51 protein-coding genes and 1 riboswitch (2 of these 52 only partly in view) are annotated in these 56,742 nt (G+C 73.5%); of the genes, 27 read left to right on the top strand and 24 right to left on the bottom strand.

The features are described from left to right. The 3 genes in view from ABD126_RS09970 to ABD126_RS09960 are tightly spaced (at most 10 nt apart) and all read right to left on the bottom strand, a layout consistent with a single transcriptional unit that may run on beyond the window. Nucleotides 1-125, bottom strand: partial view of a histidine phosphatase family protein gene (locus tag ABD126_RS09970; protein ID WP_343933432.1) — the 5' portion only. The gene continues 565 nt to the left of window position 1, outside the view; 125 of the gene's 690 nt are visible here — the first part of the coding sequence; its start codon is at nt 123-125; its stop codon lies off the left edge, out of view. Nucleotides 126-135: 10 nt separating this feature from the next. Beyond that, nucleotides 136-960 carry an undecaprenyl-diphosphate phosphatase gene (locus ABD126_RS09965; RefSeq protein ID WP_343933431.1) on the bottom strand — a complete coding sequence of 275 codons (825 nt, stop codon included), beginning with the start codon at nt 958-960 and terminating at the stop codon, nt 136-138. After that, nucleotides 957-2,006, bottom strand: coding sequence for an LLM class F420-dependent oxidoreductase (locus tag ABD126_RS09960; protein WP_343933430.1), 1,050 nt, complete (start codon nt 2,004-2,006; stop codon nt 957-959). Before ABD126_RS09960 ends, ABD126_RS09965 begins: the two co-directional genes overlap by 4 nt. Before the next feature lie 119 nt (nt 2,007-2,125). On the opposite strand from ABD126_RS09960, the gene ABD126_RS09955 reads away from it, so the two are divergent. Both ABD126_RS09955 and ABD126_RS09950 read left to right on the top strand, forming a co-directional pair. After that, nucleotides 2,126-3,091, top strand: a complete 966-nt coding sequence (locus tag ABD126_RS09955) for an aldo/keto reductase (RefSeq protein WP_343933429.1) — start codon at nt 2,126-2,128, stop codon at nt 3,089-3,091. 131 nt (nt 3,092-3,222) lie between these two features. After that, on the top strand, nt 3,223-3,915 hold the full coding sequence (locus tag ABD126_RS09950) for a carbonic anhydrase (RefSeq protein WP_343933428.1): 693 nt from the start codon (nt 3,223-3,225) through the stop codon (nt 3,913-3,915). Here ABD126_RS09950 and ABD126_RS09945 read toward each other — a convergent pair. Next, complete coding sequence (locus tag ABD126_RS09945) at nt 3,912-4,979, bottom strand: M48 family metalloprotease (protein ID WP_343933427.1); 1,068 nt, start codon at nt 4,977-4,979, stop codon at nt 3,912-3,914. The genes ABD126_RS09950 and ABD126_RS09945 overlap by 4 nt on opposite strands. Before the next feature lie 173 nt (nt 4,980-5,152). On the opposite strand from ABD126_RS09945, the gene ABD126_RS09940 reads away from it, so the two are divergent. The 4 genes from ABD126_RS09940 (at nt 5,153) to ABD126_RS09925 (ending at nt 9,740) form a co-directional block, all read left to right on the top strand. Next, nucleotides 5,153-6,124 carry a YncE family protein gene (locus ABD126_RS09940; protein ID WP_343933426.1) on the top strand — a complete coding sequence of 324 codons (972 nt, stop codon included), beginning with the start codon at nt 5,153-5,155 and terminating at the stop codon, nt 6,122-6,124. Continuing rightward, nucleotides 6,121-6,333 carry a DUF5703 family protein gene (locus ABD126_RS09935; RefSeq protein WP_343933425.1) on the top strand — a complete coding sequence of 71 codons (213 nt, stop codon included), beginning with the start codon at nt 6,121-6,123 and terminating at the stop codon, nt 6,331-6,333. Before ABD126_RS09940 ends, ABD126_RS09935 begins: the two co-directional genes overlap by 4 nt. A 452-nt stretch (nt 6,334-6,785) precedes the next feature. Further along, complete coding sequence (locus tag ABD126_RS09930; protein ID WP_343933424.1) at nt 6,786-6,980, top strand: hypothetical protein; 195 nt, start codon at nt 6,786-6,788, stop codon at nt 6,978-6,980. Between the two features lie 354 nt (nt 6,981-7,334). Then, entirely contained in the window at nt 7,335-9,740 is a 2,406-nt protein-coding gene (locus tag ABD126_RS09925; RefSeq protein ID WP_343933423.1) for a CHAT domain-containing protein, read from the top strand. 134 nt (nt 9,741-9,874) lie between these two features. Here ABD126_RS09925 and ABD126_RS09920 read toward each other — a convergent pair whose 3' ends face one another. Genes ABD126_RS09920 through ABD126_RS09910 form a run of 3 tightly spaced genes read right to left on the bottom strand, consistent with a single transcriptional unit; the run spans nt 9,875 to nt 14,266 of the window. Further along, on the bottom strand, nt 9,875-10,978 hold the full coding sequence (locus tag ABD126_RS09920; protein WP_343933422.1) for an SWIM zinc finger family protein: 1,104 nt from the start codon (nt 10,976-10,978) through the stop codon (nt 9,875-9,877). Then, complete coding sequence (locus ABD126_RS09915; RefSeq protein WP_425542773.1) at nt 10,975-13,692, bottom strand: DEAD/DEAH box helicase; 2,718 nt, start codon at nt 13,690-13,692, stop codon at nt 10,975-10,977. The genes ABD126_RS09920 and ABD126_RS09915 overlap by 4 nt, the downstream gene beginning before the upstream one ends. Then, entirely contained in the window at nt 13,685-14,266 is a 582-nt protein-coding gene (locus ABD126_RS09910; RefSeq protein ID WP_343933421.1) for a PadR family transcriptional regulator, read from the bottom strand. Before ABD126_RS09910 ends, ABD126_RS09915 begins: the two co-directional genes overlap by 8 nt. Before the next feature lie 62 nt (nt 14,267-14,328). Between ABD126_RS09910 and ABD126_RS09905 the strand changes: the two genes are divergently transcribed. Together ABD126_RS09905 and ABD126_RS09900 are read left to right on the top strand one after the other, a co-directional pair. Next, nucleotides 14,329-15,483, top strand: a complete 1,155-nt coding sequence (locus ABD126_RS09905) for a winged helix DNA-binding domain-containing protein (RefSeq protein ID WP_343933420.1) — start codon at nt 14,329-14,331, stop codon at nt 15,481-15,483. After that, nucleotides 15,480-16,400, top strand: coding sequence for a GNAT family N-acetyltransferase (locus ABD126_RS09900; protein ID WP_343933419.1), 921 nt, complete (start codon nt 15,480-15,482; stop codon nt 16,398-16,400). The genes ABD126_RS09905 and ABD126_RS09900 overlap by 4 nt, the downstream gene beginning before the upstream one ends. On the opposite strand, the gene ABD126_RS09895 is transcribed toward ABD126_RS09900, so the two are convergent. Next, on the bottom strand, nt 16,375-17,172 hold the full coding sequence (locus ABD126_RS09895; protein WP_343933418.1) for a putative protein N(5)-glutamine methyltransferase: 798 nt from the start codon (nt 17,170-17,172) through the stop codon (nt 16,375-16,377). The genes ABD126_RS09900 and ABD126_RS09895 overlap by 26 nt on opposite strands. A gap of 10 nt (nt 17,173-17,182) precedes the next feature. Beyond that, the gene (locus tag ABD126_RS09890; RefSeq protein WP_343933417.1) at nt 17,183-17,968 is read right to left on the bottom strand and encodes a TetR/AcrR family transcriptional regulator; all 786 of its coding nucleotides are present in this window, start codon (nt 17,966-17,968) and stop codon (nt 17,183-17,185) included. Nucleotides 17,969-18,041: 73 nt separating this feature from the next. Between ABD126_RS09890 and ABD126_RS09885 the strand changes: the two genes are divergently transcribed. The 5 genes from ABD126_RS09885 to ABD126_RS09865 all read left to right on the top strand — a co-directional run bounded on the left by ABD126_RS09885 (nt 18,042) and on the right by ABD126_RS09865 (nt 25,441). Continuing rightward, the gene (locus ABD126_RS09885) at nt 18,042-20,333 is read left to right on the top strand and encodes an ATP-binding cassette domain-containing protein (protein ID WP_343933416.1); all 2,292 of its coding nucleotides are present in this window, start codon (nt 18,042-18,044) and stop codon (nt 20,331-20,333) included. A 44-nt stretch (nt 20,334-20,377) separates the two neighbouring features. Beyond that, nucleotides 20,378-21,190, top strand: coding sequence for a siderophore-interacting protein (locus tag ABD126_RS09880; RefSeq protein ID WP_343933415.1), 813 nt, complete (start codon nt 20,378-20,380; stop codon nt 21,188-21,190). A 318-nt stretch (nt 21,191-21,508) separates the two neighbouring features. Beyond that, nucleotides 21,509-23,431, top strand: coding sequence for a S8 family serine peptidase (locus ABD126_RS09875; protein ID WP_343933414.1), 1,923 nt, complete (start codon nt 21,509-21,511; stop codon nt 23,429-23,431). A gap of 66 nt (nt 23,432-23,497) precedes the next feature. Further along, a complete protein-coding gene (locus tag ABD126_RS09870; protein ID WP_343933413.1) occupies nt 23,498-24,238 on the top strand; it encodes an IclR family transcriptional regulator in 741 nt (246 codons plus the stop codon). Nucleotides 24,239-24,289: 51 nt separating this feature from the next. Next, entirely contained in the window at nt 24,290-25,441 is a 1,152-nt protein-coding gene (locus ABD126_RS09865; protein WP_343933412.1) for a 4-hydroxybenzoate 3-monooxygenase, read from the top strand. Between the two features lie 103 nt (nt 25,442-25,544). Here the strand turns inward: ABD126_RS09865 and ABD126_RS09860 are convergent, their stop codons facing one another. Next, nucleotides 25,545-26,687, bottom strand: a complete 1,143-nt coding sequence (locus tag ABD126_RS09860; RefSeq protein ID WP_343933411.1) for a S1 family peptidase — start codon at nt 26,685-26,687, stop codon at nt 25,545-25,547. A 467-nt stretch (nt 26,688-27,154) separates the two neighbouring features. After that, nucleotides 27,155-27,310 (bottom strand): hypothetical protein, encoded by a 156-nt coding sequence (locus ABD126_RS09855; RefSeq protein WP_343933410.1) that lies wholly within the window; start codon nt 27,308-27,310, stop codon nt 27,155-27,157. Between the two features lie 39 nt (nt 27,311-27,349). On the opposite strand from ABD126_RS09855, the gene ABD126_RS09850 reads away from it, so the two are divergent. Beyond that, nucleotides 27,350-27,472 (top strand): hypothetical protein, encoded by a 123-nt coding sequence (locus ABD126_RS09850; RefSeq protein ID WP_343933409.1) that lies wholly within the window; start codon nt 27,350-27,352, stop codon nt 27,470-27,472. A gap of 136 nt (nt 27,473-27,608) precedes the next feature. Here the strand turns inward: ABD126_RS09850 and ABD126_RS09845 are convergent, their stop codons facing one another. Further along, nucleotides 27,609-28,178 (bottom strand): hypothetical protein, encoded by a 570-nt coding sequence (locus ABD126_RS09845; protein ID WP_343933408.1) that lies wholly within the window; start codon nt 28,176-28,178, stop codon nt 27,609-27,611. Between the two features lie 281 nt (nt 28,179-28,459). Further along, nucleotides 28,460-29,962, bottom strand: coding sequence for an alpha/beta fold hydrolase (locus ABD126_RS09840; protein WP_343933407.1), 1,503 nt, complete (start codon nt 29,960-29,962; stop codon nt 28,460-28,462). A gap of 175 nt (nt 29,963-30,137) precedes the next feature. On the opposite strand from ABD126_RS09840, the gene ABD126_RS09835 reads away from it, so the two are divergent. The 6 genes from ABD126_RS09835 to ABD126_RS09810 are packed head-to-tail and all read left to right on the top strand — an operon-like array spanning nt 30,138 to nt 32,825. Beyond that, nucleotides 30,138-30,584, top strand: coding sequence for a YbaB/EbfC family nucleoid-associated protein (locus ABD126_RS09835; protein ID WP_343933406.1), 447 nt, complete (start codon nt 30,138-30,140; stop codon nt 30,582-30,584). Nucleotides 30,585-30,587: 3 nt separating this feature from the next. Beyond that, on the top strand, nt 30,588-30,911 hold the full coding sequence (locus ABD126_RS09830; RefSeq protein ID WP_343933405.1) for a type VII secretion target: 324 nt from the start codon (nt 30,588-30,590) through the stop codon (nt 30,909-30,911). After that, nucleotides 30,904-31,143: a hypothetical protein gene (locus tag ABD126_RS09825; RefSeq protein WP_343933404.1), complete on the top strand. Its 240-nt coding sequence runs from the start codon at nt 30,904-30,906 to the stop codon at nt 31,141-31,143. Before ABD126_RS09830 ends, ABD126_RS09825 begins: the two co-directional genes overlap by 8 nt. Before the next feature lie 30 nt (nt 31,144-31,173). Beyond that, nucleotides 31,174-31,602, top strand: coding sequence for a WXG100 family type VII secretion target (locus ABD126_RS09820; RefSeq protein ID WP_486374852.1), 429 nt, complete (start codon nt 31,174-31,176; stop codon nt 31,600-31,602). A 9-nt stretch (nt 31,603-31,611) separates the two neighbouring features. Further along, entirely contained in the window at nt 31,612-32,373 is a 762-nt protein-coding gene (locus ABD126_RS09815) for a nucleic acid/nucleotide deaminase domain-containing protein (RefSeq protein ID WP_343933402.1), read from the top strand. Continuing rightward, nucleotides 32,370-32,825, top strand: a complete 456-nt coding sequence (locus ABD126_RS09810; protein WP_343933401.1) for an SUKH-4 family immunity protein — start codon at nt 32,370-32,372, stop codon at nt 32,823-32,825. The genes ABD126_RS09815 and ABD126_RS09810 overlap by 4 nt, the downstream gene beginning before the upstream one ends. Here the strand turns inward: ABD126_RS09810 and ABD126_RS09805 are convergent, their stop codons facing one another. Together ABD126_RS09805 and ABD126_RS09800 are read right to left on the bottom strand one after the other, a co-directional pair. After that, the gene (locus ABD126_RS09805) at nt 32,826-33,482 is read right to left on the bottom strand and encodes a maleylpyruvate isomerase N-terminal domain-containing protein (RefSeq protein ID WP_343933400.1); all 657 of its coding nucleotides are present in this window, start codon (nt 33,480-33,482) and stop codon (nt 32,826-32,828) included. It lies immediately after the preceding gene. 20 nt (nt 33,483-33,502) lie between these two features. Next, nucleotides 33,503-33,865: a PEP-utilizing enzyme gene (locus ABD126_RS09800; protein ID WP_343933399.1), complete on the bottom strand. Its 363-nt coding sequence runs from the start codon at nt 33,863-33,865 to the stop codon at nt 33,503-33,505. Nucleotides 33,866-34,102: 237 nt separating this feature from the next. Here ABD126_RS09800 and ABD126_RS09795 point away from each other — a divergent pair, with 237 nt between their 5' ends. After that, on the top strand, nt 34,103-34,954 hold the full coding sequence (locus tag ABD126_RS09795) for a poly(ethylene terephthalate) hydrolase family protein (protein WP_343933398.1): 852 nt from the start codon (nt 34,103-34,105) through the stop codon (nt 34,952-34,954). A 20-nt stretch (nt 34,955-34,974) separates the two neighbouring features. Here ABD126_RS09795 and ABD126_RS09790 read toward each other — a convergent pair whose 3' ends face one another. From ABD126_RS09790 to ABD126_RS09775, 4 genes are read right to left on the bottom strand one after another with little or no spacing between them, the layout of a single operon-like run. Continuing rightward, nucleotides 34,975-35,538 (bottom strand): QsdR family transcriptional regulator, encoded by a 564-nt coding sequence (locus ABD126_RS09790; protein ID WP_343933397.1) that lies wholly within the window; start codon nt 35,536-35,538, stop codon nt 34,975-34,977. Continuing rightward, nucleotides 35,535-36,827 carry an MFS transporter gene (locus ABD126_RS09785; RefSeq protein ID WP_343933396.1) on the bottom strand — a complete coding sequence of 431 codons (1,293 nt, stop codon included), beginning with the start codon at nt 36,825-36,827 and terminating at the stop codon, nt 35,535-35,537. The genes ABD126_RS09790 and ABD126_RS09785 overlap by 4 nt, the downstream gene beginning before the upstream one ends. Further along, a complete protein-coding gene (locus ABD126_RS09780; protein WP_343933395.1) occupies nt 36,824-37,870 on the bottom strand; it encodes an alpha/beta hydrolase in 1,047 nt (348 codons plus the stop codon). Before ABD126_RS09780 ends, ABD126_RS09785 begins: the two co-directional genes overlap by 4 nt. A gap of 8 nt (nt 37,871-37,878) precedes the next feature. Further along, nucleotides 37,879-39,543 (bottom strand): fatty acyl-AMP ligase, encoded by a 1,665-nt coding sequence (locus ABD126_RS09775; RefSeq protein ID WP_343933394.1) that lies wholly within the window; start codon nt 39,541-39,543, stop codon nt 37,879-37,881. 296 nt (nt 39,544-39,839) lie between these two features. Between ABD126_RS09775 and ABD126_RS09770 the strand changes: the two genes are divergently transcribed. After that, nucleotides 39,840-46,235, top strand: a complete 6,396-nt coding sequence (locus ABD126_RS09770) for an SDR family NAD(P)-dependent oxidoreductase (RefSeq protein ID WP_343933393.1) — start codon at nt 39,840-39,842, stop codon at nt 46,233-46,235. 51 nt (nt 46,236-46,286) lie between these two features. Here the strand turns inward: ABD126_RS09770 and ABD126_RS09765 are convergent, their stop codons facing one another. The 3 genes from ABD126_RS09765 to ABD126_RS09755 form a co-directional block, all read right to left on the bottom strand. Next, on the bottom strand, nt 46,287-47,465 hold the full coding sequence (locus ABD126_RS09765; RefSeq protein ID WP_343933392.1) for a S8 family peptidase: 1,179 nt from the start codon (nt 47,463-47,465) through the stop codon (nt 46,287-46,289). A gap of 114 nt (nt 47,466-47,579) precedes the next feature. After that, nucleotides 47,580-48,530: a DMT family transporter gene (locus ABD126_RS09760; RefSeq protein WP_343933391.1), complete on the bottom strand. Its 951-nt coding sequence runs from the start codon at nt 48,528-48,530 to the stop codon at nt 47,580-47,582. 68 nt (nt 48,531-48,598) lie between these two features. After that, entirely contained in the window at nt 48,599-49,867 is a 1,269-nt protein-coding gene (locus ABD126_RS09755) for a cytochrome P450 (RefSeq protein ID WP_425542772.1), read from the bottom strand. Between the two features lie 71 nt (nt 49,868-49,938). Continuing rightward, a riboswitch (cobalamin riboswitch) is annotated at nt 49,939-50,080 on the top strand. Nucleotides 50,081-50,170: 90 nt separating this feature from the next. Between ABD126_RS09755 and ABD126_RS09750 the strand changes: the two genes are divergently transcribed. Genes ABD126_RS09750 through ABD126_RS09730 form a run of 5 tightly spaced genes read left to right on the top strand, consistent with a single transcriptional unit; the run spans nt 50,171 to nt 55,719 of the window. Further along, a complete protein-coding gene (locus ABD126_RS09750) occupies nt 50,171-51,493 on the top strand; it encodes a peptidase (RefSeq protein WP_343933389.1) in 1,323 nt (440 codons plus the stop codon). Then, the gene (locus ABD126_RS09745; protein ID WP_343933388.1) at nt 51,490-52,338 is read left to right on the top strand and encodes a hypothetical protein; all 849 of its coding nucleotides are present in this window, start codon (nt 51,490-51,492) and stop codon (nt 52,336-52,338) included. Before ABD126_RS09750 ends, ABD126_RS09745 begins: the two co-directional genes overlap by 4 nt. Further along, nucleotides 52,335-53,372, top strand: coding sequence for a CbiQ family ECF transporter T component (locus tag ABD126_RS09740; RefSeq protein WP_343933387.1), 1,038 nt, complete (start codon nt 52,335-52,337; stop codon nt 53,370-53,372). The genes ABD126_RS09745 and ABD126_RS09740 overlap by 4 nt, the downstream gene beginning before the upstream one ends. Continuing rightward, nucleotides 53,369-54,967 (top strand): ABC transporter ATP-binding protein, encoded by a 1,599-nt coding sequence (locus ABD126_RS09735; RefSeq protein ID WP_343933386.1) that lies wholly within the window; start codon nt 53,369-53,371, stop codon nt 54,965-54,967. Before ABD126_RS09740 ends, ABD126_RS09735 begins: the two co-directional genes overlap by 4 nt. 50 nt (nt 54,968-55,017) lie before the next feature. Further along, the gene (locus ABD126_RS09730) at nt 55,018-55,719 is read left to right on the top strand and encodes an ECF transporter S component (RefSeq protein WP_425542782.1); all 702 of its coding nucleotides are present in this window, start codon (nt 55,018-55,020) and stop codon (nt 55,717-55,719) included. A 7-nt stretch (nt 55,720-55,726) separates the two neighbouring features. On the opposite strand, the gene ABD126_RS09725 is transcribed toward ABD126_RS09730, so the two are convergent. Continuing rightward, nucleotides 55,727-56,389 (bottom strand): hypothetical protein, encoded by a 663-nt coding sequence (locus ABD126_RS09725; RefSeq protein WP_343933384.1) that lies wholly within the window; start codon nt 56,387-56,389, stop codon nt 55,727-55,729. 71 nt (nt 56,390-56,460) lie between these two features. After that, a protein-coding gene (locus ABD126_RS09720) for a hypothetical protein (RefSeq protein WP_343933383.1) crosses the window boundary here: on the bottom strand, nt 56,461-56,742 show its 3' portion. The gene runs 258 nt beyond the window's last position; only the last 282 of its 540 coding nucleotides appear in the window; its start codon lies off the right edge, out of view; it ends in the stop codon at nt 56,461-56,463.

Raw genomic sequence — 56,742 nt, 5'->3', positions numbered from 1 at the left:
TCCACGAGCTTCTCCGCCTGCGCCACGCCGCTGTCGGCCAGCCCCACGCCGGGGGCGCGGCCCGCGAGCACGCCGGAGCCGTTGGCGGTGGAACGGGCGTGTCGGAGCAGGATCACGGTAGCCACGACGACCACCCTATGTGGCGTTGATGAGACCCATCGACAGCAGGCCCATCAGCACGATGCCCAGCAGCAGCCGGTACCAGACGAACGCCGAGTAGCTGTGCTTGGACACGTACCGCAGCAGCCACGCGATGGTCGCGTAGCCGACCACGAACGACACCAGGGTCGCCACGATCATCTGCGGCACGGACGCGGCGTTGGGCTCGGACCGGTCGAGCACGTCGGGGATGCTGAACAGCCCCGCGCCGAACACCGCGGGCAGCGCCAGCAGGAACGAGTACCGCGCCGCCGCCGCCCGCTCCAGGCCCAGGAACAGGCCCGCGGTGAGCGTGCCGCCGGAGCGGGACACCCCCGGGATCAGCGCCATCGCCTGCGCCAGGCCCATGCCGACGGCGTCCTTGAGCTCCAGCCGCGTGCGGATGTGCCGGGCGAACTGGTCGGCCACGCCGAGCAGGATGCCGAACACCACCAGCACGGTCGCGGTGATCCACAGGTTGCGCAGCGAGCTGCGGATCTCGTCCTTGAAGACGTAGCCCAGCACGCTGATCGGGATGGACCCGATGATCACGTACCAGGCCATCCGGTAGTCCTCGGTCTTGCGGGCGGCCTTGCTGAACAGCCCCTTGAACCACGCGGCGATGAAGTTGCCGATGTCCTTGGCGAAGTAGATCAGCACGGCGACCTCGGTGCCCAGCTGGATCACCGCGGTGAACGACGCGCCCGCGTCGTTGCCGAAGAACAGCGTCGAGACGATCCTGACGTGCGCCGACGAGGAAATGGGCAGGAATTCCGTCAAGCCTTGGACGATTCCGAGAACCAGGGCCTGCAACCAGCTCAACTACCCACTCCTGCCAGATCCAGAGCTTCGGTCGCGGTGCGTAGCGCCGCGATCCCCTGCTCGAGATCTTGCAGCATGGGCGAAAGGGTGAGCGTGGTGACCCCCGCTTCGGCGTAGGCCTTCATCCGCTCGGCGATGCGCTCGCGGGTCCCGAGCAGCGACGTCGAGTCCAGGAACTCCACCGGCAGGGCGGCCATCGCGCCCTGGTAGTCCCGGGCGAGGTACTTCTCCTGGACCTCGGCGGCCTCGGCGGCGAAGCCCATGCGCACGGCCAGGGCGTTGTAGAAGTTCTTCTCCCGGCTGCCCATGCCGCCGACGTACAGCGCGGCGTAGGGGCGGACGGTGTCGGCGCAGGCGCGCCAGTCCTCGCCGACGACCAGCGGCACGGTCGGGACGACGTCGAAGCCCTCCATGGTCCTGCCGGCCTTGGCCCGGCCGGCGCGGAGCGCGTCCAGGGAGGCGGCGGAGTGCTCGGGCGAGAAGAACACGCCCAGCCAGCCGTCGGCGATCTCGCCGGTCAGTTCGAGGTTCTTCGGGCCGACCGAGGCCAGGTAGATCGGGATGTGCTCGCGCACCGGGTGCACGGTGAGGGTGAGCGCCTTGCCGGGGCCGTCGGGCAGGGGCAGCCGGTAGTGCTCGCCGTCGTAGCGCAGCTTCTCGCGGCGCAGGGCGGCGCGCACGATGTCGACGTACTCGCGGGTGCGGCCCAGCGGCTTGTCGAAGCGCACGCCGTGCCAGCCCTCGGAGACCTGCGGGCCGGACACGCCCAGGCCCAGCCGGAACCGGCCGCCGGACAGGGTGTCGAGGGTGGCGGCGGTCATGGCGGTCATCGCGGGGGTGCGCGCCGGGATCTGGAGGATGGCGCTGCCGACGTCGATGCGTTCGGTCTGCGCGGCCACCCACGCCAGCACGGTCGGCACGTCGGAGCCGTAGGCCTCCGCCGCCCAGACGACCGACCAGCCCAGCCGGTCGGCTTCCCTGGCCAGTTCGAGGTTGGCGGAGTCGTTGCCCGCGCCCCAGTACCCGAGGTTCAGTCCCAGTCGCACGGCACGGTACCCTACCGGCGGGTAACCGGGTGCGCCAGGGCAGGCTATCGGGTTGTTCTGGACCGGACATGCGCCGTGTGCGCCCGCCGGAATGTCGATCACCGTTTAGGCTGCGCCGCGTGGAACAGCGATACCTCGGCCGCAGCGGTCTGCGGGTCTCCCGGATGGCCCTGGGCACGATGACCTGGGGCCGGGACACCGACGCGGACGAGGCCGCCACGCAGCTCATGGCCTTCACCGAGGCGGGCGGCACGCTCGTGGACACCGCCGACGTCTACGTGGAGGGCGAGAGCGAGCGCATCCTGGGCGGCCTGATCGGGGAGGTCGTGCCGCGCGACGAGCTGGTCGTCGCGACGAAGGCGGTGGCGCGGCGCAACGACGGCCCGTTCGGCGGCGGCGCGTCGCGGGCGGCGCTGCTGTCGGCGCTGGACGGCTCGCTGCGCCGGCTCGGCGTGGAGCACATCGACCTGTGGCAGCTGCACGCGTGGGACCCGGCGGTGCCGCTGGAGGAGACGCTGTCCGCGCTGGACCACGCGGTGGCCTCGGGCAAGGTCCGGTACGCGGGCGTGTCGAACTACTCCGGCTGGCAGCTGGGCACCGCCGCCGCGCTGCCCGGCCACACGCCGATCGTGTCCACGCAGGTGGAGTACTCGCTGCTGGAGCGCGGGGTGGAGCGCGAGGTCGCGCCCGCCGCCGAGCACCACGGGATCGGGCTGCTGCCGTGGGCGCCGCTGGGTCGCGGGGTGCTGACCGGCAAGTACCGCAACGGGACGCCGTCGGACTCGCGGGGCGCGTCGGCGCACTTCGCCGGGTACGTCGAGCAGCACCGCACCGAGCGGGCGGCGCGGATCGTGCAGGCGGTGGCGACGGCGGCGGACGGGCTGGGCACCAGCCCGCTGTGCGTGGCGCTGGCGTGGGTGCGCGACCGGCCCGGCGTGGTGGCCCCGGTGGTGGGGGCGCGCGACACCGGCCAGCTGCTGGGGTCGTTGGCGGCGGAGGACATCGCGCTGCCGCCCGCGATCCGGTCGGCGCTGGACGACGTGAGCGCCATCGAGTTCGGCTATCCGGAACGCCCGATGGGGTGACGTTCGACCGAATCCTCCGCTTTGGTCACTTCGCGTCACCAAATGTGTGGGATCTGTTACCCCGACGGCGGTGGCGGTGGTGATCGGGTCTAGCGTTCGCCGCCGTGCGCGATTCAAGTGACACAGCCGCGGTGACGCGGCGTCGACTGTTCGGCCTCACCGCCGGCACGGCGGCGGCCCTGACCGTCGCGTCCCCCGCCTGGGCGCGGGAGGCGCCGGACTCGAAGAACCTCGACGCGGAGGCCTCCTGGCGCAAACTCGCCGAGGGCAACGGGCGTTTCGTCAGCGGTCACCAGACCCACCCCCACGAGTCGCTGAAGTGGCGCGAGTCCCTGGTCAAGGGTCAGCACCCGTTCGCCTGCGTGGTGGGCTGCGCCGACTCCCGCGTGCCCCCGGAGCTGGTGTTCGACGAGGGCTTCGGCGACCTGTTCACCATCCGCGCCGCGGGCGAGGTCCTGGACAACAGCGTCCTGGGCAGCGTCGAGTACGCGGTGGAGCACCTGGAAGTGCCGCTGGTCGTCGTGCTCGGGCACGCCTCCTGCGGCGCCGTGTCGGCGACCATCGACGTGGTGCGCGGGCGGGCCGAGGTGAGCGGCGAGATCTCCACGCTGGTGCGGGCGATCGAGCCCGCGGTGCTGGCGACCCCGCCGGACCGGGACGAGAAGGCGTTCCTGGCCCGGTGCGTGGACAACCAGGCCAAGCGGGTGGCGGCGCTGATGGTGGAGCGGTCGGTGACCATCAGGACCGCCGTGCGCCACCACGGGGTGAAGGTCGTGGCGGCCAGCTACCAGCTCGACACCGGCGCGGTCACCCGGCTGACCTAGATCGGCACCTCGTCCACCAGCCGGAACCACTCCCGGACCCCCGCGAGCTGGTCCTCCAGCCAGGTCGCCACGTCGGCGGCCAGGTCCAGCGCGCGGGGTGTCCGGACCCGGCCCGCCAGGTGCTCCACCAGCGCCTGGATGCGCCGCACCGGCGGCGGGTGGGTGGTGGCGAACGGGACCGGGCGGGACTGCTCGGCGGCCAGCCGGTCGGTCACCTCGTGCAGGAACAGCACCAGCAGCAGCGCGCCCACCAGGCACGGCTCGATGACCTCCACCTGGCGCGGGGCCAGGTCGTCGAGGGTGCGCAGCATGATGGTGGCGGCGACCCGGTCGGCCTCGTGCTCGCGCGGCCAGCCGACCGACCAGGCGTCCAGGGCCCCGACCGGCGTGTCGGGGTCGGTGACCCGGCGGGCGGTGACCAGGTGGCCCGCGAGGACGTGCGCGACCTCGTGCGCGATGACGAACTGGGTCGCGCGGCGCAGCATCAGGCCGACCAGCGCCAGGCGTTGCCCGGCCAGTTCGGGCAGGGGGCGGGCGGCGACGGCGCCGTTGCCGTAGAGGTAGGCGTTGACGGCCTCGGCCAGGGCGTAGCCCGCCTGGTCCGCGGTGAGCAGGGACGGCGTGCCGTAGGCGGGCAGCGCTCCGGTCATGATCTTCAGCACAGCGGCGGCGAGGTCCAGCAGGGCGGTGTTCACCAGGACCAGCACGCCCCGACCCGGCACGGGCACGCTGACGCCGTCGAGAGTGCCGGTCGGGAAGACGCCCGCCAGGACCGGGGTCCGGACGCTCCAGCCCGCCGCGTCGGCCAGGTGCAGCACCTCGGGCTGGCAGGCGTCGAGGGTGGCCTGGAGGTCGCGCAGGTGCGCCGGGCGGTAGGCGGCGGGGCGCACGCGGACGTCGGCGAGCCTGGTCAGGCGGGTGCGCAGCGGTTCGGCGGCCACCTGGGTCCAGGTGTGGTAGCGGTCCTCGGCCGGGTCCTCCCGGGCGGGTGGGCCCAGGTGGTCGGCGACCCTGCGGTCGCGCAGCAGCTCCACGTGCCTGGCCCTCAGTTCCTCCACCGTCATCCGCAGCCTCCCGTCACCTGGGATAGTCGCGGAAAGCCCCTTCGGGGTGCGGGTGCGCGGCCACTACCACTCCCCTGGACCAACGACAACACCCTCCCCCTGCGTGACGATGGTGGTTTCGTGATGGATGCTGGGAGGACGTTCTCGCGATCGGGCTAGCTGGAGGTTCGACGTTGCGCCGACTGGCCGCGGCAGTGCTCACCGGGACCGCGTTGCTGTCCGGCTGCGCGACCGAGGAGAACCCCGGCGACCCGCTACAGGTGGCCGCGACCCTGGAGCCCGCGAGGCCCGCGGTGTCCCCGCGGGTCACGGCCACGCCCGAGGGCACGGTCCTGCCGATGCGCCGCGCGAGCGCCGTCGCGGTCCTGCCCGGCCACGTCGCCGTGGCGCTGGCCGACCCGCCTTCGGTGGCGCTGCACCCGTTGGACAACCTGGCCGCCCCGCGGGTGGTGCCGCTGCCCGGCGTGGCCGAGCGGCTGGTGGTCGCGGGCGACGCGGTGGAGGTCCCGGTGCCCGGCAGCGGGGTCGTGGTGACCGTGCGCGCGGACGGCACGTCGTCGTCGCGGCCGGTCGACGGCGGGCCGGTGGACGTGGCGCGGGCGGGCGGCAAGGAGGTCGTCGCGCGCCGGGACGCGAAGTCGTTGGACGTGGCCGGTCGCGCGGTGGGCGGGGTGTCCAGCCCGGACCGGCTGGTGGCGGTCGGCGACCACGCGGTGGTGCTGGACCGGCCGCGCAGCGCGGTGTTCGACGTGGACCTCGGCGCGGAGCCGAAGCTGGGCGCGGGGTTGCGGGCGGGCGAGGGCGCGACCACGGCGGTGGCCGACCGGTTCGGCCGCGTGCTGGTCGTGGACACGCGCGGCGGTGAGCTGATGGCGTTCTCGGTGCGCCCGCTGATCATGCGGCAGCGCTTCCCGCTGCCGGGCGCGCCGTACGGGATGGCCTACGACGAGCGGCGCGACCTGCTGTGGGTCACGCTCACCGAGCGCAACGAGGTGGTGGCGCTCGACGTCGCGGGTGGCGAGCCGGTGGAGAAGCGCCGGTACGCCACGGTCCGCCAGCCGGACTCGGTGGCGGTGGACCCGGGCAGCGGGCGCGTGTTCGTCGCGTCCGGAGACGGCCAAGGGATGCAGGTGATCGGGTCATGAGCGAAGGGGTGGTCGACGGGGACTGGGAGTACCGGCCGCTGCGCCTGCCGGCCGGTGTCTCCCGTCGCACGGCGACGACGCAGTTGACGATCCACGCGGAGTTCGCGGGCTGGGAGCTGTCGCGGACGCTGCTGTTCGGGGACGGTTCCCGGAAGGTCTGGCTGCGCCGCAAGCGCACCGCCGACTCCCTGCCCGGCGTGATCACCTAGCGCACCCCTCCGGCTCGCACGCGCCCACGGGCACGCGCGCCACCCCCTGCCGCCCACAGCCGACCGGGCCACGTGGTTCGAGCGCCTCCGCCACCCGGGTGATGCCCGCGGGTCCGGCCGAGTGACCCGCGCGAGCGGTCACGGCCCCGTCGAACCGCACTTTTATTCGCGGCGCTGAGGAATTTTCGCTTTCGGGCGAACGCGCCTGCGACAGCCGGCGTGATCCACTCGCACCGCCGCGCGCCCGCTATTACCTGAATGGGTGAATACTGGGCCGTTTTCGCACGTCAGCCCGAGGTTGCTCGCCGATGTGCAAAATTTACCCATCGATCATTACTCCGTTGTGCCACCATTGGTCCGTTCGTGCGGAAGAGGGGCCGCCGAACGTGACTCGGCGCAGTCGCGCGGGTCGCTTGATGGGCTAGACAGATCATCAGGGGAGGAAGATCGCTATGTCTACGACCACCGAAACCGGTTTCCAGGGCGGCGACGTCCCGGAGGACACGGGCACCACCGACGTCCTGCCGGAGACGCCGGAACAGGACCAGGAGCAGCACGACCACGAGCACGAGCACAACCACGACGGCGGCGAACTGACGCCGATGTGCTCGGGGAACGGCTGCGTCCAGAAGACGTCGTCCAACTGATCGGCCCGAAGAACCGATCGAGCCGGGGAACCGATCGGCCCGGGGAACCGATCGACCCAGCGTGACCGCGCCCGCCGACCGACGATCCGGTCGGCGGGCGTTTCCCGTTGCGTTCTGTGATGTGATGGACATGTGCCTGTGATCGCTTCTCGCGACGTATCCGAGGTCATCCGCGAGGCCCGCGCCCTGCACCGCGACGGAGTGGACGCGTCGTGTTCCGGGCGACATCGCGAAGCGATGCGGTTGTTGCGCCGGGCCCGGGGCATGGCGGAATCGGTGAATCCGGTCGATCCGGACATCCGGCTGGAATGGCTCGTGACGCGCATCCGCCTTTCCTCGACGCTATCGGCGCTCATGGCCGACACCGCGGGCCTGACCGCCGGGCTGACCGGCCTGGACGAGGTGCGCCTGCTCATCGAGGACGTCGCCGACCCGCTGCTGCGCGCGGAGCTGTCCGGCAGCGTCGGGCACAACCGGGGCCTGCTGCTGCTCAACGCGGGACTGCTGGAAGAGGGCGTGGCCGTGCTCGACCAGGCCCTCGCGCACGAGGAGTGGCGGCTGGCGGCGGCCGACGAACCCGTCCCCGCGCTGGTCGAGCCGATCGTCAAGACGCTGCGCAGCCGCGGCACCGCGCACACCAACCTCGGCTCGATCACCCAGGCCCGCCAGGACCTGTCCCGCGCGGTGGCGCTGGCGACCGAGCACGGCCTGGTGCACCTGGCCGCCGACGCCAGCCACGCGCTGGGCCGGCTGGAGCTGCGCATCGGCGACGTGCCCGCGGCGCTGCGCCGCTACGAGAACAGCGAACGCGCCTACCGCGACCTCGGCCTGGACGTGCCGCCGCTGCTGGGCCTGCACCGCGCGCAGGCGCTGCTGGTGGCGGGCCTGGCCGACGAGGCGGGCGACCAGCTCGACCGCGTGCTGCCCGAGCTGCGCGCCGACCGGGGCGTGGCGACCGGCGAGCTGGCCGACGTCGAGCTGAGCCGGGCCGTCGCCGCCTACATGACCGGTGACCTGGACCTGGCGCGGGAGATGGCGTCGGCGGCGCGGCAGCGGATGCGGCGGTGGGGCTGTGAGACGTGCGTGGCGAACGCGACGCTGATCGGGTGGCGGGTGGACACCGAGCTGGCGCTGCGGTCGGGTCGGGTGCCGCGGTCGCTGCCGGCCAGGGTGCTGGCGTTCGCCGACTCGCTGCCGGTGCCGCGCCTGGCCGAGCAGGCGGCGCTGGCCCGGATGCTGGCGGTGCGGCTGGAGGTCCGGCGCGGCGACCTCGACGCGGCCGAACGGGTCCTGGACGGGGTGCCGCGCCCGGGCCGGCTGACCGCGATCGACCACCGGATGCTGCGCCGGCTGTGCCGGGCGGAGCTGGCCACCGCGCGCGGCGACCGCTCGGCCGCGCTGGCCGAGGCGCGGGCCGGGCTCGCCGAGCTGGACCACGTGCGCGACCGGATGGGCGGGCTGGAGCTGCTGTCGGGCACCGCCCTGCACGGCCGGGAGCTGACCGAGCTGGCCGTGCACCTGGTGCTGGAGGAGGGCGACGCGCGGCGGCTGTTCGCGTGGCTGGAGCGGACCCGCGCGCAGACCTACCGGTACGAGCCGGTGACCCGGGTGGACAACCCGCAGCTGGCGGAGCTGATCGCCGAGGTGCGCAGCCTGACCCAGTCCATCCACAAGGCCCACCACGACGGCCACCCGACCGGTTCGCTGCGCACGCGGCGGGCGGAGCGGCTGCGCAAGGCCAACCAGATCGGCTGGCACTCGGGCCGCTGGGGCAGCCCGCGCCCGATGGCCAAGCTGGGCGAGGTGGTGGCGCAGCTGGGCGCGCGGGCGTTGGTGAGCTTCGCGTCGTCGGAGGACGACCTGGTCGCGGTGGTCGTGGTCGACGGGGACGTGCGCGTGGTGCGGCTGGGTTCGGCGGGCGCGGCGGCGGAGAGCGCCCGGATGCTCAACGCCGACCTCAACGCCCTGGCCCCCGACCACCTGCCGGACGCGCTGGTGCGGGTGCTCTCGACCTCGGCGCACAAGCAGGCCGACCGGCTCGACGCCCAGCTGGTCTCGCCGCTGGTGGACCTGGTCGGGGACCGGGACCTGGTGGTCGTGCCGACCGGCGCGCTGTACGCGGTGCCGTGGGGCGTGCTGCCGACGTTGCACGCGCGGCCGATCGTGGTGGTCCCGTCGGCGACGGCGTGGCTGGCGGCCGAGCGCGGCCAGTGGCGGCGGGACGGCCGGACGGTGCTGGTGCGCGGCCCGGGGCTGCCCGCGGCGGTGGGCGAGATCGCGAAGCTGGGCGCGCACTACAGCTCGGCGGCGCTGCTGTCGGGCGAGGCGGCGACGGTGGCGGCGGTGCTGTCCACTTCGGACGACGCGGAGATCGCGCACTTCGCCGCGCACGGCGTGCACGAGCCGGAGAACGCGCTGTTTTCGAGGCTGGAACTCACCGACGGTCCGTTGTACGCGCACGAACTGGCGAACCTGCCGCACCCGCCCCGGCAGGTGGTGCTGGCGGCGTGCGAGCTGGCGTTGAACCGCATCCGGCCGGGTGACGAGCCGTTGGGGTTCGCGAGCGCGTTGCTGGCGAGCGGGTCGCAGATGGTGGTGGCCCCGGTGAGCCGGGTCGGGGACCAGGCGTCGGCGGCGACCATGGACTACTACCACCGCAGGTTGGCCGCCGGCGCGCAGCCGGCGTTGGCGCTGGCGGACGCGATCGCGGTGGACCCGCTGCGGCGGCCGTTCGTGTGCCTGGGCAGCGGCCAGAACTAGAACCACCACAGGTGTGGTACCACACCTGTGGTGGTGGGACGCGCGCCGAACATCTCGCCGGCGGTAGGACGGTCGGCGACCCGAACGGTCAGGACAGGTCGGTGAGGGCCGCCGGCGGTCGGCGACCCGAACGGTCAGGGCAGGTCGGTGAGGGCGGCTGCCGGGTCGCGGTGCGGGGTGCCGGTGGGCCACCAGCCATCGCCCTGGGCGCGGTAGGGGTACCAGCGGTGGTCGGGGCCGTAGCGGAGTTGTCCGTTGTGGACCGTCCACCGGTTGCGCCACACCTTCGCCGGTGGGAGTTCCGCGTCCCGCCAGAGCGAGCGCGCCCGGTTCAGGTCGGACTTCGGCGGGGTCCACGTGTCGTCCAGGACGGACAGTCCACTCGCGCCGCCCTGGCGCCACGCCGCCACCTCGCGCGGGTCGGCGGCCAACCGACCGGCCAGCGCGGGCTGGGTGGCGGCCAGGCGGACGGTGTCCTCGCGGTCGGTCCACGACGGCCACTCGCCGGTGCGCAGGACGGCTCGGGCCTTCGCCGCCGCGTCGGCCACCAGCAGGGACAGCACCTCGACGTCCAGGCCGTCCACCGGGTCGAACCGCGGTGGCGCGCCGAAGTCCTCGACGGGCGGGTCCTCCGGGAGCGGGACCGGGGGGACGGCGTAGGCGGCGACGGCCGCGACGCCGGTGGTCGGGCGGGCGCCGGCGACGACCTCCTCCTGGGTTCGGCCGCGCAGCAGCAGCAACAGCCACGGGTCGGTGTCGAGCAGCCACGACGCCTGGTGGCACAGGGCCGCGCCGTGCCGGCAGGGCAGTTCCCAGTCCGGGCAGGTGCACTCGAAGTCCAGGTCGCCGATGCCGGGCAGCAGCTCCACCCCGGCGTCGGCGGCGGCGTCGGCCAGTTCGCGCGGCATCTCGCGGTCGAGCAGGGCGGCCAGGTGGCCGGCCTTGGCCGCGACCGCCGCGAGGAACCGCGTCCACTCGGGCTCGGTGAACTCGGCCAGCCGCACGGTGGTGCGGTAGGTGTCGTCGGTGTCGTGGACGGGCGCGGTGATCCGGCCGGGGCTGACGGTGATGGTGCCGACCAGGCCCGCGTTGGCGTACTTGCGGCCCTGGCGCAGCGGGGTCTGGTCCAGGGAGGTGTCCTCCAGGGCCCGCAACCAGGTCCGGCCCCACCACGACCTGGCTCGCCGCACGCCCTTGCCGAACGCCGGGAACCCCTTGGCCCGTTCGGGAGAAGTCATGAGCCGCTCCTCAGTTCGACCAGGTCGGCCAGTTCGGCGTCGGACAGTTCGGTGAACGCCGCCTCGCCGTGCGCCAGCACCGACGAGGCGAGGTCGCGCTTGGCGCGCAGCATGGCCGCGATGCGGTCCTCGATGGTGCCCTCGGCGATGAGCCGGTGCACCTGCACGGGTTTGGTCTGCCCGATGCGGTAGGCGCGGTCGGTGGCCTGGTCCTCCACCGCCGGGTTCCACCACCGGTCGTAGTGCACGACGTGGTCGGCGCGGGTGAGGTTGAGCCCGGTCCCGGCGGCCTTCAACGACAGCAGGAAGACCGGCACGGACCCGTCCTGGAAGCGCGCCACCATCTCCTCGCGCGCCGGCACGGGGGTGCCGCCGTGCAGCAGCTGCGAGTCGACGCCGCGCGCGGTGAGGTGCTTGCCGATCAGCCGCGCCATGGCCACGTACTGGGTGAACACCAGCACCGCGCCGTCCTCGGCGAGGATGGTGTCCAGCAGCTCGTCGAGCAGTTCCAGCTTGCCGGAGCGGCCCTCCAGCTTGGGCGAGGTCTCCTTGAGGTACTGGGCGGGGTGGTTGCACACCTGCTTGAGGCCGGTGAGCAGCTTGACCACCCGGCCGCGCCGGGCGATGCCGTCGGCCTCGGCGATCTCGGCCATCAGCTCCCGCACGACCGCCTCGTACAGCGCGGCCTGCTCGCGGGTGAGCGCCACGGGCCGGTCGGTCTCGGTCTTGGGTGGCAGCTCGGGGGCGATGCCGGGGTCGGACTTGCGCCGGCGCAGCAGGAACGGCCTGATCAGCGCGGCGAACCGGTCGGCGGCGGCGCGGTCGCGGTCGGCCTCGATCGGCTTGGCCCACCTGGCTTTGAACGCGGGCAGCGTGCCGAGCAGGCCGGGCGTGGTCCAGTCGAGCACGGCCCACAGCTCGGTGAGGCTGTTCTCCACCGGGGTGCCGGTGAGCGCGACGCGGGCGGCGGCGGGGATGCGGCGCAACGCCTTCGCGGTGTCCGACGACGGGTTCTTCACGTGCTGGGCCTCGTCGGCGACGACCAGGCCCCACTCGACCTCGGCGAGCCGCTCGGCGTCCAGGCGCATGGTGCCGTAGGTGGTGAGCACGAACCCCTCGTGCGCCACCTCCCGGCCGCTGCCGTGGTAGCGGGTGACCGGCACGCCGGGCGCGAACCTGCCGATCTCGCGCTCCCAGTTGCCCAGCAGCGACGCCGGGCACACCACGAGCGTGGGGCCGCAGTCGCGGTGCAGGTGCAGGGCGATGAGGGTGACGGTCTTGCCCAGGCCCATGTCGTCGGCCAGGCACGCGCCCAGGCCCAGCGAGGTCATCCGGTCCAGCCAGCGCAGGCCGCGCAGCTGGTAGTCGCGCAGGGTGGCGTTGAGCGCGGCGGGCGGTTCGACGGGTTCGGTGTCGAGCAGGGCGAGCTTGGCGCGGACGTCGTCGAGCCACCCGGTGGCGGCCACCGCGACCTGTTCGCCGTCGACCTCGGTGACGCCGGTGAGGGCCGCGCCGAGGGCGTCGATCGCGGCGACGGGCTTGAGGTCGCGTTCGCGGGCCTTGCGGGCGAGGTCGGGGTCGACCAGGGTCCACCGGTCGCGCAGCCGGACCACGGGCCGGTGCGCTTCGGCGAGCCGGTCGAGTTCCTCGGGGGTGAGCGGGTCGTCGCCCAGCGCGAGCTGCCAGTTCACGGCGGTGAGCTGGTCGGGGCCGAAGAAGGTCGGCCGGTCGCCGCGGTCGTCGGAGCCCAGGACGACCCGGGCGGACAGGTCGCGCACGAGGTCCTTGGGCCAGTGCACGTCCACGCCGACGGCGGCCAGCCGCACCGCGCCGTCGCGCAGCAGCTGCTCGACGTCGGAGTCCAGCAGGGCGACCTCGTCGGGGACGGGCAGGTCGAGCAGGCGTTCCAGCGGCGGGAACGCGCGGGCGGCGCGCCGCACGACGAGCATCGCGTCGGACTGGGCGCGCCGGTCGGCCCCGGCCCACAGCTCGGCGGCGTCGACCACCAGCGACGGGTCGGCGAGGCTGTGCACCTGCACCACCGCGCGGAACCGCTCCAGCCCCTCGATCCGCAGCGACACCCGGACGCCCTGGTCGGCCCACGCCCGCAGGTGCGGCACGCGCTGCGGTTCGGGCGCGGCGAACGCGGGGGTGCCCAGTGCGCGCACGGCCGCCGCGCCGCGCGGCATGGTGTCGGCGACGGCGTCGAGGAAGGCCCGCAGCAGCGGTTCGGCCTCGGGCAGCTCCAGCGGGTGGCGGCCGGGCAGCGGGACGGCGCGGGCGGGCGCGGGCATGGCCTCGGCCAGGGCGCGGACGCGGCGCAGGTCGGCGGGGTCGAGCGGCCCCAGCCGCCAGGCGTCGAAGTCGCCGTCGGTGACCGCGGGCCGCACGCGGCCCCGGGCGACCAGTTGCAGCGCCACGACCACCGCGGCGCCCCAGAACGCGGCGGCGGGGTGCGCGTCCCCGGTGCGGCGGGCCTTGGACAGCACGGGCACGGCGTCGGCGACCGGCAGCCGCACCGCCGCGACCTCACGCTTGCTCCCGTCGGGCAGGGCGACGACCACCGTCCCCCAGCCGGGGTCGGGACCGTCGTCGTGGTCGGGCAGGTGGTCGCCGTAGAAGGCGACCGTGGACGTGCGGGGCGGGTCGGCGGCCTCGAAGACGGCCGCGCAGCGTTCCAGACCGGTGTTCAGTGCTCCCCCTTGGCTACTCAAATTTGAGTATAGGCCAGCTGCCGGGGTCGCCGGGGGAATTCCGCTCCCCCGCCATCGGGTAGGCCCCACCCTCCAGCCGCTCCAGCAGCCCGCGCGTCCACGCCACCCCGCTGTCGGCCGTGTGCTCCCACAGCCCGAACAACTCCCGCACGTGCGGCGGGTCGGCCCACTCGGCGACCTGCTCGCGCGCGGCGTCGCGCCGGCTCTCCAACGCCGCCAGCCGTTCGTGCAACAACGCCACCGCGTCCGAGCGCCGCAACGACGGCAGCAGCGCCAGCCCCGCCCCGAGCATGTCCGGCCGGGTCTCCGGGCGCCGCAGCGCGTCGCGCAGCAGCCGCTGGAACTCCCGCTCGCCCTCGGCGGTGATCCGGTAGTCGGTGCGCGCGGGCGGGACCTCCTCCGCGGCCAGCCGGCCCTCCTTGGTCAACTGCTTGAGCGCGTGGTAGATCGAGCCCCACTTGACGTTGGCCCACTCCCCCGCGCCCCACGACATCAGGTCGTTGCCGATCAGGTAGCCGTGGGCCACGCCGTACCCGCGCACCACGCCCAGCACCAGCAACCGCGTCGCCGACATCGCGCCCCTGACCAAAAGGAATCGGAGTTTCGCGGCCAGCGTAGATCGCCCAGGATGGGCCCGTGGCCCTGCCCGAGATCACCGACGACGACCGCCGCGCCCGCCTGGGCCGCCGACACCTGCTCGCCGCGAAGGCCGACACCGTGGAGGAGGTGGTGGACGCCCTGGTCGGCCTGCACGCCACCGACCCCGCGACGGTGTTCCTGTCCGCGTGCGCCCGCCTGACCAGCCCGTCCGCGGCGGCCGTCGAGGAGGCGTTCTACGAGCGGCGCAGCCTGGTGCGGCTGCTGTGCATGCGCCGGACCATGTTCGCCGTCACCGCCGACCTCGCCCCCGTGGTGGACGCCGCCGCCGCGCGCGCCATCGCCGCCAAGGAACGCGCCGGGCTGCTCAAGTACCTCGCCGAAGGCGTCGGGTGGGACGCCGAACGACTGGACGAGGTGGAGCGGGCGACCCTGGCGGCCCTGGCCGCGCGCGGCGAGGCCACCGTGGTCGAACTCGGCCGCGACGTCCCCGACCTGCTCGAACAGGTCGTGGTCGCGGAAGGCCGCAAGTACGAGACCCGGCAGAACGTGTCCAGCCGCGTCGTCCGCGTCCTGGCCGCCGACGGCCGCATGCGCCGCAGCCGCCCGCGCGGCTCCTGGCTGAGCAGCCAGTTCCGGTGGGCGCCCGCGGAGCCGTTCCCCGCGATGGACACCGCCCGCGCCCAGGCCGAACTCGTGCGCCGCTGGCTCGCCGCGTTCGGACCGGGCACCGAGGCCGACCTGAAGTGGTGGACCGGCTGGACGTTCGGCGCGGTCCGCGCCGCGCTGAAGACCGTCGGCGCGGTCGGGGTCGCGCTGTCCACCGGCCCCGGCTGGGCGCTGCCCGACGACCTGTTCACCCCCGCGACCGAGCCGTGGGTGGCGCTGCTGCCCGCCCTGGACCCGACGCCGATGGGCTGGCAGGGCCGCGACTGGTACCTCGCGCCCGACCTGCGGCCCCGCCTGTTCGACACCGCCGGCAACGTCGGCCCCACCGCGTGGTGCGACGGCCGCGTGGTCGGCGGCTGGGCGCAGCGCCCCGACGGCGAGGTCGTCTGGCGGGCCCTGACCGACGTCGGCACGCAGACCCGCGCCGCGCTCGACGCCGAAGCCGCCCGCCTGACCGCGTGGTTGGGCGGCGTCCGGGTCGTGCCCCGCTTCCGCACCCCACTGGAGAAGGAGCTGTCCCGGTGATCGACCTGCGCCCGCTCGACGACGAAGGCCTGCGCCGGCTGGCGGCGCTGGCCGTGTCCGACGCCGACCCGGCCGACGTCATGCCGCCCGACTGGACGCCGGGGGACGTGTCCGCGCTGCTGGACTTCTACCGCGGTTTCCAGGCCCACTCCTACGAGATCGTCCGGCGCGGCGACACCGTCGGGTTCATCCGCCTCACCCCGCGGGGCGAGACCGGCCTGTGGGTGGCGCGGTCCGCGCGCGGCCAGGGCGTCGGGCTCGGGGCGCTGCGCGCGGTGCTCGACCACGCGGTGGTGCGGCGCATCCCCGTGGTCACCGCCGAGACCACCAGCGCCAACACCGCCGCTGTGTCCCTCCTGCGCCGCGCCGGAGCGGTCCTGGACGTCGACGGCGACCGGGTGACCGGCCGGCTGGGCGTGCCGCTGGAACCGCCGACCGACCTCGCCGACCCCGTCGAGCTGCTGGTGCGGTACCTCGACTACTACCGCGCCACCGTGCTGCGCAAGCTCGAAGGCCTGACCGACGAGCAGCTGCGCACCAGCCGCGTCCCGTCCGGCTGGTCACCGCTGGGGCTGGTCAAGCACCTGGCCTACGTGGAACTGCGGTGGATGCGGTGGGGGTTCACCGGCGAGGAGGTCGACCGGCCCTACGGCGACCCGGACGTCGAGCGGGCCGAGTTCGTCGTGGACGGCGACACCGTCGAGGACGTCCGCGCGTTCTACCTGGAGCAGTGCGCGCGGTCCCGCGAGATCGCCGCCGCCGCGCGGCTGGAGGACCGGATGGCCCGGTGGCGGGTGGAGACGCTGCCGACGCCGACGCTGGCGTGGATCCTGTTCCACCTGCTCCAGGAGTACGCCCGGCACGTCGGGCACCTCGACGTGGTCCGCGAACTCACCGACGGGGTCGTGGGGCAGTGACCCCGACGACAGCGACCCCGATGGCAGCGACCCCGACGACGACGGTCGCCCCGACCTCGTCGTCCCGCTCGACCCGGGCCGTGAAGCCCGCCCGCTCGAACGCGGCGAGCGTCGTCGGCGCCTGGCGGTCGCTGGTCTCCAGCAGCAGCGCACCGCCGGGCGCGAGCCACTCCGGCGCGCCCGCCGCCACCCGCCGCTGCACGTCGAGGCCGTCCGCGCCGCCGTCCAGCGCGACCAGCGGCTCGTGGTCGCGCGCCTCGGGCGGCATCAACGCGATCGCGTCGGTCGGCACGTACGGCGCGTTGACCACCAGCACGTCCACCCGACCCCGCAGCTCCCCGGGCAGCGCCGCGTACAGGTCGCCCTCGAACACCCGGTCCGCCGGCAGGTTGCGCCGCGCGCACGCCACGGCCGCCGGGTCGAGGTCCGCCGCGTACACCAGCGCGTCCGGGACCGCGTCGGCCACCGCCGCGCCCAACGCCCCCGACCCGCAGCACAGGTCCACCACGACCGCGCCGGGTCGCGCGTACGGCACCGCCAGCTCCACCAGGTGCGCCGTGCGCTGACGCGGGACGAACACGCCCGGGTCCACCGCGACCCGCAGGCCGCGGAACTCCGCGAACCCCAGCACGTGCTCCAGCGGCAGCCCGGCCACCCGCCGGTCCACCATCGCCTCCAGCTCCGCCGGCGACGGCGCGGCCTCGACCAGCAACCGCGCCTCGTCCTCGGCGAACACACACCCGGCGGCCCGCAGCCGCGTCACGACGTCCACGCGCGTACCTCTACCCGACCGAGCGGGCGACTGTCGCCTCGATTCCGTCCAGCAGGACGTCCAGGCCGACGGTGAAGTTCCACTCCGCCTCGCGCTCCAGGTAGGGCGTGCACTCGTCGTCGGTCGGGGCCTCCGCCCCGCCCAACCAGGTGGTCAGCGGGAACCGGGTGGCGAAGTCCGGCGCGACCTCTTCCAGCACCGGCGACCGGGTGTACCACCACTCCTCGTCGCTGACCCCGGTGTCCCGCGAGGCCCGCCGGGCGTCCGCGATCACCTCCGCCGACCCCCGCACGAACTGCACCACGGCCCCGACCACGCCGCGCAGCACCTGCACGTCCAGGCCGGTCTCCTTGAGGATGCGCAGGAGGGTTTCGAGCATGCGGAACTCGTTGGGCCCCAGCACCGGGCGGGCCTGCGACACCTGAAGCACCCAGGGGTGCCAGAGGTAAAAGGCCCGCGTGTCCCGCGCCCAGGCGGTCAGCGCGGGCCGCCAGCCGTCGTCGAGGGGGTAGTCGCCGGGGAGTTCGCCGAGGACCTTGTCGTACATGAGGTCGATCAGCTCGGCCTTGTTCGGCACGTAGGTGTAGAGCGCCATGGCCGTCCGCCCGAGCCGCTCCCCCACGGCCCGCATCGAGAGCGCCGCCATCCCGTGCTCGTCGGCCACCGCGATCGCCGCGTCGATGATCGCCTCCAGGCTCAGCCCCGGTTTGGGCCCCGGCTTCGACCCGTCCGCCGGCCCGCGCCACAGCGACGACAGCGACCGGCGAGCGTCCCCCTGCGCGGCGTACACGACCACTTGCAACTCCTTACACCATAAACTAGCCTGGCTCGGCACTTTACGGCATAAAGAAACCAGGGGGAAGCAAGGCATGGGAACCGCCGCCGACAGCCACGACGTCATCGAGGTCCGAGGCGCCCGCGAGAACAACCTCAAGGACGTCAGCGTCGACATCCCCAAACGCCGCCTCACCGTCTTCACCGGCGTCTCCGGCTCCGGCAAGTCCTCGCTCGTCTTCGGCACCATCGCCGCCGAGTCGCAGCGCCTGATCAACGAGACCTACACCGCGTTCATCCAGTCCTTCATGGCCCCCGTCGGCCGCCCCGACGTCGACGCCCTGCGCAACCTCAGCGCCGCCATCGTGGTCGACCAGGAACGGATGGGCGCCAACTCCCGCTCCACCGTCGGCACCGCCACCGACGCCCACACCATGCTGCGCATCCTGTTCAGCCGCCTCGGCGAACCGCACGTGGGCACCTCCGGCGCGTTCAGCTTCAACCTCCCCGAGGGCATGTGCCCCGAGTGCGAGGGCCTCGGCCGCGTCTCCACCATCGACGTCGACCGGCTCGTGGACCGCACCAAGTCCCTCAACGAGGGCGCCATCACCGTCCCCGGCTTCACCGCCGACGGCTGGCTCACCCAGACCTACGCCCAGTCCGGCTTCTTCGACCCCGACCTACCACTGGAGCAGTACACCGACCAGCAGTGGCACGACCTGCTCCACAAGGAGAACACCAAGGTCAAGGTCGGCAAGACCAACGTCACCTACGAAGGCCTGGTCCTGCGCGTCCAGCGCTCCTTCCTCTCGAAGGACCGCGAGTCCATGCAGCCCCACATCCGGGCCTTCGTCGACCACGCGGTCACCTTCAAGGACTGCCCCGAGTGCCTGGGCGCCCGCCTCAACGCCGCCGCCCTCTCCTCGAAGATCAACGGCGTCAACATCGCCGAGTGCGCCGCCATGCAGATCAGCGACCTCGCCGACTGGGTCGCCAAGATCGACGACGAGTCCGTGCGCCCGATGGTCGCCACCCTGAAGGAAACCCTCGACTCGCTGGTCGAGATCGGCCTGGGCTACCTCAGCCTCGACCGCCAGTCCGCCACCCTCTCCGGCGGCGAGGCCCAGCGCGTCAAGATGGTCCGCCACCTCGGCTCCGCCCTCACCGACATCACCTACGTCTTCGACGAACCCACCGTCGGCCTGCACCCCCACGACATCCAGCGCATGAACGACCTCCTCCTGCGCCTCAAGGACAAGGGCAACACCGTCCTGGTCGTGGAGCACAAGCCCGAGACCATCGAGATCGCCGACCACGTCGTGGACCTCGGCCCCGGCGCCGGCGTCCACGGCGGCGAGATCACCTACACCGGCACCGTCGCCGGCCTGCGCGCCTCCGGCACCCTCACCGGCCGCCACCTCGACCACCGCGCCCGCCTGCGCCCCGACCCCCGCGCCCCGCGCGGCCACATCGCCATCACCGGCGCGAACCTGCACAACCTCAAGGACGTCAGCGTCGACATCCCCCTCGGCGTCCTCACCGTCGTCACCGGCGTCGCCGGCTCCGGCAAGTCCAGCCTCATCCACGGCTCCCTGGGCAGCCGCGACGACGTCGTCACCGTCGACCAGTCCCCCATCCGCGGCAGCCGCCGCAGCAACCCCGCCACCTACACCGGCCTGCTCGACCCCGTCCGCACCGCCTTCGCCAAGGCCAACGGCGTCAAACCCGCCCTGTTCAGCGCCAACTCCGAAGGCGCCTGCCCCAAGTGCAAGGGCATCGGACTGGTCTACACCGACCTCGCCATGATGGCCGGCGTCGCCTCGACCTGCGAGGAGTGCGAGGGCAAGCGGTTCACCCCCGCCGTGCTGGAGCACAAGCTGCGCGGCAAGGACATCAGCGAAGTCCTCGCCATGTCCGTCACCGAGGCCCGCGACTTCTTCACCCAGAAGGGTTCACCCCAGAAGGATTCAACCCAGAAGGCCGCCGCCACCATCCTCGGCCGCCTGGTCGACGTCGGCCTCGGCTACGTCTCCCTCGGCCAGCCCCTCACCACCCTGTCCGGCGGCGAACGCCAACGCCTCAAGCTCGCCATCCACATGGCCGAGAAGGCCTCCACCTACATCCTCGACGAACCCACCACCGGCCTGCACCTCGCCGACGTCGACCAGCTCCTCGGCCTGCTCGACCGGCTCGTGGACGACGGCGGCACCGTCATCGTCATCGAGCACCACCAGGCCGTCATGGCCCACGCCGACTGGATCGTCGACCTCGGCCCCGGCGCCGGCCACGACGGCGGCCGGATCGTGTTCACCGGCACCCCCGCCGACCTCGTCGCCGACGGCTCCACCCTCACCGCCCAGCACCTGCGCGCCTACGTCGGCCGCTGACCCGACCCGGACCCACCCCGACCCGGACCCACACAGGACCACCGATGCCACTCCTGAACGTCACCGCCGTCCACCCGGTGACCCCGCACGTCACCCGCGTCCGCTTCACCGGCGACGGCCTGGACGACTTCGAAACCTGGCCCGACCAACAGCTCAAACTGCTGTTCCCCCGCGACGGCCACCCCGTCCCCGACCTGCCCGCCGACCGCGGCGACAAGTACGGCATGGGCTGGTACCAGGCCTACCAGGCGATCCCCGAACCCGAACGCCCGTGGCTGCGCAGCTACACCGTCCGCGCCCACCACCCCGACACGGCCGAGATCGACATCGACTTCGTCCTGCACGACCACGCCGGCCCCGCCACGCGGTGGGCGATCAACGCCCGGGTCGGCGACACCCTCGGCCGCTACGGGCCGTCCAAGGTCTACCACCGGCCCCTGGGCAAGGCCGACTGGTACCTGCTCACCGGCGACGAAGCCGCCACCCCCGCCATCGCCACCCTCCTGGAATCCCTCCCCGCGGGCACGCGGGCGCTGACCTTCATCGAGGCCCGCGACGCCACCGAGGAACAACCGCTCGGCGACGTCCACTGGGTCCACCGCGGCGACACCCCACCCGGCCACGGCGACGGCCTGCTCAACGCGGTACGGGCCGCGGACTTCCCGCCCGGCGGGGGTTACGCGTGGCTGGGCGGGGAAGCGTCAACGGTCCGCGCGCTGCGCCGCCACCTGGTCGACGAGCGCGGGTTCGACAAGCGGGCGATCGACTTCACCGGCTACTGGCGGCTGACCCTCACCCAGGACGACTCCCCGACCGACGAAGACCTCGCCGACGCCCGGGAACGGGTCGCCTTCTAGGACGGGCGCGGGGGTGGTCGGTCCGCTTCAAGGCCGCCACCCCCGCGCCCGACTCGGGGTGGCCGGGTGAGCGAGATGGAAGATTTCATTCCACACTGAAGTCATCGCGATACCTGATCAAAGCGTGGAATTATTCCGAACGCGCCGGTCCGAGACGTTCGGGAACCCGCACGCGGTGCCACGGTCGGCCGATTGTCGGCCCGCCCCACCTGCTCTAACGTTGCCGATCACGTCCGCGCGAACGTGCCAGAACTCCGCTCTCCGGCCCGGCCCCGCCGCAACGGGCCCCGCCGGACCCTGCATGAGGGAGACCCTGCCATGCGCGGAAATCGAACACCCCTGCTCGCGTTAGCCACGGCCGCGGTGACGGCTCTGGCGTTGGCCGGCACGGCCACGCCCGCCGCGGCCGAAGGGGAGATCCTCGGCGCGGACAACCCGCGCGCCATCAAGGACAGCTACATCGTCGTCTTCAAGGACCTGTCCACGCAGAGCGTCGACGCGCTCACCAGCGACCTGAGCGCCAAGTACGCCGCCAAGGTCGAGCACACCTACCGCCACGCGCTCAAGGGCTTCGCGGGCACGCTCACCGAACGCGCCGCCCGCCGCCTGGCCGCCGAGCCGTCCGTGGCCTACGTCGAGCAGAACGGCGCCGTCGAGGCCCTGGACACCCAGCCCAACCCGCCTTCGTGGGGCCTCAACCGCATCGACCAGCGCGACCTGCCGCTGGACACGGGCTACACCTACCCCAACACGGCGTCGAACGTCACCGCGTACATCATCGACACCGGCATCCGCACGACCCACCAGGACTTCGGCGGGCGCGCGGTGTGGGGCACCAACACCGTGGACAGCAACAACACCGACTGCAACGGCCACGGCACCCACGTCGCCGGCACCGTCGGCGGCACGGCGCACGGCGTGGCCAAGGGCGTGAAGCTGGTCGCGGTCAAGGTGCTCAACTGCCAGGGCTCCGGCTCGTTCGCCGGGGTCGCGGCGGGCATCGACTGGGTCACCGGCAACCACACCTCCGGCCCGGCGGTGGCGAACATGAGCCTGGGCGCGCAGGGCAGCGACGCCACCACCGAGAACGCCGTGCGCAACTCCATCGCCGACGGCGTCACCTACGCCATCGCGTCGGGCAACTCCAACGCCGACGCCTGCAACTTCACCCCGGCGCGCGTCGCCGAGGCGGTCACGGTCAACGCCTCGGACATCAACGACGCGCGGGCGTCGTTCTCCAACTACGGCACGTGCACCGACATCTTCGCGCCGGGCGTCAACATCACCTCCGCGTGGATGACCAACGACACCGCCACCAACACCATCTCCGGCACGTCGATGGCCGCACCGCACGTCGCGGGCGGCGCGGCGCTGCTGCTGGGCGAGACGCCGACCCTGACGCCGGCCCAGGTTCAGAGCCAACTGATCGCCAACTCCACCACCGGCAAGATCACCAACCCGGGCGCCGGCTCCCCCAACCGCCTGCTGTTCGTCAACACCGGCGGCTCGGTGCCGGGCAACCCGTCGATCGCCCCGCCGGGCAGCCAGACCGGCACCGTCGGCACGGCCACCAGCCTCCAGCTCAAGGCCAGCGGCGGCACTCCCCCGTACAGCTTCGCCGCCACGGGCCTGCCGCCGGGGCTGTCGATCGCGCCGGCCACCGGCCTGATCTCCGGCACGCCCACCACCGCCGGGTCCTACTCGGTGACCGCGACCGTGACCGACTCCGCGGGCAAGTCCGGCAGCACCACGTTCGGCTGGACGATCAGCCCGCCCGGCGGGTCGTGCGCCAGCCCCGGCCAGAAGCTGGTGAACCCGGGCTTCGAGTCCGGCGCCACCGGTTGGTCCAACGCGACCTGGACCATCGGCCAGTGGACCGGCGTGGGCGCGCCGCGGACCGGCACCCGGTCGTCGTGGATCAGCGGCTACGGCTACACCGCCACCGAGACGCTCCAGCAGGTCGTCACCATCCCGGCCGGCTGCACGGGCTCGACGCTGTCGCTGTGGCTGAAGATCAGCACCACGGAGTACGAGCCCGCGGTGTTCGACACCTTCACCATCAAGGCCAACGGCGCCACGCTGGCCACCTACACCAACCTCAACCCGTCCGGGTACGCGCTGCGCACGTTCGACCTGGGCGCCTACGCGGGCCAGTCGGTGACGCTGACGTTCACCGGCGCCGAGGACTGGTCGTACGACACGTCCTTCGTGCTGGACGACCTGGCCGTCACGGCGGCCTGACCGGCAGGGGCGGGGTCCGGTTCTCCGCACCGGATCCCCGCCCCTCCCGGCGGGTACCGTGACGCCATGGCGGGTCGGTCGTCGGGACGCGGGGTCCTGGAGAAGGCGCTGGGCGTGCTCGACGCGTTCGAGGGCCGCCGCGACGGCCTGCGCCTGGCCGACCTCGCCCGGCACAGCGGCCTCCCGGTGACCACCGTCCGCCGCCTGGCCGCCGACCTGGTCGACCGGCAGGTGCTCGAACGACTCCCCGACCGCCGCTACGTCGTGGGCCGCCGCTTGTGGCGGTTGGGGCTGCTGGCCCGCGTGCAGGGCGGTCTGCGGGACGTGGCGCTGCCGTTCCTGCAGGACCTCTACGAGGTGACGCGGGAGAACGTGCACCTGGCCGTCCGGGACGGTCTGCAAGCGCTCTACCTGGAACGGCTCTACGGCCGCACGTCCGTCCCGGTGGTCAGCCGGCCCGGCGGGCGACTGCCGCTGCACGCCACCGGGGTCGGCAAGGTGCTGCTCGCGCACGCGCCCGAGGACGTGGTGGCGGCGGTGGTCGCCGGGGCGGAGAAGGTGACGCCGTACACGATCACCGAGCCGGGGCGGCTGCTGCGCGAACTGGCCGAGGTGCGGCGACGCGGGTACGCGCGGACCGTGCAGGAGATGACGCTCGGGACGTGCTCGGTGGCGGTGCCCGTGCACGACGGGACGGGTGCGGTGGTGGCGTCCATCGGCCTGGTCCTGGCCACCCGCCGGGACCCCGGCCGGCACCTGGCGGCCCTGCGGGTCGCCGCCGCGGGGGTCGCGCGGAACTGCCACTGAGTGGATGTCCCCGCTTGGGGTCGCGGTGGCCGATCGGCGAGGCTCGACGACATGCGCACCCAGGTCGCCATCGTCGGCGCCGGCCCCGCCGGCCTGCTGCTGTCCCACCTGCTCTCGCTGCACGGCGTGGACTCCGTGGTCGTGGAGACCAGGTCGCGGGCGTACGTGCAGGCGCGCATCCGGGCGGGTGTGCTGGAGCAGGACACGGTGGACCTGCTGGTGAGCGCCGGCCTGGGCGACCGGCTGCGGGCGGAGGGGCTGCGCCACGACGGCATCCACCTCCAGTGGCCCGGTGAACGGCACCGGATCGACTTCCGGGCGCTGACCGGGCGGTCGGTGTGGGTCTACGGCCAGACCGAGGTGGTGAAGGACCTGTTGGCGGTGCGCGGGGACACCGTCCACTTCGAGGTGACCGGGACGGCGCTGCACGACCTGGACTCCAACCCGTCGGTGTCCTTTGTGGACGCCTTTGGGCGGCGGCAGGTGGTGGAGGCGGAGTTCGTGGTCGGCGCGGACGGCTTCCACGGCGTGAGCCGACCGCACGTCGAGGGCCTGCGGACGTGGGAGCGCGACTACCCGTACGGCTGGCTGGGCATCCTGGCGGAGGTCGCGCCGTCGACCGACGAACTCGTCTACGCCTGGCACCCCCGCGGCTTCGCCATGCACAGCATGCGTTCCCCGTCCCTGAGCCGCCTCTACCTCCAGGTGGACCGCGACGAGGACGTGGCCTCGTGGTCCGACGACCGCGTGTGGACGGAGCTGAGCACCCGCCTGGCCTTGGACGGCTGGACGCTGCGGACCGGCCCGATCGTGGACAAGGGCATCACCCCGATGCGCTCCTTCGTCAGCGCCCCCATGCGCCACGCCCGCTTGTTCCTGGTCGGCGACGCGGCCCACATCGTCCCGCCCACCGGGGCGAAGGGCCTCAACCTGGCGGTCGCGGACGTCGCCCTGCTGTCGCGGGCGCTGGTCGCGTTCTTCACCGAGGGGCGCGAGGAGTTGCTGGAGACCTACGGGGAACGCGCGTTGCGCCGGGTCTGGCGCTGCACGCACTTCTCGTGGTGGATGACCTCCATGCTCCACGTGACCGGGGACGACCTGGACCGGGAGCTGCAACTGTCCCAACTGCGCTACGTGTGCTCCTCCCCCGCCGCCGCGACCAGCCTCGCGGAGAACTACGTGGGCCTGCCGCACGAGCTGTGAGCGCCGCACCGGTGGCCGGGTGCAGGGGCCCGGCCACCGGTGGTACTCCCGGTCGGACGCGGGGTCACCGCGCCCGACGGCCCTCACCGACCGACGGCGTGGTTCAGCCGGTGAGCAGGCGCAGCCCGTAGACGCCGAGGATCTCGTTCACGGGTTGGAAGTACGTGGTCCCGCCGGACGTGCAGTCGCCGGAACCACCGGAGGTCACGCCCTGGGCCTGCTGGCCGGTCACCCAGGAGCCGCCGGAGTCGCCGGGCTCGGCGCACGCCGAGGTCCGGGTCATGCCGTAGACCGCGCCCTCCGCGTAGCGGATGGTCTGGTTCTTGGCCTGGATGGTGCCGCAGCGCCAACCGGTCGTGGAACCCGAGCGGCAGACCGAAGCGCCCACCGGGGCCTCCTGCGACCCCTTCACCACGACGTTGCCGCCGCGGTAGTTGTTCACGTAGGGGTAGAGGGTGACCCCGGAGTAGGTCTGGACGAAGGCGTAGTCGTTGCCGGGGAAGCTGGAGCCCGCGAACTGCCCCAACCGCTCGCCCCGGCTGTTGGTCGCGGCCGTCCCGCGGGTGCCGCAGTGGCCGGCGCTGACGAAGCCGCCCTGCACCGCGAACCCGATCGAGCAGCGACCGCCGCCGCTCATGTAGTAGGCGTCGCCGCCGCGGACGCTTGCCAGCTTGCGCGGCGACCCGGTGACCTCCTCGACCCTGAGCGCGTTGCCGCCGAGTGCGGCGGCGCGGGCGGTGAACGCCGTGGTGGCGGCGTCCTTGAGGGTCTTGTCCACCGTGACGACGACCTGGTTGCCGGGCAGGTCGACGTACCAGCCGGTGACGGCCTTCGGCGCGGTGGCCTCCAGCGCGTCGAGCCCGGCCTTGACACCGTCCAACGTGGTCGCGGTGTGGACGACCTTCCGCGCTTCCGCCCCGGCCGCGCGGATCGCGGCCAGGTCGTGGTCGTCGGTGGTGCCGACGACCAGCTCGCCGGTCGCGCCGTCGAACCAGGAGCCGGCGAAGTCCGCGCCGACCAGGCCGCGGATCCTCCCCTCCAGGTCGGTGGCGGCGGCTTCCCGGGCGAGGCGGTCCACCGCTTCCCCGGCGCTCAGGCCGAGGTCGCGCTGCATGGCCGCGATCATCCCGTCGTGGACCGGCGCCGCCCCGGTCTGCTGGGCGGTGGCGGGCAGGCCCGCCGCGGCAACGGCTCCGGTCGCGAGCATCACGACACCCGCGAGACGTGCCGCAGTAGTGCGGTTCATTCGATTTCTCCTTGTGGGAGCAGGGGATCCGTGCGGTGCCGCAGGCGCGCCGCAGGGACCGGGTCGGCAGGAGTCCTGCCAGCGCAACCCTTTCCGGGTTCGGGTCGATCGACCGGATCTCCGGATTCGGGGCAGCGCACCCGAAGGCAAGCTAGGACCGGGCCGATCAAGGCCAATACCTACGATCGTCGGGTCCTCCTCGCGCCGCCGCGCCCTCACCGGAGCCCGCCACCGGCCGCACCGCCGCGGTGACCAGGCACGGCCGGGTCGGGGCGCGGGGTGCCGGAGCAAAAATGCGACAAAAATTCACCATTGACGATGGTGTTCGCACACAAGCGACTTCGCGTACCGCTGTCCACGATGGACCGTCTCGGATCGTCCACAATGGCATAGGTGAGTGGTAGTTCCGCCTTGCCCGCCAACGTGATACGCGGGAGCCGGCGCACCGCTGCCGGCGCCGACGCCGATCACGCACGTCGGGGCGAGCCGCCGCGCCACGCCCCGGTCCGCCGCGCCTTGTCCATCGCCTGGCCCATCGCCCGGTCGGCCGCTCGGCGCAGCCGCGAACGGGTGCGGTGGCTGCGCGAACTCCCGCACACCACGTACGGTCGAAGGTCGGGCACAGTCGAGTGCGACAGGCACGTTCGGGAGGGGAGACAACGATGACACTGGAGCAGTTGGCGGCGGACATCCGCCGTGCCGAGGCGGACGGTCCCGCGCTGACGGAGCACGCCGCCGAGTACCAGACCGCCGGCAAGATCTTCGCCGGCAAACAGGACGACTGACCACGCCGGAACCGCACGCCGCCCGACCCCCGGTGAGCGCGGGACGCCGACCGCGACCGACGCGCTCACCGGGGTGTCGATGTCCGGCCGCCGCCGGACCGGGCGACGCCGAACCGGCCCGCCGCCCTGCCGGGGGTCAGAGCACGGTGGCGTGCAGCGCCCGCGCCAGTTCGTCGCCGGGCACGGTCAGCCGCACCCCGGCCGGCCCGCACAGCCGCAGCTCGAACCGCTCGTCCGCCCGGTCGAACACGACCGCCAGCTCCGCGCCCGTGCGGCGCTGCCAGTGCTGCGGCCAGTCGGCGGGCGCGACCCGGTCGGAGGTGAACGCGTCCACCACCCGCACGCCCGGCTCCTCGCGCAGCACCAGGTGCGGCCGGTCGCGGCGGGCCGGGTCCAGCGGCAGGACCAGTTCCGCGCCGAGGACCGCCAGCAACGCCTCCTCCAGGGGGATCGACCCCGCTCCGACCAGGAACATCGCCCCTTCCAGCTCGTTGCCCGGACCCTGGTAGCGCGGGTTCTCCACGTAGGTGTCGGTGATCTCACCTCGCGCGTCGACCAGGTACCGGCCGATCACCGCCTCGCTGACCGCGCCCACCACGCGCTCCACCACCGGGTCGAACACCTGCAACCAGCTGTTGGGGATCGTGCGGGCGTGCTCGCGCGCCCGCTCGGTGATCGGCGGCCTCGTCGTCTCCTGGGCCGTCACCAACCCACCTCTCCTTCACGTCGGGGGTGCACATCGTCCCATTCCGGTCATCCGGCCGAGCCGGCCGAGCCAGTATCCCCGGCGGAGGAACGGCCGGTCCCGGTCTTCCGCATCTTCTCGGTGATCAGCTCTCAAGGCCGCGCGCTTGCTGGGCGGCCTCCACCGACTGGTCGCCGCCGACGTGGCCGACCTGGCGCGGCCGGGTGCTGCGGTGGTCGACATCGGCACCGGCCCGGGGCGGCTGCTGCACGAGATCCGCGTCCCGGCGGGACCGCCCGCGCCTACGGCACCACCGGAACGTGCACGGTGAGGTCGCGCAGCAGCATCGCGCCCGGCGTGCGGCTGCCGTGCAGCGGGAACATGTCCGAGATCGGGCTGACGGTCAGGAACAGCGACTGTCCGGCCGGGACCGTCGCCGCGACGGCGGGCAGCTCGATCGTGCGCCGCGCGCCGAAGGTGATCCCGGGTTCGCGGTGGGGCAACACGTTGTGCTGGACCACTTTGGCGTCCAACGCCGACGTGCCCACGCTGAGGGCGAAGAACGCGCGGGTGTCCAGGCCCAGCGTGCTCACCGCGGCGGTGAGGTGCGGCGACCCGGCCACGGTGAGCGGCCCGTCGGCGACCTTGATCGACTGGGGCAGCCCGAGGCCCGCCGTCGTCAGGACGTCCGGCAGCGCCACGGCCCTGGTCGGGGCGACGGAATCCACTGTGGCGCAACCACCTTCGGCGGTCATGAGCCGGTAGCGGCCGTGGCCGGTGAGGGCGCGCGGCGCGCCCAGCAGGTTCTCCGCGAGGAACCGCAGTTCCAGTGCGTCGTAACCGCCGAACTCGGCCGAGCACGCGTCCCCGCTGACCGAGTACCCGGCCGGCACGACCGTCGGCAGCGCGTGTCCCCCGTTGTAGCCGACGAACAGGCTCTTGGCGCGGGCGCGCGGGGTCAGGGCGCGGTCGAAGTTGTCGATCGCCTGGTCGAGCGGGAAGAGGTTGTCGCTGGCCCCCTGGTGCAGCAGCACCGGCACGTCCAGCCGCCGGCCGGCCGCGACGTGGTGCGCCGGGCCGTTGTCGCGGAAGAACGCGTCCATCGCGGTGGGCCAGCCGCCGGTGAGCAGGCCTTCGGCGTAGCCGGCGTGGACCGTGGACGTGTGCGCGCCCGGCGCCGCGGCGTAGAGGGCCGTCACCCACGTGGTGCGCACGACGCCTTCCGGGGCGAGGCTGTCGTTGAGCGAGTGCCAGGTGATCTGCGGCGCCAACGCGTCGAACCGCGTCCGCCCGGTCTTCGCGATCTCGGCGAACGCCCCGGCGAACTGGTAGCCGCCGCCGTAGGACCCGCCGACCGCCCCGAGCACCGGGTCGCCCGGACCGGTCGTGCGCACCCAGTCCAGCGACGCCACGTGGTCGACGACGCGGATCACGTCCTCGCCCTCGAACGCCGGGTCACCGACGTGCGCCTTGCCGCCGCTCTGCCCGAACCCCCGCTGGTCGATGCTGACCACGCCGAACCCCGCGTCCAGGTACCGCCGGAACGACCCCGGCGCGGACGTGCGGCTGCCGCCCCACCCGTGGCTGTGCAGCAGGACGGGCACCCGGTTGTCCCGCGACGCGGCGGCCGGCCTGAACACGCTGAGGCAGATGTCCACCGGTCCGGGCTCCAGCGGATCGGTCTCCGGGACACCGGCCACGCACACGTCCACCGGCGCGGGGTGCTCGGCCAGGGCCGTCGGGGCCGTGGCCACGGCGACACCGGCCGCGGTCACCACCGCCATCAACGCGGTCAGGATGCGCATAGAGGGCTCTCCACCTCGTCGTGGGGACGCGTTTCGCCGGACCAGTATCGCCACGACCACCCCGATGCGGGAGAGACCGCGAGACGGAAGTCGGGCACTCACGTTCCGATGATCATCCGAGTACAGTGCGTGGCCGGAGCTGCGTTGTCGCCAGTGCACCGGCAGGGGAGGCCGCATGGACGAACGCATCCTCGACCCGGACGGCGCACGCGAGCGGTTGGCCGCGTGGAAGGGTCGGATCGACCAGCTCGCCGCCGACACGAGGACGATGAGCGAGCGCATGCGGGCGGTGCGGGTCACCGCGAGCGACCCGAACGGCCTGGCCGAGGTCACGATCGACGCCACCGGCACCCTGGTCGGCCTGCGGCTGACCGACCGGATCCAGCGCGTGCCGCCCACCGTCGTCGCCCAGACGATCATGGCCACGCTCGGCGACGCGCGGACGAAGCTGGCCGACCGGTCCCAGGAGATCATCGCCGACACGATCGGCACGCAGTCCCCCGCCGGTCGGGCGATCGCCGAGAGCGTCGGACGGCACCTGCGCGGCGGCCCCGCCCCGGAACAGCCGGCGCACGACGACGACGAGGGCTTCGACCACCGCTCCTACCTGCGGGAGAGGTGAGCCGTGGGCGACGGGTACATCGTCGACTTGGAGCAGGTCCGCGCCCACGCGCGCAACGTCGAGGCGATCCGGGCGCGGTTCGACGCGGTGAAGACCGCCAGCGCGCACATCGCCCAGGACGACCAGGCCTACGGGCTGCTCTGCGGGTGGATCTCCGCCGTGCTGGAGGGCCGGCGCACCCGTCAGGACGAACTGATCGCACAGGTGGAGGAGAACCTCGCCCTGGTCGTGGAGGAGTTGGGCGCCACCGCGGACGAGTACACCGACGTGGAGGAGTCGAACGCCCGGTCCATCACCGCGTCGGGCAGCGGGACCGGCGATGGATGACCCGTCGCTGATCGCCCCGGTCCGGTCCTCCCGCGAGGTGTGGACGGGGTCCGGGCTCGCCGACAGCATCGAGGGCCTGGTCGACGCCATCAAGACCGAGGGCTGGGTGGACGACGCGCTCGCGGGCGCCGCCCTCGGCGTGGAGGTCGCGGCGACCGTCATGGACCCGGTCAGCGCCTTGCTGGCCAACGGTCTCGGCTGGGCCATGGAGTACTTCGAACCGCTGCGGTAGGTCCTCGACGAGCTGACCGGCAAACCGGACGTGGTCGCCGCGCACGCGTCCACCTGGACCAACATGGCCACCGAACTCGCCGCCATGTCCGCCGACCTGGAGTCCGCGCTGGACGACGACCTGCCCGACTGGCACGGTCCCGCCGCCGACGCCTACCGGCAGCTCATGGTCAACAACGTCGAGGCGGTCGGCGGCCTGGCGGCGGTGTCGGCGGCGATGGCGGCGGCCACCGAGGGGGCAGGCGGCCTGGTCGAGCTGACCCGCGAGATCGTCCGCGACCTGATCGCCGACCTCGTGGCCCGGGTGGTCGTGTGGGCGGCGGAGGCGATCTTCGTGGTGACCATCCCCGTCATCGCGTCCCAGATCGCGGCGGCGGTGGTCAAGTGGGCCGGGCGCATCCTCGTCTACACGACGGCCCTGATCACCAGCCTGACCAACCTCAAGAAGCTGCTCGGGTAGGCGGGGGCCGTGGAGCGACTGTTCGCACTCTTCCTGCTCATCGCGCGATTAGCCCTGCACCGGCGCGGCGGCGGTGGCGGTGGCGACGGCCCCGACCCGCCGTCGGACGGTCCGACCCGCCGCCCCGACGACCCGGCCGGGCGACCGGCGCCGGCCAAGGACGTGAAGGACGCCCAGACCGAGACCGGCAAGGCGGCGGACCAGGGCACGCCGCGCGCCGGGAGGGGACGACGCCGCCCGTCGCGGCAGCGCGACCCCGAGGTGCCCAAGCCGGGGCGCAGTCCCCGCCGCGACCCCGACGGCCCGGTGCCGGCGCACTACCAGCAGGTCGCCTACGGCCAGACGCCGGAAAGCCAACTCGCTCAGGCGGCACGGCTGCGCGACGAGAACCGCGACAACCTCTACGGTGGAGCCACGTTCAGGGACAGCCAGGGGAACAGCTACCAGGTGGACGGCCGAGCGGATGCGACCAAGCACGCCGAAGGGGACATCCTGAAGCAGATGCGCCGGCAGATCGCCGAGCGGCAGGGGACCACGCCCGACCGGGTCGACCTCCGGACCGAGCTGCGCGACGTGCGGCTCTACGTCGAGTTCTCCCCGTGCCCCACCGGCAACCGGTGCCAGGACATGCTGGACCAGTACCTCCCGCCCGGCTCGGAGATCCAGTACTCCTGGCCCTGGCAGCCGCGGTCGGCGCAGGACTCCTCGCGGCAGGCCCTGGCCGACGCCGTCGACGACCTCTTCACGAGAAAGCGCCCGGGAACGCCATGACCCTCTACACCGCGCAGCAGGTCGCCGTGATCGACAACCCGGCGGCGAGGGCGGCGCTGACCGGCACGGGCCTGCCCGACACCGACGCCGTGTCCTTCCGCGCCACCGCCACGATCACCGTGTGGGACCGCGACCCCGACTACGCCGTCCTCGGGTTCTGGAACCTGGACGAGATCCCGGTGGTGGTGCACCGCGCGGAGGGCTCGGTGTTCACCGCTCCCCCGTGGTCGGAGGAGATGGACCCGCTCAACGCGTCGGTCGCCGCGTTCGCGGACAGCCTGGCGGCGGTCGAGGGCGCGAAGCCGTTGTCCAAGGCCCGGTACGGCACCAACGCCGACGCGGGCGACCAGGTGCACGCCCTGCTGCGCGCCATCGACGCCGAGACCCTCGCCGACCCGTACTCGTTCTGGCAGGCCGTGGTGGACGACATCAAGAGCGGCGTCTACGTCTGATCAGCCGAGCACGAACGGCAACCGGCCCGCCAGGTCCCCCAGCTCGGCCCGCTCGCGGTCGGTCGGGGCGCGGCGGCCGGTGGCGACGAGCAGGGCGTCCGCGTCGGTGAACGTCCGCGGGAACGAGGTGCCGGCGAGCTGCTCCAGCATCCGCCTCGTGCGCGCCAGGCCCTCGGCCGGCGGTGGCGGCGCGTCCGGGACGTCCTTGACCAGGTCCAGGTGGTGCAGGGTCCATTCCAGGACGTAGGCGTCGAGGTAGTCGCCGGCGGTCAGGACCTGGTCCTGGGTCGTGACGCGCCGGGTGCGGTCGGCCAGGCCGGCCGCGCGGCCGGCGGCCGAGCCGACGTCGTCCAGGTGGAACTTGAGCAGGGCCGGGTCCTGGTAGGCGGCGGCCAGGCGGACGGTCAGGGCGGCCAGCGGGTCGTCGCCGGTGGGCGGGGTGTGGCCGACCTGCCAGTAGGTGACGGCGTTCCTGGTGGCGGGCGCGTCCGTCGGGGTGACCAGGGTGATCAGGACGTCCTGGGCGTCGATGACCAGGTGGCACACCAGGTCCCGCACCAGCCAGCCGCGGCAGCCCGACGGGCGGGCGAAGTCTTCGGTCTTGAGGTCTTGCACTGCCGCGCGCAGGGCCGTCCATGAGTGGGTGAAGAGATCCACATCGCCACGGTAGTGAAGATTCACAGCGGCGTCCCGGCGCTCCGTCCGCCGTCCACGCGGACGCGGTCGCCGGTGCTGATGCGGCTGGTCGCGTTGCCGCAGCCGACCACGGCCGGGATGCCGAGTTCGCGGGCCACGATGGCACCGTGGGACAGGGGTGCGCCCACGTCGGTCACCACCGCCGCCGTGCCCGGGAACCCGGTGATCGCGTCGGACGCCGGCGCGTGGGCGCGGGGTGGCGTCCTGGAGGTCCTGGCGGCGAGCCGGCCGCCGATGTTGCCGGTCGTCCCGCCGGCCCGGCCGGCCCGAACGCGTCCGTCGTCACGTGGAAGCCGCCGGGCACCGTCAGTCCCGCGCGGACCAGGCGGGCCAGCGACGCTCACTTCCCGCCGACGGTGGCGAGGTCGGCTCCCGGGTCGTCCAACGGCAGCACGAATCTCGCCATGCCCCCGATCCCGGCACACCCGCCCGTTGTCACACGGGCGAACAAACAAAGCCGCGCTATTCGCGGAAATCTACAAACAATTCCTCTTCCGAGGCGTGGTTTTTCCGCGATAAGCTGCTGTCCGCCGCGCGGCCTCCCCATTCCCTTTCCGAGGAAGTAGGACGACGTGGGTTCCATGAGCAGAATCGCGGCCGGGGTGGCCGTGGCGGCGCTGGTCGGCGTGGCCGTTCCGGCGACCGCCGCCGACAACCCCTACGAACGCGGGCCGGCGCCGACGAAACAGAGCGTGGAGGCGCCGCAGGGGCCGTTCGCCACCGCGACGGCGACGGTGTCGGCCGCGCAGGCGGGCGGGAAGTTCGGCGGCGGCACGATCCACTACCCGACCAGCACCGCGGAGGGCCGGTTCGGCGCGGTCGCGATCTCGCCCGGGTTCCTCGGCTCGCAGGCCACGGTCGCCTGGTACGGGCCGCGGCTGGCGTCGCACGGTTTCGTGGTCGTCGTGATCGACACCAACGCGGTGTTCGACCTGCCCGACGCGCGCGGCGACCAGCTCCTGGCCGCGTTGGACCACCTGACCACGGCAAGCCCGGTGAAGGACCGCGTGGACGCCTCCCGGTTGGCCGTCATGGGTCACTCGATGGGCGGCGGCGGCAGCCTGGAGGCCGCGAAGGACCGGCCGACGTTGCGGGCCGCGATCCCGTTGGCGGGCTGGAACCTCAACGGCAACTGGGCGGGCAACCGGGTGCCGACGCTGGTCGTGGGGGCGCAGAGCGACTTCATCGCCCCGGTCGGCCAGCACTCCGAGCCCTTCTACGCTTCACTGCCCGCGACCACCGACAAGGCGTACCTGGAGATCCGCGGCGCCGACCACTTCGTGGTGAACTTCCCCCACCCGACGATCGCGAAGTTCACGATCTCGTGGTTGAAGCGGTTCGTGGACGACGACACCCGCTACGAGCAGTTCCTGTGCCCGCCGCCCGCGCCGGACGCGACGATCTCCGAGTACCGCGACACCTGCCCGCACTGACCCGGCGGCGGTCCCGCGGCTCAGCGCAGCAGCAGCCGCAGGACCGCCTCCGCGTGCGCCGCCTCGGGTTCGCGGCCGGTGATCAGGTTCAGGTAGGCGTAGGACTCGATGATCCGGACGATGATGAACGCGACCTCGTCCAGGTCGGCGGGCAGGTTTAGCAGGCCGGCCGCGGTCTCCTCCTCCAGCACGCGCCGGAACCAGCGGATCAGGCGCGGCTGGAACGCCCGGTCGTGGCGGGTGAGCAGGCGCATCGCCAGTTCGCCCTCGTTGGCGAGCCAGTAGGCCATGCCGGGGTTGCCGATCACGACCTCCAGGAACCCGACGGCCAGGCGCACCACGCGTTCCGCGCCGTGGTGGCGGCGGGGCGGCCCGTCCAGCTCGGCGAGGTTGAACTCCGCGAGCGACCAGGTGACCTCGACCAGCAGCCGTTCGCGGGAGCCGACCCAGCGGTAGAGGGTGACCCGGCTGATGTCGAGCCGTTCGGCCAGCAGCCCCATGTCGACGCGCCGGCGCTTGAGGAAGGTCCGCTTGGCCTCGCGCAGGGCGTCGGCCGAGGTGGCTCTCGGGGGGAGGACGGTCATGGCCGCACGCGGGTCCGTGCGGCGTCGACGACCAGCGCCGACGCGAGAGCCACGGCGACCGCGCCGGCGGCCAGCAGCAGGGCGGGCGCCGGCCCGCCGCCGGTGTGCGCGAGTCCGATCAGGGCGACGCCGAACGCGCCGGCCAGCTCGCGGCTCGCGGTGATCGACGCCGACGCGACGCCGGCGACCCGCTCGTCCGCCGCGTCCAGCGCGGCCGTGGTGAGCGGGGTGGTCAGGGCGGAGCCGAAGCCGACGACGACCAGGCACGCCAACAGCAGCGGCGGGCCGGCGGCCACCATCGCGACCAGTCCGGCGACCACGGCGGCCAGGCCCGCCGCCGCGGTGCGCCACGGTCCGATGCGGGCGACCAGTGGTGGTGCGGCGGGTGCGCCCGCGATGACCGCCAGCGCGGCGGGCACGAAGAACAGGCCCGTGGTCAGCGGCGTGAAGCCCTCGGTGTGCTGGAGGTGCAGGGGCAGCACGAACAGCACGCCGCTGATGGCCAGGCCCCACAACGCCTGCGCGGCCGTGCCGCCGACGAACGCCCGGTCCCGGCGCAGCGCGCGGGGGAACAGCGGCGCGGCGCGTTCGGCGTTGACGAACAGCAGGCAGGCCGCGCCGGACAGGGCGATCATCGCGGCGAGGGGTTGTGCGCCGAGGACGGTCGCGGTCACCACGAACACGGCGGCGGTGAGGGCGAGCGTGGACCGCCACGGCAGCGGGATGGGGCGGGGTCGTCGCGGCGCCAGGCAGGCTTTCGCGACGACGGCGGCGGCGACGCAGCCCGGGACGTTGCCCAGGAAGATCCACCGCCAGTGCGCGGCCTCGCTGAGCAGTCCGCCCAGCGCGGGCCCGACGGCGAGGGCGACGGCCAGCGCCGCGGTCCACGCCACGATCCCGGTCCGCCGGTGGGCCGCGTCGAGGTGGGTGCGCAGGACGGCCAGCCCGGTAGGAACCACCGCTGCCGCCGCCGCGCCCTGCGCCGCCCGCCACAGCGCCAGCGACACCCCGGACCCGGCCGTGCCGCAGCCCAGCGAGGCGACCGCGAAGCCGATCAGACCGACCAGCAGGACCCGCCGCACCCCGTACCGGTCCCCCAGCGCGCCGGCCGCGACCATCAGGCTCGCGAACACCAGCATGTAGCTGACCACGACCCACTGGAGCCCGGTGGTGCCCATGCCCAGGTCGCGGCCGATGGTCGGCAGCGCCACCATCAGGATGCTGTTGTCCAGCGCCGTGACGAAGCCCGCGAAGCAGGCGACGAGCACGACCGGCAGCGGCCGGGTCATCCGATCGCGGCCGTCAGCATGGGCCAGGAGGCCCGCAGCTCGCGCTGCCAGTACTTCCACGCGTGGGTGCCGCCGCCGTAGGCGTGGACGGTGATCGGGATGCCCGCCTGGCGGACGCGGTTGACGAAGTCCGGTGCGGTGGCGCCGACGATGGTCTCCCACGGGTCGTAGACCCAGCCGGTGTCCAACTCGCCCGCGAAACCGTTGCCGTAGCTCAGGTAGAGGGCGGTGCCGCGCAGTTTCGGGGCGAGTTCGCGGGGGTTGTTGGCGGCCCAGACCTGCGGGGTGAGCGTCTCGCGGCCCCACGGCCCGTACGGGTCGAGGCCTTCGCGCAGGACCGTGGTGTAGACGAACTGCGGCACGCCGACGAACTGGGTGGACAGCAGCCCGCTGTAGGAGGCTGCGGCCTTGAACATGCCGGGGTGCTTGGCGGCGTAGCCGAACGCGCCCGTGCCGCCCGCGGACAGGCCGGCGACGGCGCGGTTGGCGCCGCCGCGGAAGTTGCGCTCGACGAGTTGGAGCAGTTCGGCGGTGTGGAAGGTCTCCCACTTCGGGGAGCCGCCCCGGCCGTTGTTGTACCAGTCGGTGTACCAGCCCGACCGGCCGCCGTCGGGCATGACCACGAGGACGTCGCTGTCGGCGGAGAGCTGCTCGACGTCGGTCTCCCGGGTCCAGGAGGTGTAGTCGTCGCCGACGCCCTGGAGCAGGTAGACGACCGGCCAACTACGGGTGGCGGTGGGCGACCAGCCGCGCGGGGTGAGGATGCGCGCCTTGACGTTGCCGCCGATGGCGGGCGAGGCGATGGTGATGTCGGTGGTGCGGTCGTCCAGCCAGGTCTGCTCGACGACGCGGGCACCGTCGTCGGCGGCGCTCGTGGCCCGGGTGCTCGTGGCGTGGGCGGTGCTCGTGGCTAGGGCGGTGCTCGTGGCTTGGGCGGTGCTCGTGGCTTGGGCGGTGCTCGTGGCTAGGGCGGTGCTCGTGGCTTGGGTGGGGGCAGCGACGAGGAGGGCTGCGGACAGCGCGAGGACGAGGACTCGGTGCATGGGTTCTCCTACGACACGGGGAGCTCTGCGGCGAGGTAGCGGTCCCGGCACGCGGCGCGGGAGAGCTTCCCGCTGGAGGTGCGGGGCACCGAGCCCGGTTCGACCAGCAGGACGTCGCGCACCCGGACGTCGTGGTGGGCGGACACGGCGGCGCGGACGTTGCGGCGGACCCGGGCGGGGTCGATCGCCTCGCGTGGGACCTTCGGGGCGCGTTCGGCGACGATGACCAGCGCTTCCTGCGCGTCGCCCAGGACGCTGAACGCCGCCACGTGGCCGCGGCGGAGGGCGGGGTCGGCGCGTTCGGCGGTGGCTTCGACGTCCTGCGGGTAGTGGTTGCGGCCGTCGACGACGATCAGGTCCTTGATCCGGCCGACCACGTACAGCTCGCCGTCGTGCAGGACGCCTAGGTCGCCGGTGCGCAGCCAGGGGCGCGGGTCGCCGGGCAGCGTCGCGCCGAACACGCCGGGCTTGGCGACCCAGTAGCCGGGGGCGACGTTCTCGCCGTGCACCCAGATCTCGCCGATCCGGCCGGGCGGGCACTCGGCGCCGTCGGCGACGACCACCACGTCCTGCTCGACCGCCTGGCCGCAGCCGACCAGCGTGGTCGCGCGCTCGGGGTCGTCCTGGACCTCCGCGCGGCCCTCGGCCAGGGCCTTGCGGTCGAACGGGGTGGTGGTGGGCGGGCCGGTGGCGGCGGTGACGAAGACGGTGGCCTCGGCCAGGCCGTAGCTCGGGCGCTGGGCGTCGGTGCGCAGGCCGTGCGGGGCGAAGGTGTCGTGGAAGCGGGCGATGGTGGCGGCGTGGACGGGTTCGCTGCCGTTGATCAGCGCGGCGACGCCGGTGAGGTCGAGGTGGGCGCGGTCGTCGTCGGTGGTGCGGCGGACGCACAGCTCATAGGCGAAGTTCGGCGCGGCGCTGATGACGTTGCGCTTGCCGTGCAGGGCGTCGAGCCAGCGGGCCGGGCGGTAGAGGAAGGCGAGCGGGTCCATCAGGGTGGCTTCGACGCCGGTGAGCAGGGCGACGCCGAGCCCGAGCACCAGGCCCATGTCGTGGAAGAGCGGGAGCCAGCTGACCGGGGTGGCGGGTTGGTCGCGCAGGCCGTAGGCGGTGAGCGCCTGGCGGACGTTGACCTGGAAGTTCCGGTCGGTGACGACGACGCCGGCGGGGGTGCGGGTGGAGCCGGAGGTGTACTGCAGGTAGGCGGGCCCGTGGCCGGGGGTGGGCGGCGCGTCGGAGGGTTCGACGCGGTTGACGTCGATGGTGTGGAGGCCGGCGAGGTCGGTGGCGTCCCGGACCAGGGCGGCGGTGGGTGAGCAGTCGCGGACGATGCCGTCGAGCCGGTCGCGGTGGCCCGCGCCGGTGAGCGGGAACAGCGGGACGGCCAGGACGTCGGCGTAGAGGCAGGCGACGAACGCGACGGCGTAGTCGATGCCCTGGGGGAGCAGGATCAGCACCCGGTCCTTCGGGGCGCAGGTCCGGCGCAGCCGGGCGGCCAGCCCGCGGGCGCGGCGGTCCAGGTGGGACCAGGTGATGCGGACCGGCAGGCCGGCGGGGTCCGCGTCGTGGTCGAGGAAGGTGAAGGCCGTGGAGTCGGGACGCTGCCCGGCCCAGTGCCGCACGGCGTCGGCGACCGGGCCGGAGTTGGTCGTGACGCCCGGCGCGGTGACCGTCATGCCGAACCCTTTCCGCAGGGGTTGATAAATTCTTCGCTCGCTTTTGTGCGCTGACCACAAAACTGTTTCCGGGTGATTTCCACCACGTTCGGGTCCGAGAAGCTACCCACGTGGCGGCAGAACTGTCAACAGTTCCCCGAATGGCGCACGGGTGACCCGAACGGCCTATTGTTCGGCAGGGGCGGAGCAGGCCACCCTTCCCTTCACCCGGCGTGGAACACCGATTCCAGGTGTTTCATCGGAATTGGTGGAGAACGCCGCGAAAAGTTGTCGCACATCGCACCCGGAGGTGTCCTTTGAGCGCGTCCGCCGAAACGGAGCTGCGTGACTGGCTGGTGCGCGCGGTAGCGGAGACCACCGACGTTCCGGCGGAGGAGGTCGAGGTGGACCGGCCGCTGGCGGAACTGGGCTTGTCGTCGCGGGACGCGGTGGTGCTCGCCGGCGCTCTGGGCGACCACCTGCGCCGACCGGTGCCGCCCACCGTGCTGTGGCAACACCCGACCATCACGCAACTGGCCCACCACCTGACCACCCCTCCCGCCCCGCCCGCCGGTGACTCCACTCTCGCGGCGGCTGGCAGCGGGACGGTGCCCGCAGCGACCAGCGGCGGCCCAGCGTCCGGCAGCGGCACGGCGACCACGGCGGCCAGCGGCGGCCCAGCCCCCGTAGCGGCTGGCGGCAGTCCAGCGCCGTGCAGCGGCTCAGCGGCCAGCGGCGGCCCAGCGCCCGCGGCGACCGTTGGCGGGGCAGCGTCCGCGCGGTCCGGCGGCGGGGTGGCGGTCGGTTCGTCCGGCGGGAATGTCGGTGGGGCGTGGGACCATGGAGACGGGGGCCGGAGGCCGGCGCTTGAGGGCGTTGCGGTGGTCGGGGTCGGGTGTCGGTTGCCCGGCGGGGTGAGCGGGGCCGAGGGCTTGTGGCGGTTCCTGTGCGCCGGTGGGGACGGGGTTGGGCCGGTGCCGGCCGGGCGGTGGGTCGGGTTGCCCTCCGGGGTGCCGCCGTGGGGTGGGTTCCTCGATGACATCAAGGGGTTCGACGCCGAGTTCTTCGGGATCGCGCCCAGCGAGGCGGCGGCGGTCGACCCGCAGCAGCGGCTGGTGCTGGAGGTGTCCTGGGAGGCGCTGCACCACGCCGGGATCGCGCCCTCCTCCCTGCGCGGCTCGCGCACCGGGGTGTTCGTCGGGATCTCGACCGGCGAGTACGGGGCGGCGCAGGCCGTGGACCCGCGTCGGGTCGAGCCGTGGACGGCGACCGGTGGCGCGCTGAGCATCGCGGCCAACCGGGTGTCCTACCTGCTCGACCTGCGGGGGCCGAGCACGGCGGTGGACACGGCGTGCTCGTCGTCGCTGGTCGCCGTCCACCAGGCCGTGCGCAGCCTGCGGTCCGGCGAGACCGACGCGGCCATCGTCGCCGGGGTGAACGTGTTGCTGGGCAGCGCGGTCACGGCGGCGTTCGCGCGGGCCGGGCTGTTGTCGGCGAACGGGCGGTGCAAGCCGTTCTCGGCGTCGGCCGACGGGATCGCGCGGGCCGAGGGGTGCGCGGCGGTGGTGCTCAAGCGGTTGTCCGACGCGCGCCGCGACGGTGACCGGGTGCTCGCGGTGATCCGGGCCAGCGGGGTCAACTCCGACGGCCGGTCCAACGGCCTGATGGCACCCAACCCGGCGGCGCAGGAGGCGTTGCTGCGGGAGGTGTACGCGGAGGCCGGGGTGGATCCGGCGTCGGTGTCGTACGTGGAGGCGCACGGGACCGGGACGTTGCTCGGCGACCCCATCGAGGCGGGGGCGTTGGACGCGGTGCTGGGGGTGGGGCGTCCGGCGGACCGGCCGTTGCTGGTGGGGTCGGCCAAGTCGAACTTCGGTCACACCGAGGCGGCGGCGGGTGTGGTCGGGTTGGTGAAGGCGGTGCTCGCGGTGCACCACCGGGCGTTGCCGCCGACGCTGCACTTCGACGGGCCCAACCCGCACATCGACTTCACGCGGTTGGCGGTGGTGACGGGGGTGCGGGAGTGGCCTCGGCACGGGGGGCGGATCACGGCCGGGGTGTCGTCGTTCGGCTTCGGCGGGACCAACGCGCACGTGGTGTTGGAGGAGGGGCCGGGGAGGGGTGCGCCGGGGTCCGTGGGCGGGCCGGGTGTGCTGGTCGTGTCCGGGGCCACGGAGGAGCGGGTGCGCAGCCATGCCGCTCGGTTGGCCGATTGGTTGGCGGGAGGGGATGAGGGCCGATCGGGCCGGGGTGAGCCGGACTTGCGCGCGGTTGCGGCCACTCTCGCCCGACGGCGGGGTGACGAGCCGTTCGCGGCAGCCGTGTCGACCGGCGGCGGGGCGACCAGCGGTCTGACGAGGGTTGTCGATGGGTTGCGGGAGGTGGCCAGCGGGCGGCGAGAGGTAGAGCGGGTCGCGCGTGGGGATGGGCGGGTTGTGTGGGTGTTTTCCGGGTTCGGGTCCGGGTGGCCCGGCATGGCTCGCACCTTGCTGGCTCGTGAACCCGTCTTCGCCGCCGCCGTCGACGAGGTCGATCGGCTGGTCGCGCCCTGGTCGGTGAGGGGATTGATCAACAATCCTACAAAGGGATTGGGGGACGGTCAGATTGTCCTCTTCGGGGTGCAGATCGCGCTCGCCCGCCTGTGGCAGGCGTGTGGCGTTCGGCCGGCGGCCGTGGTGGGGCAGTCCGCCGGCGAGGTTGCGGCGGCAGTGGTCAGCGGGGCCCTGACGTTGGCGGACGCCGCTCGGGTCGTCACCACGCGGGCTCGCCTGTTGGACTCCGTCGACGTCGACGGGGGCGGCGGGATGGCGGCCGTCGAGCTGAGCCCCGAGGAGGTGGACGATCCGGAGTTGTGCGTCGCCGTTCACGCCGCGCCCCGGCGGTGCACGGTGGCGGGACCGGAGCACCGGCTCAAGGCGCTCGTCGCCCGGGTCGAGGCGGCGGGCGGGTCGGCGCGGATCCTGCCCCTGCGCACCAGCGGGCACTCGCCGGCGGTCGAACCGGTGTTGGAACAGCTCCGGGAAGGACTGCGAGGCATCGCGGGCGAACAACCGGGCGTCCCCGTCTACGGCACCGTGATGGACGACCCCCGGCAGCTGCCGCCGTTCACGCCCGACTACTGGGCCGAGCACATGCGTCGACCGGTCCGCTTCGCGCAAGCCGTCGCGGCGGCGGTCGAGGACGGGTTCACCACGTTCCTCGAAGTGTCCCCGCACCCGGTCGCCCTCCCGGCCATCGCCGAGACCGCACCCCACGCCACCCTCGTCGGCACGCTGCGCCGCGACACCGACGACCTCCGCACCTTCCACGCCAACCTCACCACCCTCCACCTGCACGGCGCGGTACCGGCCACCGGCGTCACCGACGTCCCCACCGCCCCCTGGCACCACCGCGAGCACTGGACCACGCCCCCGACCACCTCGGCGGGCCACCCGCTGCTGGGCGTGCACGTCGAACTCCCCTCCGGCGTGCACGCCTGGCAGTCCGACGTCGGCCTCGACGCCCACCCGTGGCTCGCCGACCACCGCGTCCACGACGTCCCGGTCCTGCCCGGCGCGGCCTACGTCGAACTCGCGCTCGCGGCGGCGGACGTGCTCGGCGCCCCGCACGAGGTCCGCGACGTCACCTTCGACCGCCTCCTCCCCCTCGCCGCCCGCGTCCCGATCACCACCACCCTGACCGGCCGCACGGTCGAGGTCCACGCCAAGAGCGACGGCCGGTGGGTCCGGCACGCCACGGCGACCCTCGCGCCCGCCGGCGATCCGACACCGGCCGGCAAAGTCCACAGTGGACAGACCATCGACCTGTACGCCGCCATGGACGCGGCGGGCATGAACTACGGCCCCGCGTTCCGCACCGTCCTGGAAGCACGCGCGGACGAGGGCGTGGCCACCTGCCGGATGCGCCGCCCCGACGGCCCCGACCGCGACTTCCACCTGCCGCCCACCCTCCTCGACGGCTGCCTGCACGCCCTCGCCGCCGCCGCGACCGTCACCGGCCCGAAACTCCCCACCGGCATCGGCGCGGTCCGCCTGCACGGCGACCCCCGCCGCGCCCACACCGCCGAAGCCACCACCGCCACGGGCGATGTCCGCCTGTTCGCCGAGAACGGCGACCTCCTGCTGGAAGTCCTGGGCGTCCGGGCGAAGCAGCTCACCGGCCTGACCGTCGAGCACCGCTGGGAACGCGCGGACGCCCCCGCCGGCCACTCCCCCGGCACGTGGCTGCTGGACGGCGACGCCGACGACATCGCCGACGCCCTCACCCGCGCCGGCCACCGGGTCACCCGCGACCCCCGAGCCGCCGTGGACGGCGTCGTGTTCGTGCCGCGAAACGTCGAGGACGACCTGCACCGGCTGGCCGCGACCAGCGGACCACGCGTGTGGGTGGTCACGCGCAACGCGGCGGCGGTGCTGGACGGCGAGGCGGGCGTGCCGGACGAGGCCGCGTTGCGTGGTGCCGTGCGGGTGATGGCGTTCGAGCGACCGGCAGTGCGAGCGTCCATTGTGGACGTTGACGATCCGGGGGCGCTGGCTCGCGAGCTTGCCGCCGACCTGCCGGACGACGAGGTGGCGTGGCGGGACGGTGTCCGTTACGTCGCCCGCCTGCGGCCGGTCGACCTGCCCGAGGACTTCACCGTCGCGCCCGGCGCGTACGTGATCACCGGCGGGTTGGGTGCGCTGGGGCTGGTCACGGCGCGGTGGCTGGCGGATCGGGGTGCGACCAGGGTCGTGCTGTGCGGGCGGACGGCGCGAGCGGTTCCCGGGCTCGCGGCCGAGGTGGTCGTGGTGACCGGGGACATCGCCGAGCCGGGGACCGCGCGGCGGGCAGTCGAGGCGGCGGTGCGGGACGGGGTGCCGTTGCGGGGTGTCGTGCACGCGGCGGGGGTGCTGGTGGACGAGCCGCTCGACCGGTTGACCCGTGATGGTGTGGCGGCCGTGCTGCGGCCGAAGATCGGCGGGGCGTTGGCGTTGGCGGAGGCGACGCGCGGGCACCGGTTTGACTGGTGCGTGATGTTCTCGTCGGCGGCGGGGCTGGTCGGGTCGCCGGGGCAGGCCGCCTACGCCACCGCCAACGCGTGGCTGGACGCGTTCGCCGCGCGGCTGCGGGCCGACGGGGTGCCGGCGGCGACCGTCCAGTACGGGGCGTGGAGCGGGGTCGGGCGGGCGAAGGACGTGGTGAACCCGTTGCTGCGGCCGTTGTCGCCGGCGGAGGGGGTGCGGGCGCTGGAGGCGGTGCTCGGGTCGGGGCGGCGGGCGACCGGGGTGGTGCGGTTCGACCGGGGCGCGGTGGTGGAGCTGTTCCCGGAGTTGGGGCGGCGGCCGTTCTTCTCCGGGTTCCTGGCGGTGGCGGAAGGGCCGGCGGAGGACCGGTTGGCGGCGGTGGTCGCGCGGGTGCTGGGGTGCGACGAGGTGGACCCGGCGGTGCCGCTGACCTCGCTCGGGCTGGACTCGCTGATGGCCATGCGGCTGCGCAACGCGGTGGAGCACGACCTGGGGGTGACGCTGCCGATCCCGCTGCTGCTCAAGGGCGCGAGCCTGGACGATCTGGTGGCGGGCGCGGCCTCCGGCCCCCGACACCATTCTCCCACGGGGGACCGACAAAACGGCGGGACCGGCGGCGACCGACGACGCGGTGGGGCCGGCGGTGGCCTGCGGAGCGGTGGGGCCGGCGGTGGCCTGCGGAGCGGTGGGGTGGTGGGGCCGCGGGATCCGGTGGAGCGGTGGTTGGGTGGGTTGTGCGCGCGGGTCGGGGTGGTGGGCGGGGTGCACGACGTCATTCCCGAGGGGGTGCGGGACGAGCTGCTGGCGCTGATGCGTGAGCGGGTTCCCGTTGATGACGGCGTCTTCCTCGTGCCGACCGTGGAGGGGGTTGCGGAGAGGGTGCGGGAGGCGTTCGAGGTCGCTGGTGGGACGGTTCGGGTGTTGCGGGAAGGCGTTGGGGCGCCGGTGCACCTGTTCCACCCCGCCGGTGGGCCTACCAGCGTGTACCAGCCGCTGGTCGAACTGCTGGGTGACCGCACCTGCTACGGGTACGAGCGGTTGGACGACGTGGCGGACATCCCGGGGAAGGCGCGGCGGTACGTCGAGTTGGTCAAGTCCGTCCAGGCCGACGGGCCCTACGTCCTTGGTGGGTGGTCGTTCGGCGGGTGTCTGGCGCATGAGGTGGCGTGTCAGCTCTTGGACGCCGGTGACGTGGTCGAGGTCGTGGTCATGATCGACACCGTGCGGCCCCTGCCGGCGCCCGAAGTGTCACCGGAAGAGCTGGTGCGGCATCGGTTCGAGCGGTTCGTGGGGCACATCCGCGACACCTACGGGGCCGATGTCGAGTTGCCGTGGGCGGAGCTGGCCGGGTTGGACGACGTCGGGCAGGTCGACGCCGTGCTGGCCGCGATGGTGGCCGCCGAGGTCGGCATCTCCGCCGGGGCCCTGCGGCACCAGAAGACGTCCTACCTCGACGCCCGCGCGGCCGAGCGGTACTCGCCCCGGCACTTCCCCGGCCGGGTGGTGTTCTACCGGGCCTGTGAACGGGAGACGCTGACCACCGTCCTGGACCCCCGCTACCTGCGCCGCCAGGAGGACGACGACCTGGGCTGGGCGGACGCGTGCGGGGAGCTGGAAGTGGTGCCGGTGCCCGGTGACCACCTGTCGATGGTGGACCTCCCCCACGTCACCGTGCTGGCCGAGCACCTGGCCAAGGTCCTGGGGCCCTAGGGTTCCCCGGCGCGCGGGGTGAGGGCTGGTCCCCCCGCGCGCCGGGGACGATCACAGGGCGTTGGTGAACAGCAGGCGGTTGACCGTGCCGCCCGTGGTGCCGCCGCTGACCACGTTCGGCGTGGCGGTGCTGTTGATCCAGTTGTGCACGGTCGCCGACGACGCGTCACCGTAACGCGCCTTGTAGAGGGCCGCGACGCCCGCGACGTGCGGGGTGGCCATCGACGTGCCGGACTTCGCGCCGCTGCCGCCGGTGTTCAGCGTCGAGACGATCGAGCCGCCGGGGGCGTAGAGGTCGACGCACGCGCCCGTGCTGGAGAACGACGACCGGGCGTCGGTCCGCTCCGAGGACGCCACCACCGACGCCGTCTCGACCTTGCGCGGCAGGCGGTCGCACGAGTTCGCGCCGGTGTTGCCCGCCGAGGTGGCCAGGAAGACGCCGGAGGAGATCATGTTGCGGATCGCGGTCTCCAGGCTCGCGGTGGCCGGGTAGTTCCACGACGTGTTGGCCACGGCCGGCTTCTGGGCGTTCGCGGTCACCCAGTTGATCGCCGCGATGGCCGCGGAGGTGGTGGTGCTGCCGGAGCAGTTCATCATCTTCACGCCGTGCAGCCGGACGCCCTTGGCCACGCCGTAGGTGTTCGACCCGACCGTGCCCGCCACGTGCGTGCCGTGGCCCTGGCAGTCGGTGTTGTTGGTGTCGATGGCGTTGTAGTCGAACGTGGCCCGGCCGCCGAAGTCCGGGTGGCCGGGGGTGATGCCGGTGTCGATGATGTAGGCGTGCACGCCGGAACCGTTGACGTTCCAGGTGTAGCTGTTGGACAGCGGCAGGTTGCGCTGGTCGATGCGGTCGATGCCCCACGACGGCGGGTTGGTCTGGGTGGCGTCGAGCGCGTCGGTGACCACCATGTCCTGCTCGATCAGCTTGACCGACGGGTCGCGGCTGAGCTTGCGCAGCTGGCCCGGGGTGAGCTTGGCGGCGAACCCGGTGAACGCGGAGTCGTACACGTGGGTCGGGGTGACGCCGGCCGCCGCGGCCGCGGCGGTGAGGCCGCGGGCGGAGCGGTCGACGGTGACGATGTAGCTGTCCTTGATCGGCGTGGCCGTCGCGGTCGCGGCGGCGGTGACGATCCGCGCCTGGTGCGGCTCGGCGTTCGCGAGACCGGTCGCCATGGTGGCGGCGGTCGCGGCGGAGGCGAGGACGGCGAGTGTTCTGATGGCAGGGCGCACTGATCGGCTCCTCGGGTCACCCGCGGACGCGTGCGCTCCGCCGCAGGGTTGACGGAGCGGACTTTCACTCGTCCGGGGTTCAACCCAGCAGCCTGATCAGCGTCTCACCGCCGGTCAACGGTCATCCACTGAATAGCCGCCGCCACGCTCACGCTGAGTGGACATAACCGGCAACTGGTGAGGACCGGACCCGTCTTGTGGCCGCCTGGGAGCCGCCAGGCGGGTCATGGCGACGCCGGCGAGGACTACCGCCATCCCGACGACGATCCGGACCGTCAGCGGCTCGCCCAGCACGATCGCGCCCAGCGCCACGGACACCACCGGCAACAGGTAGCCGACCGTCGCGGCGGCCGTCGGACCCTCGTCCTCGATGATCCGGTAGTTCAGGACGAAGGTCGCCCCGGTGCCGAAGATCCCGAGCACGACCACCGCCACGACCGCGGTCACGTTGGGGTGCGCCGGACCCGAGGTGGGCAGGGCGAGCGCGCTCCACGCCGTCGCCGCGGTCAACTGGGCGGCGGAGATCGCCATCGGGCCGCCCTTGCCGACCAGGTGGCGGCCCATGTAGGTGAAGGCGACGGCGTAGCTGGCCGCCGCGCCGAGCAGCGCCAGCGCGCCCAGGCTCATCAGGCCGTTCCGCTGCCACGGCGCGAAGATCAGCACCACGCCGGCGAAGCCCAGCGCCAACCCGGTCAACCGGACCGGCCGCAGGTCCCGGTCCAGGCCGAACGCGAGGCCGATGAGCAGCGACCACAGCGGGGTCGTCGCGTTGATCACGCCCGCGACCCCGGAGTCCACGCTCTGCTGCCCGATCGCGAACAACGCGAACGGCAGGGCGTTGCAGAACAGCGCCGCCACGGCGAGGTGCCCCCACGTGCGCGGCGAGCGCGGCAGCCGCTGACCGCCCGCGCGGGCGAGCACGAGCAGCACCGCCGCGCCCAGCGCGCAGCGGATCACGGTGAGCTGGACGGGCGTCAGGCCGGTGAGGGCCAGTTCGATCCACAGGAAGCAGGACCCCCACAGCAGGGCCAGGACGCCCGTCCGCAACACCGATCGACTCGTCATGCCTTCAAGGTGCCCCACGGCACCCATCAGAAAAAGTGAAGGCTTCTTGAGTCGCGTTAAGCGCTACTTCACGGTCGCGTGTGGACCCACAGCGCCTCCACACCGTGCACGATGGACGCCGTGCGGAACGGCGGTCGCTCGGCGGCCATCCGCAGGTGCGGGAACCGCCGCAGCAACGCCGGGTACGCGGCCCGCAGCTCCATCCGCGCCAGCTCCGCCCCGACGCAGCGGTGCGCGCCGTAGCCGAACGCCAGGTGCTGCGACACCTTCCGCGCCGAGTCGAAGTCGAGCTTGTCCAGGCCCTCGCGGTTGGCCGCGGCCAGCGACACCACCACGACGTCACCCTCCTGGATCGGCGTGTCCGCGATGACCATGTCGTGCTTGGCGAAGCGCGGGAACGCCACCTGCACCACCGTCAGGTGCCGCAGCAGCTCCTCCACCACCGGGCCCACGGCCGCGTCGTCGTCGGCCATCCGCGCCCGCGCCTCCGGGTCGCTCATCAGCACGATCGCGCCCAGCGCCAGCATGCTCGCGGTGGTGTCGAACCCGCCGGTGAGCACGCCGTCGGCCAGGCCCGCCAGCTCCTCGTCGCTGACCTCGTCCCCGTGCTCGCGGATGATCATGCCGATCAGCCCGTCACCCGGGTTCCTCCGCTCCCGCCGGACGATCTGCTCCATGTACTTCAGCGACTCGGAGATCGCCCCGAGCGCCTGCGTCGCACCCCCGAACAGGTCGAACCGCGCCGCCGCCAACTCCTGGAACCGCGCCCGGTCCTCGTACGGAACGCCCAGCAGCTCGCAGATCGTCAGCGACGGGATGGGCAGCGCGAACTCCTGCACCAGGTCCACCGGCCCCTCGGCGGCCTCCATCGCGTCCAGCCGCTCGGTCACGATCTCGTCGATGCGCGGCACCAGCCGCGCCAGCCGGCGCATCGTGAACTCGGGCGTGAGCAGCTTGCGCAGCCGCGTGTGGTCCGGCGGGTCGGCGAACCCGAGACCACCCGGGGTCTGCTCGACCCGCCCCACCGCCGCACCCAGCCGCGCGTAGTCGTTGCTGAACGCGTCTGTGTCGGAAAGCACCTTTTTCGCCTCGTCCTGGCCCGTGACCAACCACACCCGGACGCCGAACGGCACCGGGAGCCGGTGGATCGGGCCGGACTCGCGCATCCGCTCCAACTCGGGCACGGGAACCACCCCGTCGCGCTTCAACGGCACCAGCGCCCGGTCCGGGAGCAGCGACAACGCGCGTGAACCGATCCTCCCCATGACCCAACGCGTGATCGAACGCCGTGCGACCCACGCCACAAGGCCGTCGCGCACCGACGCCAGAGTCGCCATCCCACACCCCTCTTCCCCAGGATTGATCGACCGACGGTAACGGTTGCAGAGGGTGAGGAGCATCGCGCTACAGGCGGATTGACACGCTGTGTCGTCTGACAGACGATCTGCAATCGCGCATGTGCGGGGGAAGCCGGTCGAAGTCCGGCGCTGACCCGCAACGGTAGGTCCACCCGGACGAGCCCGAACGCCTGCCATGCGCGCAACGCTCCAGACACCCGTCGAGGTCAGCGGGTCGGAGCCTGGGGGTCGTCTCACGGCTGTCCGGGGTCCGCTCACGTCCACCCCCGGAAAGGTCGCACCATGTCGATCAGACGGACCGCCGCCGTCGCCGCCGCCGCGCTGTCGGTGTTCGCGGCCACCCCCGCTTACGCCGAACAGGTCACGACCTCACCCGCCGGGGCCGGCGCGGGCTGGCTGGCCCGCCAACTGGTCGACGGCGAGCGGTTCGAGGTCGACTACGGCGGCAAGCTCTACCCCGACCACGGCGGCACGATCGACGCGGTGCTGGCGTTCGCCGCCGCTGGCGTCGCCGAGGACAACGCGCTCAAGGCGACCGCGTGGCTGGCCAAGCCCGCGGTGCTGCCCGGCTACCTCGGCGACCCCAAGGACACCTCCTACGCCGGCGCCTACGCCAAGCTGGCCCTGACGGCGCAGGTCCGGGGCGAGGACCCGACCGCGTTCGGCGGCGTGGACCTGATCGCCGGGCTGAACTCGCTGCTCACGCCGTCGGGCCGGTTCTCCGACAAGTCGCCCTACCCCGGCGACTACAGCAACGGCTTCAGCCAGTCCTTCGCCGTCCTCGCGCTGGAGCGGCACGGCACCGCGCCCGAGGCCGCCGTGGACTACCTGGCGAAGAGCGCCTGCCCCGGCGGCGGGTTCCCGCTGGAGCTGGCGGCGGCCACGTGCGTGCCGCAGGTGGACGCGACCGCGATGGCCGTCCAAGCCCTCCTCGCCGTCAACCCGGCCGAGCGGGCCGCCGCCGACCCGACCGAGGACGCCGCCGACCCGGCCAAGGACGCCGCCAACCCGGCCGAGGACGCCGCCGACCCGGCCAAGGAGGCCACCGACCCGGCCAAGGTCGCCGCCGCCGGCGTGAAGTGGCTGGTCGAGCAGCAGCAGGCCGACGGCGGGTTCATCGACGTGCTGCAAAAGGGTGAGGCGGGCACCACGACCAACGCCAACACCACCGGCCTGGCCGCGCAGGCGCTGCGCGTGGCGGGCTCGACGGCCGCCGCGGACAAGGCGGTCGCCTACCTCAGGGCGCTCCAGGTCGGCTGCGGCGACGCCAACACGGGCGCGATCGCCTACGACGCCAAGGGCTTCTCCCCCGCCAACGCCAACCGCGCCACCGCGCAGGCCGTGCTGGGCCTGGTGGGCACCGGTTTCGCCACCCTGACCTCGGCGCGGGCGAAGGCCGCCGCGCCCGTGCTCGACTGCACCGCCCCGGCCACGGAGGTCGCGACCCCGCCCGCGCCGGCCGGCCCGCAGGCGCAGCAGCCCGAGGTGCTGGCCCGCACCGGTGTGCCGGTCACGCCCGCGCTGTGGCTGGGCACGCTGCTCGTCGTCGCCGGCGCGCTGGCCCTGGTGCTGGGCCGCCGCCGCGTCGCCCCTGTCCGCCGATGAGGCTGCCACTCGCGCCGCCGGTGGTCCCCCGGTGGTCCGCGCCGCTGGTGGCGCTGGGGTTGGTGCTGCTCGGCGCGCCCGTCCCGGCGTCGGCGGCGGGGTGTTCCGGGGTGACCGTGGTCGTGGACTTCGGGTCGTTGGGCGGCGGTGTGCGGACCGGCTGCGCTCCGGGCGACCCGGCCAGCGGGTTGGCGGCGTTGGGCGGGGCGGGGTTCGCCTTCGACCTGGCCAGCCGGCAGCCCGGGTTCGTGTGCCGGATCAACGGGGCTCCCGAGAGTGACCAGTGCGCGAACGCCGCGCCGAACACGGCCTACTGGTCCTATTGGCACGGCACGCCCGGCGGGTCGTGGAGCTACAGCAGCGCCGGCGCGTCGGGTTACGACCCCGCGCCCGGCAGTGTCGAGGGGTGGGCCTTCGGCGCGGGCGGACAGCCCGGCACCGCCCCACCCGCCCCCGCTCCCCAGCCACAACCTCAACCACAGCCACAGCCACAACCGCAGCCGCAGCCACAGCCGCCGGGCCAGCCCGCGCCGAACCAGCCGGGGGCCGGGCAGCCGACCGGGCAACCGAGCGCCGGGCAGCCCGCACCGACGAGCAGCGACGCCGCGGCGGGCCAGACCACCGCGACCGGTCCGACCCCCGCCACCTCCGCGAGCGAGACCGGGCGGCCGACCAGCCCCGGCGCGGCGTCGGCGAGCGTGGTGCCGACAGCCGGGCAGTCGTCGGAGGGCGGTGGCGTGCCGGTCGGGTTGATCCTCGGCGTCGGCGTGATGGCCGCGTTGGGCGCGGCCGGTTGGTGGGTCGCCCGGCGGCGGGCCGAGTCGGCCGGCGGCAGCGGTTCGTGAGTGGGGCGGTGCACCCCGGCGCGTGGTGGCTGTGGGCGTTGGGGTTGGCGGTCGTCGCGAGCCGGGCCACCAACCCCGTCGTGCTGGGCCTGGTCGTCGCGGTCGCCGGGTTCGTCGCCGTCACCTGCCGCCAGGACAGCCCGTGGGCGGACTCCTACGGCGTGTTCTTCAAGTTCGGGCTCGCCGTGCTGGGCGTCCGGGTGCTGTTCCACGTCGTGCTGGGCGGGGTGGACGGGCCGACCGTCCTGCTGGACCTGCCCGAGGTGCCGCTGCCGGACTGGGCGCGCGGCATCCGGCTCGGCGGACCGCTGACCGCCGAAGGCCTGGTGTTCGCGCTGTGCCAGGGCCTGCAACTGGCCACCCTGCTGTGCTGTGTGGGCGCGGCCAACGCCCTGGCAAACGCCAAGCGGCTGCTGCGGTCGCTGCCCGCCGCGCTCTACGAGGTCAGCGTGGCGGTCGTGGTGGCGATGACCGTCGCGCCGCAGCTGGTCGCCAGCGCCCGGTCGGTGCGGCGGGCGCGGGCGTTGCGCGGTGACGTCGTGCGCGGTGTGCGGGCGGTGAAGCTGCTGCTGGCGCCGGTGCTGGAGGACGCGTTCGAGCGGTCCCTGGTGCTGGCGGCGGCGATGGACTCGCGCGGTTACGGCCGCAACGCGGGCCTGCCCACCCGGACCCGGGTGCTGACCGGGTTCCTGGTGCTGGGCGGCCTGCTCGGGCTGTGCGTCGGCGCGTACGCGCTGCTGGACAACGGCACCGCGGGCTTCTCGATGCTCGCGGTGGGCGCGGCGCTGGCGGCGGCCGGGCTGTGGACGGGGTCGCGGCGGGTGCGCCGCAGCCGGTACCGGCCCGACACGTGGGGGCGGCGGGAGGCGCTGGTCGTCGCGTCCGGCCTGGTCGCGGCGGTGACGGCGGTCCTGGGGCCGGACCTGGTCATGCCGACCGTCCCGCTGACCGCGCCCGACCTGCCGCCGCTGCCCGCGCTGGGACTGCTGTGCGCGCTCGCGCCCGTGCTGATCGCCGATCGGAAGAAGCCATGATCCGGTTCGAGGACGTCACCTTCACCTACCCCGGCACCCCCGCCCCGGCGCTGTCCGGAGTGGACCTGGAGGTGCCCGAGGGCGAGCTGTGCCTGGTCGTGGGCCGGACCGGCGCGGGCAAGTCCACCCTGCTGCGCGCGGTCAACGGCCTGGTCCCCCACTTCACCGGCGGCGTCCTGCGCGGCCGGGTCCTGGTCGACGGCCGCGACACCCGCACCCACCCGCCCCGCGACCTCGCCGACGTGGTGGGCCTGGTCGGGCAGGACCCGCAGGCCGGGTTCGTCACCGACTCGGTCGAGGAGGAGCTGGCGTACTCGATGGAGTCGCTCGGCCTGCCCAACCCGGTGATGCGCAAGCGCGTCGAGGAGACCCTGGACCTGCTCGGCCTGGCCGACCTGCGCCACCGGCCGCTGACCACGCTGTCCGGCGGCCAGCAACAGCGGGTCGCGGTCGGCGCGGCCCTCACCGCCCACCCGCGCGTGCTGGTGCTGGACGAACCCACCTCCGCGCTGGACCCGGGCGCGGCGGAGGACGTCCTGGCCGCCCTGCACCGGCTGGTGCACGACCTGGGCATGACCGTGCTGATCGCCGAACACCGCCTGGAACGGGTGGCCCAGTACGCCGACCGCGTGGTGTGGCTGTCGTCGGACGGCACCGTCGTCGCGGGCGACCCCGGCCCGGTGCTGGCCGCCGCGCCGGTCGCGCCACCCGTGGTGCGGTTGGGGCAGTTGGCCGGGTGGGACCCGGTGCCGGTGTCCATCCGCGACGCGCGGCGGCGGGCCGGTGACCTGCGGTCCTCGCTCGGCGCGCCGCCCCCGGCGCAGCCGGTGACGGGGTCGCCGGTGGTGCGGGCGGCGGACGTCCGGGTGCGGTACGGGCCGGTCGAGGCGGTCCGGGGCGTGTCGCTCGCGGTCGGCGCGGGCGAGCGGGTGGCGTTGATGGGGCGCAACGGGTCGGGCAAGTCCAGCCTGTTGTGGGCGGTGCAGGGCACCGGCAAGCGGTCCGGCGGCGAGGTGCTCGTGGAGGGCGTGGACCCGGCGTCGCTCAAGCCCGCGCCGCGCCGCCGCGCGGTCGGGTTGGTGCCCCAGCAACCCGGTGACCTGCTGTACCTGCACACCGTCGGTGCGGAGTGCGGGCAGGCCGACCGCGAGTCCGCGAAACCGGCGGGCACGTGCCGCGCGCTGCTGGACCGGCTGGCGCCGGGCATCCCGGACGACCGGCACCCGCGGGACCTGTCCGAAGGCCAGCGGTTGGCGCTGGTGCTCGCGGTGGCGCTGACCCCGTCGCCGCGGGTGGTGCTGCTGGACGAGCCCACGCGCGGGTTGGACTACCCGGCGAAGACGAAGCTGGCCGAGGCGCTGGGCGAACTGGCCGCCGCCGGGCACGCGGTGGTGCTGGCCACCCACGACGTCGAGTTCGTGGCCGAGTACGCGACCCGCGTGGTGGTGCTGGCCGACGGCGAGGTCGTGGCCGACGGGCCGACCGGCGAGATGGTGACGGCGTCGCCGACGTTCTCGCCGCAGGTGGCGAAGGTGCTCGCGCCCGAGCCGTGGCTGACCGTCGCCGAGGTCGCGCGGGCGTTGGCGGCCCGGTGAGCGTCCCGGTTCGCGCGCGGGCGGCCGTCGCCCTGGCCGGGTCGGCGGTGATGGGCGTGGTCGCCTTCTGCTGGCCGTTGTTCGTCACGGCCGGGGCCGGCGGCGTGCGGTCCCCGTGGATCTTCGCCCTGCTGTTGCCGCTGGTGCTGGCGGTGGCGCTGGCCGAGATCAGCTCCGGCGGGATGGACGCGAAGGCCGTGGCGGTGCTGGGCGTGCTGTCGGCGCTGGGCGCGGCGATCCGGCCGCTGGGCGCGGGGACCGCCGGGATCGAGACGGTGTTCTTCCTGCTCGTGCTGGGTGGGCGGGTGTTCGGGCCGGGGTTCGGGTTCGTGCTGGGCAACACGATGTTGTTCGCGTCGGCGTTGCTCACCGGAGGCATCGGGCCGTGGCTGCCTTACCAGATGTTGGCGTCGTCGTGGGTCGCCCTGGGGGCTGGTCTGCTGCCTCCGCTCCGGGGACGAGGCGAGTTGACGATGCTGGCGGTCTACAGCGCGCTGGCGTCGCTGGTGTACGGGCTGCTGCTGAACCTGTCGTTCTGGCCGTTCGCGTTGAGCGCCGAGAGCACGAGCCTGTCGTACGTGCCGGGCGCGCCGCTGGTGGACAACCTGGTGCGGCTGGCCGGGTTCAGCGTGGCGACGTCGTTGGGGTGGGACATCGGGCGGGCGGTGACGACGGTGGTCCTGGTGTTGATCACCGGTCCGGTGCTGCTGCGGACGTTGCGCCGAGCGGCCAGGAAGGCCGCGTTCACCTGATCCCCGGTCAGGGCTTGGGCAGGGCGGCGGCGGTCTCGGCCAGGGCGTCGAGGACCTCCGCCGGCAGGTGACCGGTCGCGGCCTCCGCCTCGGCCACGGTGACCACCGTGCGGTCCTGGTCGGAGCCGTAGTTGTGGCCGTGGAAGGTCGTCGCGGGCAGGCCCAGGAGGGACGCGGGCAAGGGCGTGACGTCGCCGGTGGCGTGCTTGTCCATCAGGCGCTTGAACCCGCCGGCGTCGCGGGCGGTGGCGAAGCCGACCCAGACCACCGAGATCAGCGCGGTGCCACCGGAGTCGTCCTCGACGGCGATGAGGATACTGTCCATGGACGTGCACCGGTGGCGCAGGAAGTACTCCTGGACCTGCCCGAACGACGAGGCCACGCACTCCGCCCGCTGGAGGGTGGACCGGCGCTTCTCCCGCATCGAGAACCGCCGCCAGGCCGCGTCGGCGTCACCCCGCTTGGCGTCCTTGCGGCCTTCCGCCTTGCGCACCGACACGCTCTGGCCGCCGGTGGCGCCGCCGGTCAGCTCGCCGATGGTGCTCACCCCGGCCCCGCCACCCAGCGCCCCCACCGCCACCACCCCCGCGAGCAGCACGGCCCCCGCGTTGCTCTTGTTCGCCGGGTCGCTGCCGCCTCCGGCCCCGCCGATTCGCCGTCCGTCCGCCACTTGGCCCCCTCCCCTGAGGGGAAAGGTCTAGCAAGCCCCACCGGCGGGTTCTCCCGAAAAGGGCGGACACCTCAGCGGGATTCACGCCACCGGAGGTACTCCTCGACCGTGCGCACGCCGCCGTCCAGCACGGCCTCGTACAGCTCCAGGCTCCGGTACTGCGGGTAGTCCTGCTTGACGCGCAGGATCGCCGCCCGCGTCTCGGCGGTCAGCCGCGCCGGGAACGTGGCCACGTGCCGCAGGTCGGGCTGGCGGTCGGGCTCGTCCACGAACCAGACGTCCAGGTTCCACCCCTGCCCGTACGTCACGCCCAGGTAGAGGCCGTCCGGGTAGTCCGGGTCGGTGTTCCAGTG

Origin of the sequence: Saccharothrix mutabilis subsp. mutabilis (genome assembly GCF_039521145.1) — a bacterium.
GTDB lineage: Bacteria > Actinomycetota > Actinomycetes > Mycobacteriales > Pseudonocardiaceae > Actinosynnema > Actinosynnema mutabilis.
This window is presented reverse-complemented; position numbering and strand designations above follow the sequence as displayed.

What these genes read in the sequence shown, in the direction of transcription:
- ABD126_RS09790 (WP_343933397.1), bottom strand. Translation starts at nt 35,538, where the DNA reads ATGACCGTCCTCCCCCCGAGAGCCACCTCGGCCGACGCCCTGCGCGAG.
- ABD126_RS09780 (WP_343933395.1), bottom strand. Translation starts at nt 37,870, where the DNA reads ATGCACCGAGTCCTCGTCCTCGCGCTGTCCGCAGCCCTCCTCGTCGCT.
- ABD126_RS09875 (WP_343933414.1), top strand. Translation starts at nt 21,509, where the DNA reads ATGCGCGGAAATCGAACACCCCTGCTCGCGTTAGCCACGGCCGCGGTG.
- ABD126_RS09870 (WP_343933413.1), top strand. Translation starts at nt 23,498, where the DNA reads ATGGCGGGTCGGTCGTCGGGACGCGGGGTCCTGGAGAAGGCGCTGGGC.
- ABD126_RS09775 (WP_343933394.1), bottom strand. Translation starts at nt 39,543, where the DNA reads ATGACGGTCACCGCGCCGGGCGTCACGACCAACTCCGGCCCGGTCGCC.
- ABD126_RS09840 (WP_343933407.1), bottom strand. Translation starts at nt 29,962, where the DNA reads ATGCGCATCCTGACCGCGTTGATGGCGGTGGTGACCGCGGCCGGTGTC.
- ABD126_RS09850 (WP_343933409.1), top strand. Translation starts at nt 27,350, where the DNA reads ATGACACTGGAGCAGTTGGCGGCGGACATCCGCCGTGCCGAGGCGGAC.
- ABD126_RS09880 (WP_343933415.1), top strand. Translation starts at nt 20,378, where the DNA reads ATGCCACTCCTGAACGTCACCGCCGTCCACCCGGTGACCCCGCACGTC.
- ABD126_RS09785 (WP_343933396.1), bottom strand. Translation starts at nt 36,827, where the DNA reads ATGACCCGGCCGCTGCCGGTCGTGCTCGTCGCCTGCTTCGCGGGCTTC.
- ABD126_RS09755 (WP_425542772.1), bottom strand. Translation starts at nt 49,867, where the DNA reads ATGGCGACTCTGGCGTCGGTGCGCGACGGCCTTGTGGCGTGGGTCGCA.
- ABD126_RS09745 (WP_343933388.1), top strand. Translation starts at nt 51,490, where the DNA reads ATGAGGCTGCCACTCGCGCCGCCGGTGGTCCCCCGGTGGTCCGCGCCG.
- ABD126_RS09860 (WP_343933411.1), bottom strand. Translation starts at nt 26,687, where the DNA reads ATGAACCGCACTACTGCGGCACGTCTCGCGGGTGTCGTGATGCTCGCG.
- ABD126_RS09750 (WP_343933389.1), top strand. Translation starts at nt 50,171, where the DNA reads ATGTCGATCAGACGGACCGCCGCCGTCGCCGCCGCCGCGCTGTCGGTG.
- ABD126_RS09825 (WP_343933404.1), top strand. Translation starts at nt 30,904, where the DNA reads ATGGATGACCCGTCGCTGATCGCCCCGGTCCGGTCCTCCCGCGAGGTG.
- ABD126_RS09735 (WP_343933386.1), top strand. Translation starts at nt 53,369, where the DNA reads ATGATCCGGTTCGAGGACGTCACCTTCACCTACCCCGGCACCCCCGCC.
- ABD126_RS09795 (WP_343933398.1), top strand. Translation starts at nt 34,103, where the DNA reads ATGAGCAGAATCGCGGCCGGGGTGGCCGTGGCGGCGCTGGTCGGCGTG.
- ABD126_RS09760 (WP_343933391.1), bottom strand. Translation starts at nt 48,530, where the DNA reads ATGACGAGTCGATCGGTGTTGCGGACGGGCGTCCTGGCCCTGCTGTGG.
- ABD126_RS09730 (WP_425542782.1), top strand. Translation starts at nt 55,018, where the DNA reads ATGGGCGTGGTCGCCTTCTGCTGGCCGTTGTTCGTCACGGCCGGGGCC.
- ABD126_RS09925 (WP_343933423.1), top strand. Translation starts at nt 7,335, where the DNA reads ATGGCCGACACCGCGGGCCTGACCGCCGGGCTGACCGGCCTGGACGAG.
- ABD126_RS09945 (WP_343933427.1), bottom strand. Translation starts at nt 4,979, where the DNA reads ATGACGGTGGAGGAACTGAGGGCCAGGCACGTGGAGCTGCTGCGCGAC.
- ABD126_RS09865 (WP_343933412.1), top strand. Translation starts at nt 24,290, where the DNA reads ATGCGCACCCAGGTCGCCATCGTCGGCGCCGGCCCCGCCGGCCTGCTG.
- ABD126_RS09835 (WP_343933406.1), top strand. Translation starts at nt 30,138, where the DNA reads ATGGACGAACGCATCCTCGACCCGGACGGCGCACGCGAGCGGTTGGCC.
- ABD126_RS09930 (WP_343933424.1), top strand. Translation starts at nt 6,786, where the DNA reads ATGTCTACGACCACCGAAACCGGTTTCCAGGGCGGCGACGTCCCGGAG.
- ABD126_RS09885 (WP_343933416.1), top strand. Translation starts at nt 18,042, where the DNA reads ATGGGAACCGCCGCCGACAGCCACGACGTCATCGAGGTCCGAGGCGCC.
- ABD126_RS09810 (WP_343933401.1), top strand. Translation starts at nt 32,370, where the DNA reads ATGACCCTCTACACCGCGCAGCAGGTCGCCGTGATCGACAACCCGGCG.
- ABD126_RS09920 (WP_343933422.1), bottom strand. Translation starts at nt 10,978, where the DNA reads ATGACTTCTCCCGAACGGGCCAAGGGGTTCCCGGCGTTCGGCAAGGGC.
- ABD126_RS09935 (WP_343933425.1), top strand. Translation starts at nt 6,121, where the DNA reads ATGAGCGAAGGGGTGGTCGACGGGGACTGGGAGTACCGGCCGCTGCGC.
- ABD126_RS09910 (WP_343933421.1), bottom strand. Translation starts at nt 14,266, where the DNA reads ATGTCGGCGACGCGGTTGCTGGTGCTGGGCGTGGTGCGCGGGTACGGC.